We start from the raw sequence: 57,671 nt of genomic DNA on the forward strand, positions 1-57,671 counted from the left end.
CTACGACCTGCCGCAAGGCGGTCGCAACAGCCGTGGCAAGCCGATCGTCAACGTGCTGCCGTTGGCCGAAGGCGAAAAGATCAACGCCATGCTGCCGGTGAAAGAGTTCCGCGACGACCAATTCGTCTTCATGTGCACCGCCAACGGCACCGTGAAGAAGACCCCGCTGGTCGACTTCTCCCGTCCGCGCACGGCCGGCATCATCGCCGTCAACCTGGACGAGGGCGACAACCTGATCGGCGTGGCGCTGACCCACGGCGATGACCAGGTGATGCTGTTCTCGGATGCCGGCAAGGCGGTGCGCTTCAGCGAGACCGACGTGCGCGCCATGGGTCGCAACGCCACTGGCGTGCGCGGCATGATGCTGGGCGAAGGACAGCAAGTGATCTCACTGCTGGTGACCTGCTCCGAGGACCAGATGGTGCTGACCGCCAGCGATGGCGGCTACGGCAAGCGCACCCGCGCCGGCGAGTTCCGCCATACCAGCCGCGGCACCCAGGGCGTCATCGCCATGGACCTGACCGACAAGACTGGCCTCAAGCTGGTGGCGGCGAGCCTGGTGGAAGAAACCGACGACGTGATGCTGATCACCACCGGCGGCGTCCTGATCCGCACCAAGGTGTCCGAAGTGCGCGAAACCGGCCGCTCCGCCCAGGGCGTTCGCCTGATCAACCTGGACGAAGGCGAGAAGCTGATCAGCCTGGTCAAGGTCGCCGAAGGCGAGGACGACGAGGTGGAAGAAGCCGCAGAAGAGGGCGGCGAGGCATGATAGCGACCCCGGTCAATCCCAAGGTATTCGAACCGATGGGGCAGCTGTTCGTATCGCTGCCGCATTGCGCGGCGCTCGGTTTCCAATACCTGGGAGCGGACGGGCGCAAGCCGGTGCTGAAGGTCGACTGGCGCGAAGAGCTGGTCGGCAACCCGGCCACAGGGGTAATACATGGCGGGATCATCACCTCGCTGGTGGATACCACCAGCGCGGTGGCGGTCACCGCCCACCTGGAACACGTGGAAACCATCGCCACGCTCGACCTGCGCATCGACTACCTGAAGGCCGCCACACCGGGCAAGGCCATCTACTGCCGTGCCGAATGCTACCGGCTCGCCAGTCAGGTCGCCTTCACCCGGGCGGTGTGCTATCACGACAATCCGGACGATCCGATCGCCCACGGTGTCGCCACCTTCATGCGCGAATCGAGCCCGTTGCCGATGCTGCAGGAGCCCCAGGCATGAGCAATTTCATGGAGCAGTTCGCCGCACTACGCGACCAGAAGCGTTTTCAGGACGTTGTCAACGCCATTCCCTACGCCCGCCTGATGGGCGTGGAACTAGGCGAGGACGAATCCGGCGATCTGCTGTTCAGCCTGCCGTTCCACGAGCGCAACGTCGGCAACACCGTGTTGCCAGCCCTGCACGGCGGACTGATCGGCGGCTTCCTCGAAAACGCCGCGATGATCCACCTGATCTGGAACCGTGAATCGCTAGACACCCCCAAAATCGTCGACTTTTCGCTCGACTACCTGCGAAGCGGTCGCCCCAAGACGCTGTATGCGCGCTGCGAGATCACCAAGCAGGGCAAACGCGTCGCGCACGTATTGATCGAAGCCTGGCAGGAAGACCGCAGCAAACCGGTTGCCGTCGCCCGGGCGCACTTCCTGCTGGCCACCACCAGCTGACTGAACCGATATCAAGGACAGACATGGCCAAGGTATACAATTTTTCCGCCGGACCCGCCGTTTTGCCTCACGCCGTATTGGCCGAAGCCCAGAGCGAGATGCTCGACTGGCACGGCTCCGGCATGTGCGTGATGGAAATGAGTCATCGTGGCAAGGAGTTCATGGAAATCATCCATGACGCCGAGCACGACCTGCGCGAACTGATGCAGATTCCGAAGAACTACAAGGTATTGTTCCTGCAGGGGGGGGCATCGCTGCAGTTCGCCATGCTGCCGCTCAACCTGTTGGGCGACAAGAAGTCGATCGACGTGGTCAACACCGGCCACTGGTCGAAGCTGGCCATCAAGGAAGCGAAGCGTTACGCCAACGTGAACGTCGTCGCCTCAAGCGAAGACCGCAACTTCACCTATGTGCCGGCGGAAGAAACCTGGCAGCGCGACCCGGATGCGGCTTATCTGCATTACACCTCGAACGAAACCATCGGCGGCTTGCAGTTCCCCTTCATCCCGTCTTCGGCCAACGGTGTGCCCCTGGTGTGCGACATGTCGTCCGACTTCCTCTCGCGCGAAGTGGACGTCAGCCAGTTCGGCCTGATCTATGCAGGCGCCCAGAAGAACATCGGCCCGTCCGGGCTGACCGTAGTCATCGTGCGCGAAGACCTGCTGGGCAAGGCCCTGCCCAGCACGCCGACGATGCTGAACTACCAGGTTCATGCCGATGCCGACTCGATGTACAACACCCCGGCCACCTATCCGGTCTACATCGCCGGCCTGGTATTCAAGTGGCTGAAGGAACTGGGCGGCATCAAGGGCATGGCCGCACGCAACGACGAGAAGGCCGGCCTGCTGTACCACGCCATCGAATCCAGCAATGGCTTTTACTACAGCACGGTGGACGCGCCGTTCCGCTCGAAGATGAACGTGGTATTCCGCCTCAAGGACGAGTCGCTGGAAGACACCTTCCTCAGCGAAGCCAAGAAGAACGGCCTGGTGCAGCTCAAGGGCCACCGCGCCGTCGGCGGCATGCGTGCGTCGATCTACAACGCCATGCCGATCGAGGGCGTCAAGGCGCTGGTCAGCTTCATGATGGACTTCGCCCGCCAGCACAGCTGATTGTTCTCCATTTCGTAACGATGAGTTCTGGACCCGCGCCGCTGGCGCGGGTTTTTTGTTGCCGGCCGGCGCTATATGATGGCAGGCCATCCACCTTGCACTGTGACCCGTCATGAACCCAGCCATTCGCCGACTCCTGATCGCAGGGGGCGTCATCGTTTCCCTCAGCATGGGCATACGCCACGGTTTCGGCTTCTTCATGCCGCCGATGACCACCGCCTTTGGCTGGACCCGTGAGGCCTTCGCCTTGGCGCTCGGCCTGCAGAACCTGGTCTGGGGCGCATCGCAGCCCTTTGCCGGTGCCCTGGCCGATCGTTACGGGCCGGGCCGGGTACTGTTCGGCGGCACCTTGCTCTATGTAGCCGGGTTGCTGCTGATGACCGTATCGTCCTCACCGGGGCTGTTCTCGCTGTCCGCCGGGGTTCTCATCGGGCTGGCCTTGTCCGGCACCACCTATAGCGTGATCTTCGGCGTGCTGGGGCGCTGTGTGCCGGCCCACCTGCGCTCGCGCGCGATGGCCATTGCCGCCGCCGCGGGGTCGTTCGGACAGTTCGCCATGGTGCCGATCGAACGTGGCCTGATCGATGGCCTGGGGTGGATTCCGGCCCTGCTGATCCTGTCCGTCTCGGCCTTGCTGATGCTGCCGGCCTCGCGCCTGCTGGTGCAGCACGATCAACATGCTTCCGGTACTGTTCGCCACGGCCTGCTGCTCAACATGTGGCGAACCTTCCGCGGCGCCTGGCAAGAGAGGGGGTTCCGGCTGCTCATGGCGGGGTATTTCGTATGCGGCTTCCAGGTCGTGTTCATCGGCGTGCACCTGCCTGCCTACCTGCGTGACCACGGGCTCGGGGGCGGGGTCGCCAGCATGGCACTGGCGCTGATCGGCCTGTTCAACATCTTCGGCACCATGCTGTCGGGCGAGCTGGGCTCACGTTGGCCGAAACCCTATCTGCTGGCCGGCATCTACCTGTCACGCAGCGTGATCATTGCCTTGTTCCTGTGGGCACCACTCAGCCCCGTGTCGGTCGGCGTGTTCGCCGCCGCGATCGGCTTCCTGTGGCTGTCGACGGTCCCCCTGACCAACGGCATCATCGCCAGCCAGTTCGGCGTGGCGCATCTGGGCATGCTGTCGGGCGCCGTATTCTTCTCGCACCAAGTGGGCAGCTTTGCCGGAGTATGGCTCGGTGGTCTCATCTACGACGCCACCGGCAATTACAACCTGGTGTGGGCACTCGCCATCGCCCTCGGTATTGCAGCCACGCTGGTCAACCTGCCGATCCGCGAGACAGCCTCCAAGGCGCTGGCATTGCAGGGGTCCTGACCATGTGGGCCTGGCTGTCCGGGATCGCGCTAGGCATCGCCTTGCTGCTGACCACGCTGGCTTACCTCGAGCCGGGCTTCATGCTAGGTTTATCCAACTTGATTGTCATATGCTTTTAAGGGGCAACATGTTGGAGACAGAAATCCTGCGCAAGCTCCAGGCACTATGGGAAGAGGGCGAGCGCCACGATGCGCACTGTGCCGAACGGCGCGAAAAATGCCTGAACATCACCATGGATACCGGCCGCTTCCTGTATCAGCTGGCCCGTTTTTCCAGCAGCCGCCACATCCTGGAGATCGGCACCTCTAACGGCTTCTCGACCATCTGGCTGGCGCTGGCAGCGAGGGCCAGCGGCGGACAGGTAATCAGCCTCGACGTGCTCCCCGCCAAGCAGCAGCGGGCACGTGAAAATCTCGCCGCCTTCGGCGTGGAATCCCGGGTGGAACTGGTGCTGGCCGACGCGGCAGACTGGCTGGCCGGGGCACTGCCATCCAGCATCGACCTGCTGTTTCTCGACGCCGAGCGCCGCCTTTATCCCGGCTACTGGCCGGATATTCAGCGCGTGCTGCGGCCCGGCGGCCTGCTGGTAATGGACAATGCACAGTCCCACCCGGACGAATGCCGCGATTTTGTCGGGCAAGTGCTTGCGACAGACGGCTATCTCGCGGAAACTTACACGATTGGAAAAGGCCAGTTTGTCATACTGAAAGACGGATAATCGTGTCTGAAGAACTTCTCAAGCAACATCGCGACGCCATCGACGCCATCGACGAAACCATTCTCAAACTGATCAACGAGCGCGCCAGCCATGCGCGCGAGATCGGAGAAATCAAAGGTGGCGGCGTGATCTACCGCCCCGAACGCGAAGCCCAGGTGCTGCGCCGCGTCAAAGACCACAACCCGGGCCCGCTGCCTGGGGAGTCGGTAGCACGTCTGTTCCGCGAAATCATGTCGGAATGCCTGGCGCTGGAAAAACCGCTGTCCGTCGCCTACCTCGGCCCGGAGGGCACGTTCACCCAACTGGCCGCCATCAAGCACTTCGGACATGCTGCCCATACCGTGGCCTGCAGCTCCATCGACGAGGCCTTCCGTCTGGTCGAATCCCGCACCCTCGATTACGTCGTGGCACCGGTGGAAAATTCCACCGAAGGGGCCATCGGACGCACGCTCGACCTGATGATTTCGTCCCCACTGAAAATTTGCGGCGAAGTGGTCCTGCGTATCCATCACCACCTGCTGCGCGGCGCGGAAGGGACCGATGGCATCCGCCGCGTCTACGCCCACGCCCAGGCGCTGGCGCAATGCCACGAATGGCTCAACAAGAACCTGCCGGCCGACGTCGAACGCGTATCCGTCGCCAGCAACGCCGAAGCGGCACGTCTGGCAAGCGAGGATGCCAGTGCGGCTGCTATCGCCGGGCAAGCCGCCGCCGAGCGCTACAGCCTGAACAAAATCGCCGAGAACATCGAGGACGAACCCAACAACACCACGCGCTTCCTGGTGCTGGGGCATCAGGACGTGACGCCGTCGGGTAAAGATAAGACCTCAATCATCGTCGCAGCACCCAACCGTCCGGGTGCCGTGCATTCGCTGCTGGCGCCGGTCGCCGACAATGGCGTATCGATGACCAAGTTCGAGTCGCGCCCGTCGCGCGCAGGGCTGTGGGACTACGTGTTCTTCATCGACATGGAAGGACACCGCAGCGAGGAACACGTCGCCAAGGCCCTCGAAGGGTTGGCCGAACGCACCTCCTTCGTCAAGGTCCTCGGCTCCTACCCGGTTGCCGTCATCTGAACACGTTGGCCGAAGCGTCGGCCAACCTCCTGGCTATCCTGTCATGAAATTGGAATCACTTTGTCTGTTTTGCGGCTCTAACCGCGGCGGCCGGCCTGAATACGCCGATGCCGCGCGTCAGCTGGGCACCACCCTGGCCGAGCAGGGCCTGACCCTGGTTTACGGCGCCGGCAAGATCGGCCTGATGGGCGTCGCTGCGGATGCGGCCCTGGCCGCTGGCGGTCGCGTCGTCGGCTTCATCCCTGAATTCCTCCAGGCCAAGGAAGTGGCGCATCTGGGGCTCGACGAGATCCACATCACCGAAACCATGCACCAGCGCAAGGCGCTGATGGCGGAGCGTGCCGATGGCTTCATCGCCCTGCCGGGCGGGCTCGGCACCTTCGACGAATTGTTCGAAATCCTGACCTGGGGCCAATTGTCGGTACACAGCAAACCGGTGGGACTGCTGAACGTGGCGGGCTTTTTTGACCCGCTGCTGGCCATGGTGCGCCACGCCGTACAGGAAGGCTTCATGCGCGAGGAAAACCTGTCGTTGTTCGTGGTGGCCGACAACATCGACGATCTGCTGGCCGGCATGCGCGCCTATCAGCCGCGCGAAGCGGACAAATGGCTGGAACTGTCTCGTACCTGAGCGCTCCGCCGGGCCATCCCTGATCAGAGGGGGATAACGAAGAGTACATCGGGCTGGACGTACTCCGGCCCCGACCGAGGTAAATACCATGAATCAGACTGTTGCTATCGTATTGTCCGGCTGCGGCGTCTACGACGGGAGCGAAATCACCGAAGCCGTCGGCGTCGTGATTGCGCTGTCGCAAGCCGGCTTGCCCTATGACTTTTACGCCCCGGACCGGGCTCAGATGCATGTCGTGGACCATGCCCGCGGCCAGGAGAGCGGCGAAGCCCGCAATATTCTCAGCGAAGCGGCGCGCATTGCCCGCGGCCAAATCCGGCCCTTGGCCGAGCTCGATGCCGCCCAGCATAGCGCCATCGTATTCCCCGGCGGTTTCGGCGCCGCCAAGAATCTGACGACCTTCATCAAGGACGGCCGTGACGCCGTGCTCTACGATGATGTCGCTGCAGCGGTGCGGCCTTTCGTGCAGCAACACAAGCCGGTTGTCGCGCTGTGCGCAGCTCCGCTGGTACAGGGGCTGATCGCCCGTGACGAGGGCCTGGCCGGAGTTAACATCACCTTCGGTAGCTACGCGGAAGGTCAGGCCATGGCCGACGCCTTGACGAGCTGGGGTCAAACCCACGTCGAGACGCCCGTCGACCAGGCCTGCGTCGACCTCGCGCACCGTTTCGTTTCCGCCCCGGCCTACATGTACGGCGAGGCGACTCCCGCCGAGGTGTTCGCTTCGTGCCAGGCGGCGGTCACCGCACTCAAATCACTGCTGAGCTGATCGTCGGCCGGCCATTTTCTAGATAAGCAGGAAGTTTCATGATCATCGTCATGGCCAGTAAGGCCTCGCCAGAACAGGTCGCCGCCGTCACCGCCAAGATTCGCGCCGCAGGGTTGGCCGAACACGTTTCCTGCGGCACCGAACGAACCATCATCGGCGCCATCGGCGACGAGAGGGCTCTGACACCCGACATGTTCGAGCTGATGCCCGGGGTGGAACGGGCAATGCGGGTCATGAAGGAATACCGTATCGTCTCGCGCGAAGCCCAGCCAACCGATACCGTCGTCAGAGTGCGCGGGGTGCCGATTGGCGGCGAAACCGTGCAGATCATCGCTGGACCTTGCTCGGTGGAAACGCCGGAACAAATGGCGCTGTCGGCGGCGGCCGTGGCCGATGCCGGCTGCCGGCTGATGCGAGGAGGCGCCTTCAAACCTCGCAGCAGCCCCTACAGCTTCCAGGGGCTCGGCGTGGAAGGGCTGGATTATCTGCAGCAGGCGGCACGCCAACACGGCCTGCCGGTGGTCACCGAACTGATGGACGTGCGCATGCTCGACACCTTCCTGGAACATGACGTCGACGTCATCCAGATCGGCGCGCGCAACATGCAGAATTTCGACCTCCTCAAGGAGGTCGGTCGCATCAACAAGCCGGTCATCCTTAAGCGCGGGCTCGCCGCCACCATCAGCGAATGGCTGATGGCGGCCGAGTACATCGCCGCCGGAGGCAATCACAACATCATCTTCTGCGAACGCGGCGTACGCAGCTTTGAAACCGCCTACCGCAACATGCTGGATGTGACGGCGATTCCGGTTTTGAAAAAGGAAAGCCACCTGCCCGTCATCGTCGACCCCAGTCACGCCGGGGGCAAGGCCTGGCTGGTTCCGGCGCTGGCCAAGGCCGCCCTGGCGGCTGGCGCCGACGGCCTGATGGTGGAAATGCACCCCAATCCCTGCGAAGCCTGGTGCGATGCCGACCAGGCGCTGACCCCGGCAGAACTGAAGGCGTTGGTCGGCGAGCTGCGCCCCCTGGCGCAGGCCTTGGGACGAAATTTGTAACGCACTGAAAACGAGGTTCAGCATGAGCGGCGACGTCATTTCGATCAGTCTGGTACAGCAACAAGACTTCCAGTTCCGTAACGATTTCGGCGCCTCGGTGCCGCCATTGGTGACCGACGAGCCGGCACCTCTTGGCCAGGGCGAAGGTCCGGCGCCCCAGCAATTGCTGCTCGCGGCCGTGGCCAATTGCCTGAGCGCCAGCCTGCTGTTTGCCTTGCGTAAGTTCAAACAGCAGGGCGAGCCGCTGCAGACGGCCGCGTCCTGCCTGATCGACCGCAACGAAACCGGGCGACTACGGGTGATGTCGATCGACGTCACGTTGCGACTGGGGCAGCCCGCCAGCGGCATCGACCATCTCGACCGCATCCTGGGGGGATTTCAGGAGTACTGCACGGTGTCACAAAGCGTCGGCCGCGGCATCCCCATCCGGGTGCAGGTACAGGATGCCGACGGTTCATTTCTGATGTGATCTCGCGCACTTCCGCCCTTGGCGGAAAAGCGTGTCACTGCCAAGGGCGATTTCAGATCAGAGTCAGGAGCAGTGGAGTCCACCGCACCGCAACCGCCAGAACCGCCAGAGGCACCAGCCAAGCCAGTATGGCGGCGCCTCGGCGCATGACATCATCCGCGCCCAGCTGCTGGGTATCTCGCCACAGACGCATCCGGTACCAGAAGTAGCCGATGCCGACCATCAGCGGCGGGAAAAACAGGTACAGCCACCACGACTGCCAGGGCAACGCCACGGACAGCAGCGCGACAGCGAGGTTAAGCGCGAGCTGGGAGTAAAAATAGGCTGTCAGTTCGGATAGGTCTTCCACATGGGGTGCCGGCACGACACCCGGCGTCATGGCGCAGGCGAACCAGAGCAGCGCAGACACCGCTATCCACGCATAGGGATACAGTAACGGCAGCCACAAGGCGACACCGGCCAGCGAGGGCAGGGCGGCCTTGCTCAACCATGCGGAGACCAGGTAACCGGCGACCAGCACGGCCCACGCGATACCGCTGCCACTGCGCATCACCCGCCACACGGCGTGCAGAATGTAACTACCCAGCGCAAGCAGCAGGACATCCTGCAGCAGACCATCCGTCATGCCGCAGCCAGCAGGCGCTCGAGCGAGACAGTGATCAATTCGCCGATCTGGGACAGATAGTGTGTCTGCATATCGGCGGTAAAGCGCTGGGGGTCGTTGCTGGCCAGGACAACCAGCCCGAAAGCCTCGCCAGCCGTGTTTTTCAGCGGAATCATGGCGAAGGATTCGAGCGTCGGCTCGGGCGGAAACCAGCTCAGCACCTGGTCGTTGGCATACGGTCCACAGCTCGGGCCAGACAGGTTCCCCGCCAACACCTTGATTGCCTGACGGCCGTTGTAGATGTGCGGCAGCGCCACGGCAGACGGGTGCCACAAGCGCAATGCGCAACGATCCAGCCCGAACTCCTGCTCGAAACATTGCAGCAGGGCCCCCACCAAGCTCTCCAGATCGCGTGAGCGGGACAGCGCCAAGGCCAGCTGATGGGTACGATTGACGATCAGATCATTGCTTTCGGCGTTCTGTACCAACTGGCTAAGTCGGCTTTCCATCTGGCGATTGCGCTCGCGCAGCTCGAGCACCTGGCGCTCAGCGAACGGCACTACGGTGGTCGTCTGGATGGGTTGCAGGCCGAAACGGCTGGCGTGTTGCAACAGAAAATCCGGGTTGTCATCGAGAAAGCTCAGCACCTGGTCCGTCAGCATCGATACATCCTTAACAAGGCGGGGGTCGGGAGTTACAGAGAAATCTCTCCGGTAAATACGGTGACGGCAGGGCCGGTCATCAGCACCGGCAGCCCCACTCCATCCCAGCGGATACTCAAATCGCCACCCCGGGTATGCACCTTGACGGTATGATCGAGCAGGCCACGGCGTATACCTGCCACCACGGCAGCGCACGCTCCGGTACCGCAGGCGAGGGTTTCCCCGGCGCCACGCTCGTACACCCGCAGACGGATCTCCTCGCGCGACACGATCTGCATGAAGCCCGCATTGACCCGCTCCGGGAAGCGCGGGTGCAATTCGATCGCCGGGCCGAGCTCCGCCACCGGGAAGGTATCGACATCGGCAACGACCTGAACGGCATGCGGGTTGCCCATCGAGACCACGGAAATATCGCATTGCCGGCCAGCCGCATCCAGCGGGTAGGTCAGCGCCTCCTCAGCGGCGACAAAGGGTATCTCCGCCGGCTTGAAGCGGGGCACTCCCATGTCGACCGTTACCGTCCCGTCGGCCAGCAACTGCGGGACGATCACCCCCTTGGCGGTCTCGACGCGGATGGCCTCTTTGGCACTCAACCCTTGCTCAGCGACGAAGCGGGCGAAACAGCGCGCCCCGTTGCCACATTGTTCCACTTCACTGCCGTCACTATTGAAAATGCGGTAACGGAAATCGTTTTCGCTGGAACCCGACGGCTCCACCAGCAGCAGTTGGTCGAAACCGATGCCGAACTGGCGATGCCCCAGTTCCTTGATCTTCTCCGGGGTAAGGTCGACGTGCTGTCGCACCCCATCGATCACCATGAAATCATTGCCCAAGCCGTGCATCTTGCTGAATTTCAGTTTCATCGTTCCTGGTCCGGTGAGCCGGGTTTTGTACCAAATAAAAAGCATCATACCGTATCCCCGAGCATGTCGGCATGTCGCATTGACACCTTACTAACCAGTAAGTAAAGTGATTTCATGAAACCTGTATCCAATGCAACAAAAGACACCCAGAAACGCATTCTGGACATCGCCGAGCAGCTACTGCTGACGCGAGGATTCAACGCCTTCAGCTACCAGCACATCAGCAGCGCCTTGGGGGTGCGTAATGCCGCCGTCCACTATCACTTCCCGCGCAAGACCGACCTCGGTGTCGCGCTGGTCCAACGCTATCGGCGCCGCTTTGCCCGTTTCATAGAGGCCCACGCAGGCCTCGGCCCGCTACAACAGCTGGAAGGCTATTTCGAGCTCACCGACGCCTACTTCCATCAGGACGAGCAAATCTGCCCGAGCGGCATCCTCACCACCGAATATCACACCCTGCCGGAAGAGATTCAGCTTGAAGCCGGCGCCTTCATCACCGAGATGCGTGACTGGGCGAAAACCATCGCCCGGCGCGGCCGGGACGAGGGGGTCATGACCTACCCGGGGTCTCCGGAGGCCATGGGCGAGGTGATGTTCGCCGCGCTGCAGGGCGGACTGCAACTGGCGCGGATCGATGCAGGCATCCTCGACACCATCAAACAACAAATTCGCGATCTGCTGAAGGTCGAGAAACCATAAAGGCAGATCATTGCCGCCAACACGAGGAAGACGATGGAGTACAAGAAAAACAGCATGAGCCGGATCGCCGACAAGGCAGCCCGGTTACCCGAGGGGCTGCGCAGCTTCGTTTTGACCCGCCTGTTTGGCCGGCTGGTTCCGTTTCTGGGAACCGCCGGCCTGTGTTTCGTGGAGGTCGGGCACGATCGGCTGACCGTCTCGCTGCAAAACCGGCGCAAGGTGCAGAACCACATCAAGGGCGTACACGCCGCCGCCATGGCCCTGTTGGCCGAAACCGCCAGCGGCTTCGTGGTCGGCATGAACGTACCGGACAGCAAACTGATGCTGCTCAAATCCATGCATGTGGATTACCTCAAACGCTCGCAGGGCAGCATGAAGGCGACTGCCGTCCTCACGCCCGAGCAGATTCGCCGCATGCACGAGGAAGAGAAAGGGGATGCCGCGGTTGAAGTCGTGGTAACCGACGAGTCCGGCGAGTCGCCGATCCGTTGTGAAATGATCTGGGCCTGGGTACCCAAGAAACGGGCGTGAGGAGCATGAGCATGGATTTTGACACCCTGACCCTGAGCGTCGACGGCCATGTCGCGCAGGTCAGCTTCAACCGCCCCAACAAGGCCAACGCGCTGAACGAAACCATGTGGCAGGAACTCGGCGCCGCCATGGCGTGGTGCGATACCGAGCCGGACGTTCGCGCCATCGTTCTTGCCGGCGAAGGGGCGCATTTCTGTTCGGGCATCGATCTGGCCATGTTGCTTGGCGTGCAGCAGACGATACAGGACCCTTGCGAAGGAAGAAAGCGCGAGAAACTCCGCACCCTCATCCTGCGCCTGCAAGACGCGGTCACGAGTCTGGAACGCTGCCGCAAACCGGTTATCGCCGCGATTCATGGAGCGTGCCTCGGCGGCGGCTTGGACATCGCACTGGCTGCCGATATTCGTCTGGCGGCCGCTGACGCCGTATTTGGCGTCAGGGAAGTCGATATCGGCATGGTGGCTGACGTCGGCACCTTGCAGCGACTGCCCGCCATCGTGGGTGAAGGTGTGGCACGGGAAATGGCCCTGACCGGTCGCGAGGTGAAGGCCGAAGAAGCCCAAGCCATTCGCCTGGTCAACCGGGTGCTGCCTGATCGGGCCAGCCTGCAAGCCGAGGCAATCTCGATGGCACGGCTGATTGCGGCGAAGTCGCCGCTCAGTATTCGCGGCAGCAAGGAAGTCATGAACTACAGCCGCGACCATTCGGTAGCCGATGGCCTGAACTATGTTGCCACCTGGAATGCAGCCATGCTGCTATCCGACGACATTCAACGCGCAGCCATCGCTGCCATGCACGGCCAGCCAGCCGTGTTCGACAACTGAGTGCGGCTTCTTGATCGGGAAGGCACAAAAAAACGGCGCCGAAGGCGCCGTTTTAACTTGCGGGGATCGATTACTGGGCGGCGCTGGCAGCCGGAGCAGCAGCGGCGGCAACCGGTTCGCCACCCACGGTGGAGACCACTTCCCACTTGCCATTCTTGACCTGGTAAACAGTCACCGCGCCGTTCTTGATGTCGCCCTTATCGTCGAACGAGATCTTGCCGGTTACACCGGTGTAGCTGGTCTTGCCCACTTCAGGCAGGTATTTCTTCGGATCGGTCGAGCCGGCACGCTTCATGGAGTCGACCAGAACGCGAACGGCATCGTACTCGTACGGAGCGTAGATCTGCACTTCGGTGTTGAACTTGGCCTTGAACTTCTTATCGAATTCGGCAAAGCCCGGCATCTTGTCACGCGGCACACCGCAGCTGGAAGCCAGTTGGCCTTCGGAGGCATCGCCGGCCAGCTTGATGAATTCCGGAGTCTGCCAGCCATCGCCACCCATCAGTTTGGCCTTGATACCCAAGCGCTTCATCTGCTTGGCCAGCGGACCAGCCTGGGCGTCCATGCCGCCGTAGAATACCACGTCAGGCTGGGTGGCCTTGATCGAGGTGAGGATGGCGTTGAAGTCGGTAGCGGTGTTGGTGGTGAATTCGCGCTTCACCACGTTGACACCCTTACCCTTGACGGCTTTCTCGAATTCGTCGGCCAGACCCTGACCGTACGCGGTACGGTCATCGATGATGGCGACTTTCTTGGCTTTCAGACCATCGGCGGCAAACTGGCCGAGAGCGGTGCCTTGCTGCACATCGTTGGCAATAACGCGGAAGGTGGTCTTGAAGCCTTGCTTGGTGTAGTCGGGGTTGGTGGCAGACGGGGAAATCTGCGGGATGCCGGCATCGGAGTAGATTTTCGAAGCCGGGATGGTGGTGCCGGAGTTCAGGTGGCCAACAACGCCGACCACACCGGCGTCGACCAGGCGCTGAGCAACCTGGGTGCCGATTTTCGGATCGCCTTGGTCGTCTTCGGAAACCAGTTCGAACTTGACTTTCTTGCCGCCGATTTCGACGCCTTCGGCGTTCAGGTCTTCGATAGCCAGTTGTGCGCCGAATTCGTTGTCTTTGCCCAGATGGGAGATCGGGCCGGTCATCGGAGAAACTTGACCGATCTTGACAACGGCTTGACCGCTAGCTTCCGCTTGCGGGGCAGAAGCGCCACCTTCAGCGGCTTTTTGTTCTTGCTTGCCGCAAGCAACCAGCGTGACGGCAGCAGCAGCGATGAGGCTCAGACGAGCGTATTTGTTCATGTTCGATTTCCCCTGATCTTATCTATGTAGATTTAGCGATCTATATGTTTACCGGCAGGTCTATTCTTTTGGAATAGCTTCCAGCTGCGAATGATTATGCGCAGGCACTTTCACCCTGTCAACGAACTGAATGACACAAATCCGACAAAAATAAACGGGCAGGACTCGGCTACTTGGTGGCACCAATACCCTTGGCGCGCAGCAGCCGTTGCTCGGCCGGCTCGGCAGTGCGTGGCTCCCAACCGGCAAGGTTCTTCTCGACCAGGCCCGCCAATGCCGCAATCCATTGCGGGCTGTCGTTAAGACAGGGGACATAGCGGTATTCGCCGCCACCATGGGTCAGAAAGGTTTCCTTGCCTTCCATCGCCATTTCCTCGAGGGTTTCCAGGCAATCGGAGACGAACCCGGGGCAGATGACGTCGACCCGAGCAGTATGGTTTTTTCCCAACTGGGCCAGCACTTCCGAGGTGTAGGGCTTCAGCCATTCAGCCCGGCCGAAACGGCTCTGGAAACAGACAACGTACTGATCCTTGCCCAGCCCCAGCGCCTCTGCCAGCAAACGCCCGGTCTTTTGACACTCGCAGTGATAAGGATCGCCCTTGTCCAGGGTAAAGCGCGGCACACCATGAAAACTCATGACCAGCTTGTCGGCACGACCATGCCGCTGCCAGTGCGCCCGAACCTGCTCCGCCAGGGCGCGGATATAGCCGAGGTCATCATGAAAATGTCGCACCGTGCGCAACTCGGGCATGTTGCGCAACTTCATCAGGGTGCGGAACACGTCATCGAGCGCGGTGGCACTGGAAGAGGCGGCGTACTGGGGGTAGAGCGGCACAACCAGGAGACGCTCCACCCCTTGGCCGCGCATGCCGGAGATGACCTGTTCCACGGAAGGGGAGCCGTAGCGCATGGCGAAGTCGACCACCAGGTTGCGATAGCCGTGCTCACCCAAATAGCCGCGCAACAGCTTGGTTTGGCGCTGCGTGTGGGTGAGCAGGGGAGAGCCGTCCTTGCCCCATATCGCCGCGTATTTTTCAGCCGACTTGCGCGGGCGGGTGTTGAGGATGATGCCGTTGAGAATCAGCCACCACAGGGCACGGGGAAGTTCGACTACTCGCGGATCGGACAGGAACTGCTTGAGATAGGGACGCAAGGCCTTGCCAGTGGGCGCATCCGGGGTGCCCAGGTTGAGCAGCAGCACACCGGTTTTGGGGGTGTAGTCGTGCTGAAAGGCGGGTTCTTTGTTGTAGCGGGACATGGCGTGTCCTTAAGGGGTAACAGTAGGCGCAAAAGGCAGTGGACCGAAAAACGGCAGCCGGGTAAAGCGGCTGCCGTCAGGCCGGGGGCATCAGTCGTCCCGCGCGGGGACCAGCACGGAGCGGTTGCCGTTGGTTTCCATCGGCGAGACCAGGCCGGCGCTTTCCATCTGTTCGATCAGGCGGGCAGCGCGGTTGTAACCAATACGCAGGTGACGCTGCACCGAGGAAATCGACGCCTTGCGGGTTTTCAGCACGATAGCCACGGCCTCGTCGTAGAGGGCATCGGCTTCGCCCCCTTCGCCGCCGCCAGCGGCATCGAATCCACTGCCGTCGTCGCTTTCGGCCTGGCCGGAGAGGATGCCTTCGACGTAATCGGGCTCGCCAGTGGTCTTGAGATACTCCACTACCTGATGCACTTCGTCATCGGCAACGAAGGCGCCGTGTACCCGCAGGGGGTAACCGGTGCCCGGCGGCAGATAGAGCATGTCACCCTGACCCAGTAGCGCTTCGGCGCCCATCTGGTCGAGGATGGTGCGCGAGTCGATCTTGCTCGAAACCTGGAACGCGATGCGGGTCGGGATATTGGCCTTGATCAGGCCGGTGATCACGTCCACCGACGGGCGCTGGGTGGCTAGGATGAGGTGAATGCCGGCGGCGCGCGCCTTCTGCGCCAGGCGGGCGATCAGTTCTTCGATTTTCTTGCCGGCGACCATCATCAGGTCGGCCAGTTCGTCGATGACCACGACGATGAGCGGCAGCGTCTCCAGCGGCTCGGGCGTTTCGGGCGTCAGCGAGAACGGGTTCGGGATCTTCTGTCCGGCCTTGTCGGCGTCCTTGATCTTCTGGTTGTAGCCGGCGAGGTTACGCACGCCGAGCTTGGACATCAGCTTGTAGCGCTTTTCCATCTCGGCCACGCACCAGTTGAGCGCGTTGGCGGCCTGCTTCATGTCGGTGACCACGGGCGCCAGCAGATGAGGAATGCCTTCGTAGATGGACAGTTCGAGCATTTTCGGATCGACCATGATCAGGCGCACCTCACGCGGGGTGGCCTTGTACAGCAGCGACAGGATCATGGCGTTGATGGCGACCGATTTACCCGACCCCGTGGTGCCCGCCACCAGCACGTGCGGCATCTTGGCCAGATCTGCCGAGATCGGCTGGCCGGCGATGTCCTTGCCCAGCGCCATGGTCAGGCGCGAGGTGAGGTTCTGGTAGGTTTCCGACCCGATGATCTCCGACAGGCGTACGATCTGACGTTTCGGATTGGGCAATTCCAGACCCATGTAGGTCTTGCCGGGGATGGTTTCCACCACGCGGATGGAGACCAGCGACAGGGCGCGCGCCAGGTCCTTCATCAGGTTGACGATCTGGGCCCCCTTGACGCCCACAGCCGGTTCGATTTCGTAGCGCGTGATCACCGGTCCGGGGTAGGCGGCGATGACCTTTACTTCGACGCCGAAGTCGGCCAGCTTGCGTTCGATCAGGCGCGAGGTGTACTCGACCGTTTCCTGCGATACCGGTTCGGCCTGTTCTTTGGGCGGCTCCAGCAGCGCCAGTCCCGGCAGTTCGCCATCACCCGGCGCAGAGAACAACGATTGTTGCACCGGTTTTTGCACCTTGGGTGAGACGGGGATATCAAGCACCGGCGGCTCGATACGCACCGGCGGTTTTTCTTCAGCTTTTTTCTTTTCGGTGGTGACCTTGTTTTCGCGTTGTTGCGCCACTTCGCGTCCGATTTCGCGGTCCTTGCGTGCCTGCCAGGCGTACCACGCCTTGAGGGCGTTCTCTTCGATGGCGGTACCAATCCGCTCCATCAGGTCGAGCCAGGACAGGCCGGTAAACAGGGACAGGCCGATGGCTCCTGACACCGATAGCAGCAACGTGGCGCCAGGGAGGCCAAAGGCGCGTGAAGCCGCATTACCGAGGAAATGCCCCAGCATGCCGCCGGCAGCAAGCGGCAGCCGGAGTGCCTTGCCGGCCAGGAACAGGCCTTCCAGCCCGGCGCTGGCCAAAAGCAGCATGAAGAAGCCGGCGATGGCGGCAACGGTCATCGGATTGAGGCGCAGCCCTAGCGTTTCTATTCGCTTGTAGCCCCAGCTGATGGCCACCAGACAGAACACCACCACCCACCAGGCGGACAGCCCAAACAGGTAGAGCATCAGGTCTGAGACCCAGGCGCCGAAGGCGCCGCCGTAGTTGCGTACCGAAGGGTCGGGAGAGCTATGCGACCAGGATGGGTCGTGCGGCGAGTAGCTGGCAAGGATGAGGACGAGGTATACCGCGGCCACCGCCATCAACAGCCACCAGGCCTCGCGCAACAGGCTGACGAGACGGGGAGGGAGCGGGGTCGAATTATTCTTGACGACGGCCTTTCGCTTGAAAAGTCGCATTTTTTCTCTGGGAAGGCGATAACAGTGGGAGATTATAGCCCGAGCCGGCGTGGATTCGTATTGCGGCGTTGAGCCTGCGGCGAGCAGGTCAATGCCTCCGAGCCCAAGTAGCACGGACAGTCATGACATTTGAAACGACGCAGCGGGCACATTGAAGCATGATGCCCGGGTCACCGCCACCCCATTGTTTGACGGAGGAGCGGCGGCGTGCAGACTACCTATCTAAGTGATGTGACAGACAGCAGGGTTCAACACTAGCGCGGATAGATCGCACCTAGCACGCGCGGACCGCGCGCGCCCGTTACGGCTGCCAGATTGCCCGGTTCGCGATGGATCAGCTGGCGCGCCAGCCAGGCGAAGGCAGCGGCCTCGACCTGGTGCACCGGCAAGCCTAGCACGGCAGTGGTGGAGAGTTGGCGTCCCGGCAAGGCTTCGGCCAACCTTGCCATCAGGCGATCGTTCATGGCGCCGCCGCCGCAGACATAGACAGAGGAAGCGGTAGGCGCCCAGTGCTCGACGGCGTCGGCAATACTGACCGCGGTCAGTTCCAGCAGGGTAGCCTGGATGTCGGCCGGAGCCAATTCGGACCCTGCGAGATGGGCATCCAGCCAGGTCAGATCGAACAGGTCCCGGCCGGTGCTCTTGGGCGGTTCCGCGGCGAAAAACGGTTCGGCCAGCAGGCTTTCCAACAGCGTGGCGTCGACCTGGCCGGACGCCGCCCAGCCGCCGCTCTGGTCGAAACGGGCGCCGGTATGGCGATGACACCAGGCGTCCATCAGGATATTGCCTGGACCGCAGTCGAAGCCGATGACCGGCTGCTCGGGGTCGAGCCGGGTGAGGTTGCTGATGCCGCCGATGTTGACGATAGCGTGGGCCTGCTCCGGATGCGCAAACAGCGCCTCGTGGAAGGCAGGCACCAGCGGTGCGCCGTGTCCGCCCGCAGCGATGTCGCGGCTGCGGAAATCGCCACAGACGTCGATGCCGGTGGCTTCGGCCAGACCGGCGAGGTTGCCGATCTGCAGCGTGTAACCGGCGTGTGGGGCATGGCGGATGGTCTGGCCATGACAACCGATGGCGGTGATGTCGGCGGCACTCAGCCCACCCGTATCCAGCACGCCTCGCACGGCTTCGGCGTACAAGCCGGCCAGGGTGTTACCCAGGCGCGCCGCCCGGTCCAGCTCGTTGCCGTCGGCCGGTTGCAAGGCCAGCACGGCGTCGCGCACCAGCGCAGGGTAGGGCACGAAGAAATCGACAGTCACGTTGCAGTTGCCGTCGTCGTCGAAGGTGGCCAGCACCGCGTCGACACCGTCGAGGCTGGTGCCCGACATCAGTCCGATATAGCGTTCAGTCATCAGTCCAGTTGGGCTACCGTTACCGGCAGCTCTCGCAGTAGCTTGAGGTTGGCAGAAAGCTTAACGCTGCTTTGGCGGAAGGCCAAGCGTTGCTGGGCGGACAGGCCCGGTGTCGGCAGCGCGGCGGTGGACGGGTCGACCGCCTCGTTGTTGATGCGCACCTCGAAATGCAGGTGCGGACCGGTGGAGCGGCCGGTGGAGCCGACGTAACCGATCAGATCGCCCGCCTTGACGCTTTTGCCGGCATGCATGCCCGGCGCAAAGCGGCTCATGTGGCCGTATAGCGTCGACATTTTGGCACTGTGGCGGATGACGACGACGTTGCCGTAGCCGTTTTCGGTCTCGGCGGTGGCGACGATGCCGTCGGCCGGGGCGACGATCGGCGTACCGGTGACGGCGGCGTAGTCCACCCCCTTGTGCATGCGCAGCGAGTGCAACACCGGGTGGTAGCGCATACCGTAACCGGAACTGATGCGCGCACCGCGCACCGGCTGTTCGTTGAAGCCTTTCTTGATCGGATTGCCGTTTTCGTCGTAGTAGGCGCCGGATTCGCTGTCGTGGGCGAAATAGTAGGCACGGTAACTCTGCCCGCCATGCTCGACCTCGGCTGCCAGCAGGTTGCCGTTGGCGATCGGCGAGCCGTTGAACAGCAGGCTTTCGAATACCAGGTTGATGCGGTCACCCTGTTTCAGACTGGCGAGTTCGAAGCGGTCGGTAAAGATTTCGTTGAGCTGGGCGCGAATCTCTGGCGGCACCCCGGCGCGCGACAGGGCCGCACCGACGCCTCCGGACTCGATGTCGATCGAGCGCATCGACTGGATGGTCTGGGTTTCCAGCGGATCGGCACTGGCGCGCCATTGACCATTGGCCTTTTCAATGGCGACCATGACTTGCTCGCCGTTTTCATCGTCGTTCAGGAAACGCAGGCCAAACAGTTCGCCGGCGTCGTTGGTCTGCACCGAGAGTGTCTGACCGTCCTTGAGCTTGAGCAGGTTCTTCGACAGCGGACTGGAATTGAGGAAGCGCTGGGCTTCGCCGTCGCCGACACCGAGGCGGTTGAGCAGCCGCCCGAGGGTGTCGCCGCGCTGGACCTGTTCGTCACGCCAGTAGGGCGTGGTGCTGACACTGGAGGTGTAGACGGGCAAGGCCAGGCGCTGGGTGACGGTTTCAACATCGATGTGCGGCGGTTCGGGCTGATCACCGTTGCCGGCCACGGCAAACGCCGTCACCACGCCGAACAGGGGCAGGGAAGCGGCCAGGCCGAGCCAGCTCAGGCGGTGATTCATCAGGCGATGCACACAACTTTGCGGTAACTTGAGCAGTTTGCGATAATCCATTGTTCTCTAGAGTCTGGGCAGGGAGCGTTTCCTGCCTTGCGTAAATTCAGTATGCCAATGAGAAGGGCCGTTCCGGCCAACCTCGCCTTGGTCCCCCTGCGAACGCGATGAGTTCCGGGGCAAAGCGCGCATACTAACAGATGCCCCCCGCCGGGTGAACCCTAATCTCCAGATAAAACAGGGACATATCGCAACTTCCTGGTGGAGAAACCGGCGGAAATTACAGGTAACAAGGATCACCGAATGACCACCGTTGCACGTCCGGACATTTCCATCGACGACGCTCTCGCCGTCATCAAGCGCGGCGCCGAAGAGGTGCTGATCGAAGCGGAACTGATCGCGAAACTGAAGGAAAACCGCCCGCTGCGCGTCAAGGCCGGCTTCGACCCGACCGCTCCCGATCTGCACCTGGGCCACACCGTGGTGTTGACCAAGATGCGTCAGCTGCAGGACCTGGGTCACCGGATCATGTTCCTGATCGGCGATTTCACCGGCATGATCGGCGACCCATCCGGCAAGAACACCACCCGTCCGCCGCTGACGCCGGAACAGATCCAGATCAACGCCAAGACCTACGCCGAGCAGGTCTACAAGATTCTCGACCCGGCCAAGACCGAGATCTGCTTCAACTCCAAGTGGCTGGGCGAGCTGGGCGCCGCCGGCATGCTGCGCTTGGCGGCCGGTTCGACCGTGGCCCGCATGTTGGAACGCGACGACTTCCACAAGCGCTTCCACGGCAACCAGCCGATCGCCATCCACGAATTCATGTACCCGCTGATGCAGGGTTACGATTCGGTGGCGATGCAGGCCGACATCGAACTGGGCGGCACCGACCAGAAATTCAACCTGCTGATGGGCCGCACCCTGCAGCAGCAGCACGGGCAGAAGCCGCAGTGCGTGATCATGATGCCGCTCTTGGAAGGCCTGGACGGCGTCAACAAAATGTCCAAGTCGCTCGGCAACTACATCGGCATCGCCGAGCCGGCCAGCGAGATTTTCGGCAAGGTGATGTCGATCTCCGACACGCTGATGTGGCGCTACTACGAGCTGGTCTCGTTCCGCCCGCTGAATGAGATCGCCCAGTTCAAGCAGGAAGTGGCCGAGGGCCGCAACCCGCGCGACATCAAGGTGCTGCTGGCGCAGGAACTGGTGGCGCGCTTCCACAACGAGCAGGCGGCAATCGACGCGCTGGCCGACTTCGAGGCGCGCTTCCAGAAGAACGCCATCCCCGACGACCTGCCGGAAGTGACCGTGACCCTCGACGGCGCGGCGATGGCGATTGGCAACGTGCTGAAAGAGGCGCAACTGGTCGCATCGACCTCGGAAGCGCTGCGCATGATCCAGCAGGGCGGCGTCAAGGTCGACGGCGAGAAGGTGGAAGACAAGGGCCTGCAACTGGACCGCGGGGTGACTGTGGTACTGCAGGTGGGCAAACGGAAGTTCGCCCGCGTAACGCTGGCCTAAACCACGCGATGGCCACTGGTTGGTAGAAGATTTCGGCCAACCTTTCGCTCCGACGCCGCGCCCCTGCGGGGCGTCGTCATTCCCACCTGGATTCCACTCGATGAAACTGACCCTGATCGTCCCTGGCTTGAGTTGGCTCGACGCCCACGACGGCGCCGAGGTGCTCAAGGGACTGGCGCTGCCGGCGCTGGCGACCTTGCTCGGCCGCGCCCGGATCGACGCCGCGCCTGGCCCCCTGTCGGCGCTGACCGCCCAAAGCTTCGGCCTCTCGCGCCTCGCCCCGGCACGCCAAGACGCCCTCGCTGCCGGTCTGGATGCCGCCACCGGCCACTGGCTGATCGCCGATCCGGTGCACGTGCGTATCGACCGCGACCGTGCGCTGCTGGCCGACGTCGGGGTGATGAACCTGGCGCAGCACGAGGCCGACGCCCTGGTCGGGAGCCTGAACCGGCACTTCGCCGAGGACGGCATGACCTTCTACGCGCCGCAACCCGGGCGCTGGTACGTTCGGCTGGCCGCTGCCAGCGGCGCCCGCTTCACCCCGCTGATGGATGCGGTGGGGGAGAACATCAACGAGCACCTGCCGGGCGGCAGCAATGGGCTAACGTGGAGCCGCTGGCTCAACGAGATGCAGATGCTGCTCTACACCCACCCCACCAACGATCAGCGCGAGGCGCAGGGCGAAGTGAGCGTCAACAGCGTCTGGCTGTGGGGCGAGGACGAAGCGGGGACCCAGCCGATGACACCGGAGGCACGGCTATTCAGCGACGACCCCACCTGGCAGGGGTTGGCGCGACAGGCCGGGCAGCGCGCCGACAGCGTTCCGTTTGCCTTTGACGCGCTGGCCGAGACCCTGCATGGCGAAGCCTCCGCGCTGGTGCATCTCGACCGCCTGCTCGCACCGGCGCAGTACCGCGACGCCTGGGGCTGGCGTGACACGCTGATGCAGCTGGAGACTGACTGGTTCGCGCCGCTGGCGGCCGCTCTCAAGTCCGGCCGAATCGGCCAGCTCACCCTGACGACGCACGGCCCGGCCGGTTTTTCGGCCAACGTGACCCGTTCCGACCTGTGGAAATTCTGGCGCCGCGCGCGTCCGCTCACTTCGCTCTATCCCGCCGAATGACTCGCATCCAGACCCGCTCCGTCCCGCCCGACCACCACGCCACGCTGCAGGCGCAAGGCATCAGCCCGCTGATGGCACGCCTGTTCGCCGCGCGCGGCATCACCAGCCCCGCCGAGCTCGACTGCAGCCTGAAGGCGCTGCTGCCATTCCAGCAGCTCAAGAATATCGATGCCATGGCGCGCCGGCTGGCCGACGCCATCGCCCGGCGCGAGCGACTGCTGATCGTGGCCGATTACGATGCCGATGGCGCCACTGCCTGCAGCGTGGCGATGAAGGGATTGGCGGCGCACGGCGCCATCGTCGACTTCATCGTGCCCAACCGCTTCGAGTACGGCTACGGTCTGACGCCGGAGATCGTCGAGTTGGCGGCACAGCACCAGCCCGACATCATCGTCACCGTCGACAACGGCATCGCCAGCGTGGCCGGGGTGGAAGCCGCCAAGGCGCGCGGCATCGAAGTGCTGGTCACCGACCACCACCTGCCGGGAGACACCCTGCCGGACGCGCTGATCGTCAACCCCAACCAGCCGGGCTGCCCGTTTCCGTCGAAGAACCTGGCCGGCGTCGGCGTGATGTTCTACGTGCTGATGGCGTTGCGCGCCGAGATGCGCGCGCGCGGGGCGTTCGGTGACAAGCCGGAACCCAACCTCGGTGAGCTGCTTGACTACGTCGCGCTCGGCACCGTGGCCGACGTGGTGCGGCTCGACCAGAACAACCGCATCCTGGTGGAGAACGGCCTGCGCCGCATGCGCGCCGGTCGCATGACGCCGGGCATCGCCGCGCTGTTCCGCGTCGCCGGGCGCATGGCGCACAAGGCCAACACCTTCGACCTCGGTTTCACGCTCGGTCCGCGCCTGAACGCCGCCGGCCGGCTCGACGACATGAGCCTGGGCATCGCCTGCCTGCTGGCGGCCACCGAAAGCCAGGCCATGCAGCTGGCGCAGGAGTTGGACGCGCTGAACCGTGAACGGCGCCAGATCGAGCATGGCATGCAGGACGAGGCGCTGGCGGTGCTCGCCAGCATCGATCCGGCCGAACGCTACACGCTGGCCCTATACCGCGACGACTGGCACCAGGGCGTGGTCGGCATCGTCGCCTCGCGCCTGAAGGAACGCTTCCACCGACCGTCCATCGTGTTCGCGCCGGGTGACGAGGGCGAAATCAAGGGCTCCGGACGCTCGATTCCCGGCTTCCACCTGCGTGACGCGCTCGACCTGGTGTCCAAGCGCCATCCCGGGCTGCTGCGCAAGTTCGGCGGCCATGCCATGGCCGCCGGCCTGACCATCGCCGAAGTCGATTTCCCCGCCTTCTGCCAGGCCTTCGAAACCGTGGCGCGCGAATGGATGAGCGAGCAGCAGCTGACACGCACGCTGGAGACCGATGGCAGCCTCGGGCCGCGCGAATTGCACCTGGGTTTTGCCGAGGAACTGGCGGCGCAGGTGTGGGGGCAGGGTTTTCCGCCGCCGACCTTCTGCGACCGTTTCCACGTGATGCAGCAGCGCATCGTCGGCGACAAGCACCTCAAGCTGCGGCTGTTCAAGGATGGCCAGGAATTCGACGCCATGCGTTTCAACCAAGTGGACTGGCTGCCGGACGAGATCGAGGCGGTGTACCAGGTGGTGGCCAACGAATGGCAGAACCGCAAGGAGCTGCAGATTTACCTCGACCACTGGCAGCTGCCGGCCGGGCAGGGCGACCGACAGTCAGTCTGAAGAAAATCATGCAAGCCGATGAAATACCACAACAATAATTAAGCTCAATCTGACGCATCAAAGCTCGAATCGGATCGAATATTCCGTCGCAAGGCATTGCCGTTAAAGAAGAATCGTGGATCGAATGACGTGATGGATTGTCCGGCGTTGGAGGGGAGTTCGATCCATCCTCATAATCTGGCTTGATGAATCAACCCAGACCACTGATTCCATATCGTTTTTCATCAGACAAACGCCGCCTCACAAGCTCCGCATCTATCTGAACTTATTTCGACAAGGCACTGATAAACAATGGAAATTATCATCGGACTGCTGGTTGGCCTGATCGTGGGCGGCGCCGCATTGTGGTCGGTACAAAAATCGCGCGCCCAGGCCGAGTATCAGCGCGGCCGTGGCGAAGCTTTGTCCGAAAATGCGGCACTCGCCGCGCAGCTGAAGGCCTGCCAGATGCAGGTCGACGAACTGAAAGGGCGCGAGCGCGACCTGGCCGCGACGTTGGCCGAAGCCCGCCAGCAGCTGGGCGACAACCAGCAGCGCATCGCCAGCTATGCCACCCGTGCCCAGCGCGTGCCGGAGCTGGAGCAGGTGCTGGGCGAGCGCGAGCGCACCATCGAGCAGCTGACGCGCGAACTGCGCGACACCGCGAGCCAGCTGGCGGCGCGCGCCGAGCAGGGGCGTCAGCTGGAAGCCTCGCAGCTTCAGGTGATCAAGGAACGCGAACTGGCCACGAGGTTGGCCGAAGACATCACTCGACTGACTGCACGCGAGCAAGAGCTGGTCACCACGCTCGACAAGGAGCGCCAGCAGACGCGCGAGAAGCTGGCCTTACTCGACGACGCCAAGGAAGCGCTGTCCAACCAGTTCAAAACATTGGCGAGCGAGATCCTCGAGGAAAAATCGCGCCGCTTCACCGAGCAGAACAAGGAAAACCTGGGCTCGCTGCTGACGCCGCTGCACGAGCGCATCCAGAACTTCGGCAAGCTGGTGCAGGACACCTACGACAAGGATTCGAAAGAGCGCCTGACGCTGGAGCAGGAGCTGCGCCGGCTGCAGGAACTCAACACCCGCCTCAACCACGACGCCGTGGCGCTGACCAACGCGCTTACCGGCGCCAACAGCAAGGCACAGGGCACCTGGGGCGAGATGGTGCTGGAGAAGGTGCTGGAAACCTCGGGCCTGCACAAGGACCGCGAGTACCGCGTGCAGGTGTCCGACACCGTCGAGACCGAGGACGGCAGCCGCCGCCGCTACCAGCCGGACGTGGTGATCGACCTGCCGGAAGGCAAGCAGCTGGTGGTCGATTCCAAGGTGTCGCTCAACGCCTACGTGCGCTACACCGCCGCCAGCGACGACGTGCTGCGCGAAGCGGAGCTGAAGGCGCACATTGCCGCCATCCGCGCCCACATCCGCACCCTGTCGGAAAAGCGCTATCAGGATCTGTACAAGCTCAATACGCTGGATTTCGTGTTCATGTTCGTGCCGGTCGAACCGGCCTACCTGCTGGCGGTACAGCACGACATGAGCCTGTTCAACGAGGCGTTCGAGCGCCGCATCATGATCGTCGGCCCGAGCACACTCTTGGCCACGCTGCGCACCGTCGCCAGCATCTGGCGCTACGAGTACCAGAACCAGAACGCCCAGGAAATCGCCCGCCAGAGCGGGGCGATGTACGACAAGTTCGTCGGCTTCGTCGACAGCATGGAAAAGCTCGGCAAGCAGCTCGACACCACCCGTGACACCTTCGGCGACGCGATGAAGAAGCTGCAGATCGGCCGCGGCAACCTCATCACCAGCGCCGAGAAACTGCGCAAGCTTGGCATCAAGTCGAACAAGCAGCTCGCCTCGCACCTGGCGCTGGAGTCTGGCGACGAAGCCGACGAGGAGTAAGCCGGCGTCAGGCCCGCACCAGCCGGAACCGCTCCCGGAATAGAAACCCCTGCACCAGATCGACCTCGAGCTCGCGCGCCAGCTCGAGGTCCTGCTCCGTTTCCACCCCCTCCAGCACGCACTGCTTGCCCAGCTCGCGCGCGTAGCCCAAGAGCGCCTTGAGCAGTCGCATCCCGGCCGGGTCGCCGCGCCGCGCCAGCCAGGAACGGTCGAATTTGAAATAGTCGACCCCGCCCAACAGCGTCAGCGACAGCATCGACTCCGGGCTGCCGATATCGTCCAGCGCCAGACGCACGCCGTGCGCCTTCAGGATCTCGGCCAAGCGTTGGCTCAGATGCGCCTCTTGCACGCTGGAATTCTCGATGATTTCCACCACCAGCCGTTGCGGCGACTCGAACAGCGCCAGCATCGGATGGCGGCGCTCGTCGCTGACCGGCTGCATGAAGGCATCCGGATCGACGTTCAGAAACAGCAGCCCCTCCGGCGGCGCAGCGGCAATCTGGAAGCGCTTGGCCAACAGCTCGACCTGGAACAGGGTGAAAGGAGAGTGGTGCAAGGCGTCGAACACCAGCTGTGGCGGCAGGGCCGTCCCGTCGCGTCGGTAGAAGCGGGCCAGCGCTTCGTGACCCACCGTTGCCAGCGAAACCGTATCGACCAGAACCTGATATTCGGTACCGATGCGCTGGTGCTCTATCGTGTCCAGCAGGACGTCGACGGAGAGATCGGCAGGATGAGAAAGTAGCAAAGTCATAGTGAGAATAATTATTGGTTTTATTTATCGAGATTCTATCCCGTTTCATGATAAAAAGCTCAACAATCCTTGCCGCCAACCGGCCATGGCGAGGGGCTTCCCGCTGCAGCGCAGCGTGTTGACGACCCCGGCGATGCGCCCTGCCAGAACGGCGGCGGCGCAGGCTGAGCGGCAATTCGCCGTGCCCACCGGATTCATGGTCTAGATTTAGACTGTCGCGTGATCGATTGGACCGCCTGCGATGATGAAGCTGTGGCACATCATCATGATCTGGCTCGGACTGTTACTGGGTGGGGCGACTGCGGCCACACCACAACCACCCGTCATGCTAATACCGCTCACCGGCGCCATCGGCCCGGTCGGCGCCGATCACGTCACGCGCAGCCTGGCCCGCGCCGAGAAAGAAGGGGCGCAACTGGTGGTGCTGCAGATGGACACCCCGGGCGGGCTCGACACCTCGATGCGGCAGATCATCAAGGCCATCCTGGCGTCACCGGTGCCGGTGGCAAGTTTCGTCGCCCCCAGCGGCGCGCGCGCCGCCAGCGCCGGCACCTACATCCTCTACGCCAGCCACATCGCCGCCATGGCCCCCGGCACCAACGTGGGCGCTGCCACGCCGATTCAGATCGGCATCACCGGCGCGCAGCCGGAACAGCCATCCGCCAGGAGCGGCAAATCCGGCAGCAGCGAAGCGGCTCAGGAGCAGGGCGGCAGCACCCAGGACACGCTGACCCACAAGCAGATCAACGACGCCGCCGCCTACATCCGCGGCCTGGCGCAACTGCGCGGCCGCGATGTCGCCTGGGGCGAGCAGGCGGTACGCGAGGCGGTCAGCCTGTCGGCCGACGAGGCGCTGGCCCGGAACGTGATCGACCTGACGGCACGCGATGTCCCTGATCTGTTGGTAAAGCTGCAAGGCCGCAAGGTCAAGATCGGGCCGGATGAGCGGGTGCTGCACACCGCCGGTGCCGCCGTGATCACGCTGCAGCCCGACTGGCGCAGCCGTTTTCTCGGCGTCATCGCCGACCCCAGCGTCGCCATGATCCTGATGGTGATCGGCATCTACGGTCTGCTGTTCGAATTTTCCAACCCCGGTTTCGTCGTGCCCGGTCTCGTCGGCGCCACCTGCCTGCTGCTCGGGCTGTACGCCCTGCAGATGCTGCCGGTGAACTACGCCGGATTGGCGCTGATGCTGCTTGGCCTGGGGTGCATGGTGGCGGAGGCCTTTCTGCCCAGTTTCGGCGCACTGGGCATCGGCGGCATCGTCATGTTCGTCATCGGCGGGGTGATGCTGATCGATACCGACCTGCCCGGCTTCGGGGTGCCGATCGGGCTGATCGTGGCACTCGCGGCGGGCTCCGGCCTGTTCATCTTCTTCATCTCGGGCATGGCGCTGAAGGCGCGCCGGCGCCCGGTGGTGAGCGGAGAGGTGCGGCTGATCGGGAGTACCGGCGAAATCATCGACGACCTGCAAAGCGAGGGCTGGGCCACCATCAAGGGCGAGCAATGGCGGGTCGAGAGCGCGGTGCCGCTGCGTCGCGGCCAGCGGGTGCGGGTGACCGGCCGCCACGGCCTGATCATGAGCGTGGAGCCTTACGGCGAAACCACGAAAGGAGCGTAGTCATGGCATTCGGACTGGGCAGCGGCGGTGTCATACTGCTGATCGTGTTGCTGATCGCGTCGTCGTTCCGCATCCTGCGCGAATACGAACGCGGCGTGGTGTTCACGCTGGGCCGCTTCTGGAAGGTCAAGGGCCCCGGCCTGATCCTGATCATCCCGGGCGTGCAGCAGATGGTGCGGGTGGATCTGCGCACCGTGGTGATGGACGTGCCGCCGCAGGACGTCATCACCCACGACAATGTGTCGGTGAAGGTGAACGCGGTCGTTTATTTCCGGGTCGTCGATCCGGAGCGGGCGATCATTCAGGTCGTCAATTTTCACGAAGCCACCAGCCAGCTGGCACAGACCACGCTGCGTGCCGTACTGGGCAAGCACGAACTGGACGAGCTGCTGTCCGAGCGCGAACGGCTCAACCTGGACATCCAAAAGGTGCTCGATGCCCAGACCGACAGCTGGGGCATCAAGGTCTCCAACGTCGAGATCAAACACGTCGACCTGAACGAAACCATGGTCCGGGCGATTGCGCGGCAAGCCGAAGCCGAGCGTGAGCGGCGCGCCAAGGTCATCCACGCCGAAGGCGAGCTGCAGGCCTCGGTCAAGCTATTGGAAGCAGCGCAGATGCTGGCGCGCCAACCGCAGGCGATGCAGTTGCGCTACATGCAAACGCTCACGCAAATTGCCGGCGACAAGAGCTCGACCATCGTGTTCCCCATGCCGATCGACCTGCTGTCCAGCCTCGGAATCACGCCTCCCAAGCCGGGCGACGGGCAACACTGACGAGGAGCCGCCGTGCGACCGACTCTGATCAACAAGGACGTGGCGGCGCTGCCGTTGCCGCCCAACCTGGGCGATCGCGACGCGGTGTGTCGCACTTTCTCGTGGGACGCTGAGCGGCGCGAGCTGGCGGGCCTGCCGGATGGCGGGCTCAACCTCGCCCATGAAGCGGTCGACCGCCACGCCCTGGGGGAACGCGCCGGGCACACCGCGCTGCGCCTGCTGTCCGCCGATGGTAGCCGCCGCGACATCCATTACGACGAGCTGCGCCGCCTCAGCAACCGCTTCGCCAACGTCTTGGCTGGTCTTGGCATCGGCCGCGGCGACCGGGTGTTCGTGCTGTGCGGACGACGCCTGGAGCTGTATCTCGCGGTACTGGGTAGCTTCAAGGCCGGCGCGGTGGTGTCGCCACTGTTCTCCGCCTTCGGCCCGGAGCCGATCGCCACCCGGGTGCAACTCGGGCAGGGGGCGCTGCTGGTGACCACCGCGTCGCTCTATCGTCGCAAGGTGGCCGCGATGCGGGCGCAGATGCCGTCGCTACGCCAAGTGCTGCTGGTCGACGACGAGGGGGCTTCGGCCAACCCTTCCACGCCCGATGAGCCCGGTACGCTCGATCTCGGCCGGCTGATGGCGGAGGCCGCCGACGAGTTCGCCATCGTTCCCACCCGGCCCGACGACCCGGCGCTGCTGCACTTCACCAGCGGCACCACCGGCACGCCCAAGGGGGCGCTGCACGTGCACGGCGCGGCGCTCACCCATTACGTCACCGGTAAGTACGCGCTCGACCTGCATCCGCAGGACATCTACTGGTGCACCGCCGACCCCGGCTGGGTCACCGGCACTTCCTACGGCATCATCGCGCCGCTGCTGCACGGCGTGACCAGCATCATCGACGAGGCCGAGTTCGACGCTGAACACTGGTACCGCGTCCTGCAGGAGGAGCGGGTGAGCGTGTGGTACACCGCGCCCACCGCGATCCGCATGCTGATGAAGGCCGGGCCGGAGCTGGCGCACCAGTTCCATCTCCCCGCTCTGCGCTTCATCGCCAGCGTCGGCGAGCCGCTCAACCCGGAAGCGGTGTGGTGGGGCGCGGACGTGCTGGGCCTGCCGATCCACGACAACTGGTGGCAGACCGAAACCGGCGGAATCATGATCGCCAACACCGTGGCGATGCCGATCAAGCCGGGCTCGATGGGCAAGCCGCTGCCTGGTGTCGAGGCCTGCATCGTGCGGCGGCACCAGCCGGACCGGCCCATCGAGGTGCTGGGCGACGCGGATGCCGTCGGCGAGCTCGCACTCAAGGCTGGCTGGCCGTCGATGTTCCGCGCCTACCTGGGGCAGGACGAGCGCTATCGCAAGTGTTTTTCCGGCAAGCTTTACCTCACCGGCGACCTGGCCCGGCGTGATGCCGACGGCTATTACTGGTTCGTCGGCCGCGCCGACGACGTGATCAAGTCGTCCGGCCACCTGATCGGGCCGTTCGAGGTGGAAAGCGCGCTGATGGAACACCCGGCGGTGGCCGAGGCCGCGGTGATCGGCAAGCCCGACGAGATGGTGGGCGAGGTGGTGAAGGCCTTCGTCTCGCTCAAGCGTGGCGTCGAGGCCAGCGAAGCGCTGCGCGCCGAGTTGCTCGGCCATGCCCGCAAACGCCTGGGGGCGGCGGTGGCGCCGAAGGAGATCGCCTTCCTGCCGACGCTGCCCCGCACCCGCAGCGGCAAGATCATGCGACGTCTGCTCAAGGCGCGCGAGCTGGGGCTGCCGGAAGGCGATTTGTCGACACTGGAGGAGGGCGCATGAGCCAGCCCAACCAAGCCGACGCCGAGCTGATGCTGCCGCCGGGCCCGGTCCCCACCGCGCCCGTACCGTTCGCACCGGAGCTGGCCCTAGGCCTGTTGCGCGACATGCTGCGCATCCGGCGGCTGGAGGAAAAGGCCGCCGAGCTGTACGGCGCCGGCCAGATCCGCGGCTTTCTGCACCTCTACATCGGCGAGGAAGCGGTGGCGGCGGGCGCGATGCGCGCGCTGGCGCCGGAGGACACCGTGGTCGCCACCTACCGCGAGCATGGCCAGGCGCTGCTACGCGGGGTGTCGATGCGCGCCATCATGGCCGAGATGTTCGGCAAACAGGAAGGCTGTTCGCGCGGGCGCGGCGGCTCGATGCACCTGTTCGACGCCAAGGCACGCTTCTTCGGCGGCAACGCCATTGTCGCCGGCGGCCTGCCGCTGGCGGTCGGACTGGCGCTGGCCGACCGCATGCAGGGCATCCGCCGCGTCACCGCCTGCTTCTTCGGCGACGGCGCCGTCCCCGAGGGCGCCTTCCACGAGTCGATGAACCTGGCCGCGCTGTGGCAGTTGCCGGTGCTGTTCTGCTGCGAGAACAACCTCTACGCCATGGGCACCGCGCTGCCGCGCGCCCAGGCGCAGACCGACCTGTGCCGCAAGGCCGCCAGCTATGGCATCGCTGCCCGCGCCGTCGACGGCATGGACGTGGTGGCGACCTACCCGGCCGCGCTCGAGGCCGCCGACACGGTGCGCGCCGCGCAGCAGCCGTTTTTCCTTGAGTTCCAGACCTACCGCTTCCGCGCGCACTCGATGTTCGACCCCGACCTGTATCGTGACAAGGCGGAAATCGAGCACTGGAAGGAGCACGGACCGATCCACACCTACACCGCGCGACTGAAAACCCAGGGCAGGTTGGCCGAAGAGCAGTTCCTGGTGCTCGACGCCGAGGTCGGGCGCGAGGTGGACGACGCCGTGGCGTTTGCCGACGCCGGCCACTGGGAGCCGGTCGCCGACCTGCTGCGCGACGTCCATACCCCGGTCGATGGGGGGGCATCATGAGCCACACCAGCTACCGCGAAGCCCTGCGCGAAGCGATGCGGGACGCGCTGCAGCGCGACCCGCGCGTGTTCCTGATGGGCGAGGACGTCGGCCGCTACGGCGGCACATATGCCGTGTCCAAGGGTTTGCTGGCGGAGTTCGGCCCCGAGCGCATCCGCGACACGCCGCTCTCCGAACTCGCCTTCGTCGGCGCCGGCATCGGCGCGGCGCTGGGCGGGCTGCGCCCGATCGTCGAGGTGATGACCGTCAACTTCAGCCTCTTGGCGCTGGATCAGATCGTCAATAACGCCGCCACCTTGCGCCACATGTCGGGCGGGCAATGCTCGGTGCCGCTGGTGATCCGCATGACCACCGGCGCCGGACGCCAGCTCGCCGCGCAGCACTCGCACAGCCTGGAAGGCTGGTACGCCCACATTCCCGGCATCCGCGTGCTGGCGCCGGCCACGCTGGAAGACGCGCGCGGCATGCTGTGGCCGGCGCTGCAGGACCCCGACCCGGTGATCCTGTTCGAGCACGGCCAGCTCTACAACGTGGAAGGCGAGTTGGCCGAAGACGTCGAAGTCGACATCCGTTCCGCCAGGGTGCGACGTAACGGCAACGACGTCACCCTGATCGCCTACGGCGGGCTGCTCGGCAAGGCGCTGGACGCGGCGGAGAAACTGGCGCAAGAGGGCATCGAGGCGGAGGTGATCGACCTGCGCGTGCTGCGTCCGCTCGACGACGCCACGTTGCTGGCATCGCTGCAAAAGACGCACCGCGTGGTGGTCGTCGACGAGGGCTGGAAGAGCGGCAGCCTCGCGGCCGAGGTGGTGGCCCGCCTTACCGAGCAGGCGTTCTACGAGCTCGACGCACCGCCCGTGCGGGTATGCAGTGCCGAAGTCCCCATTCCCTACGCCCGCCACCTGGAAGAGGCCGCGCTGCCCCAGGTGGCCAGCATCGCCGCGGCGGTACGCACCGTCTGCGGAACCTAACCGGAGAGTCGCCATGGATGACGTCGCACGCCAGCGGGTGCTGGAAGTGATGAATACCCACAATCTCTGCACCATCGCCACCGTCCGCGAGGACGGCTACCCCCAGGCGACCACCGTCGCCTACGTCAACGACGGGCTGACGATTTACCTGTGCTGTGACGTGCACGCCCAAAAGCTGCGCAACATCCGGCTCAACAACAAGGTCTCGCTCGCCATCGATCACGACTACACCGACTGGCACGAGATCCGGGGGCTGTCGCTGGGCGGCACCGCCGAAGAAGTGCAAGACCCGGACGAGATCGAGCAGGCCCTCGACCTGATGCAGACCAAGTTCCCGCAAATCGCAGACATGGGTCCGGTGGAAACCATGGCCAGCGAACTGGCGGTGATCAAGGTCACACCGCAGGTCATCTCGCTGCTCGATTACCGCCAGGGCTTCGGCTACACCGAGTACCTGGAAGTGTGATGCCACCCCACCCACGCGGCGAAACCCGGCGCCAACGGAAAGGCCGTTCATGATCGAATTCAAACTGCCCTCGCTCGGTGCCGACATGGACGAAGGCAAGCTGCTGGAGTGGAAAATCCACCCCGGCGACACGGTCAAGCGCGGCGACATCGTCGCCATCGTCGATACCGCCAAGGCCGCCGTCGACGTGGAAAGCTGGGTCGACGGCACCGTGCGGCAACTGCTGATCGACATCGGCGACAAGGTGCCCGTCGGCACCCCGATCGCGCTGCTGCTGGCCCCGGGCGAAACGGCAGAGAACGCCGTGCTGCCCACCAGGGGCGCCGAGCGCCACCGCATCTCGCCGGCCGCGCGCAAGCGTGCCGGCGAGCTTGGCGTCGACCTCGCCAGCCTCAGCGGCTCGGGACCGGAGGGGGCGATCACCCTGCAGGATGTCGAGGCCAAGGCGGCCAGTGCCGCCCCGGCGCCCGATCGCGGCGCCGAGATGCGCCGCGCCATCGCGGCGGCGATGAGCCGCTCCAAGCGCGAGATTCCGCACTACTACCTGGCCGACACCATCCCGCTGCGGTCGGCCCTCGCCTGGCTGGAGCGGCGCAACGCCGAACTGCCCGTCACCGAGCGCCTGCTGCCCGCCGTGCTGCTGCTCAAGGCAGTGGCGCTGGCCACACGCCGCTACCCCGAGATGAACGGCCACTGGATCGACGGCGCCTTCCGCGCCGCCCCCGCCGCCCACCTCGGCGTGGCGATCTCGCTGCGCCAGGGCGGCCTGATCGCCCCGGCACTGCACGACGTCGCCGCCAAGCCGCTCGCGGTGCTGATGCGCGAACTCGCCGACCTGGTGCAGCGCGCTCGCGCCGGTTCGCTGCGCAGCTCCGAGATGGCCGACCCGACCCTGACCGTGACCAATCTGGGCGAGCAGGGCAGCGAGTCGGTGTTCGGCGTGATCTACCCGCCGCAAGTCGCCCTGGTCGGCTTCGGCAAGGTGATGGAACGGCCATGGGTGGAGCAGGGCCAATGCGTGGCCATGCCGAGCGTCATCGCCAGCCTGTCCGGCGACCACCGCGCCAGCGACGGTCATCGCGGCGCGCTGTTCCTGGCCGAAATCCGTCAGCTGTTGCAACAGCCGGACGCCCTCTAACCGCTGCAACGCCGACTGGAGCCCGCCATGGACCGCGCCCACCTTCGCACCCTCGTGATCGACTCGTTACGCAAGATTGCCCCGGAAGTGGAGGAGGGCACGCTGCGCGACGACCGCCCCTTGCGCGACGAGGTCGACCTCGACTCGATGGATTGGCTCAACTTCATCATCGGCCTGCACGAGCGCCTTCAGGTCGACATCCCCGAGGCCGACTATCGCCAGCTGGTCTCGCTCGACGCCGTGCTCGACTACCTCGCGGCCCGGTTGCGCGACGCCCCGACCGCCTCACCGCCCCGTGACAGCGAGCCCTGATCCCGGCCCCGACGCCACGCTGGCGCAACACACCGAGCGCCTGCTGCAGGTGATCCGGGCACTGGAGCGGGAGGTGCATCCGGCCCACCCAGCGGGCGTGACGCTGGACAGCACCCTGGAAGGCGAGCTGGGCTTCGACAGCCTCACCCGGGTCGAACTGGTGCAACGGCTGAACCAGGCGTTCACGGTTCAACTGCCGGACGAAGCGCTGTCGCACACGGAAACCGTGCGCGACCTGCTGCCCTACCTGGCGCAGCCGGGAAGGGCCGAGACGCCGCCCGCTCTTATGCCGCTGCGACAGGGCTCCGCCATCGAGCCGCCACGGCACGCTGAAACCCTCACCGAAGCCTTGTTCTGGCACGTCGAGCGCCAGCCGGAACGCGTCCACGTCCTGTTATACGGCGAGCAGCAAACGCTCCATCCCATCCGTTACCGCGAGCTGTTCGAGGCGGGCAGGGCGATTGCCGGCGGACTGGCGGCACGGGGGGTGACGCCAGGCGAAACCATTGCACTGATGCTGCCGACCGGCCTTGGCTATCTGGCGAGCTTCATCGGCGTCATGCTGGCAGGCGGCATCCCGGTGCCTATTTACCCACCCACCCGCCTGAGCCAGCTCGATGAGCATCTGCGTCGCCACGCCCGCATTCTCAACAACGCCGCCGTCGTGCTGATGGTTACCACGCAGCAGGCAAAGCCCGTCGCCACGCTGCTGCGCGCCAACGTCGCCAGCCTCGCCGGGGCCGTCACCCCAGAAGAGCTGGCTGGGGAGACCGATCGCCGGCCGTTCCAGGGCACATCCTCGGACCTGGCCTTCCTGCAATACACCTCGGGCAGCACCGGCGACCCCAAGGGGGTCATGCTCAGCCACGCCAACCTGCTCGCCAATATCCGCGCCATGGGGCAGGTCATCGGCATCACCGCGGAGGATGTCGGCGTCTCCTGGCTGCCGCTCTACCACGACATGGGTCTGATCGGGGCCTGGCTGGGTTCGCTCTACCACGGCTGCCCACTGGTGCTGCTGCCCACGCTGAGCTTCCTGGCCCAGCCGGCACGCTGGCTGCAGGCCGTGTCCCGGCACCACGCGACCCTGTCGGGCGCCCCCAACTTCGCGTACGAACTGTGCGCGCGCAAGACCGCCGACAGCGAACTGCAAGGCCTCGACCTATCCCACTGGCGCTTTGCCTTCAACGGTGCCGAACCGGTGAGCCCCGCCACGCTGGAACGCTTCGCCGCCCGCTTTGCCCCCTGTGGCTTCCAGCGCACCGCCTTGACGCCGGTATACGGGTTGGCCGAATCCACCGTGGCCCTGGCGTTTCCACCGCTCGGCCGCGGCCCGCTCATCGACCTGATCGCAGCGGAACCGTTCGCCACCTCGGGGCAAGCCCTTCCGGCCCAGGACGACCACGCGGCCCTGCGCATTCCATCCTGCGGCCGCCCCTTGCCCAACCATGAAATCCGCATCGTGGGCGAGGGCGGATCGGAACTGCCGGAGCGCCAGGTGGGGCGGCTCGAATTTCGCGGTCCTTCCGCGACGCGGGGTTACTACCACAACCCCACGGCGAGCACGGCGTTGTTCCACGACGGCTGGCTCGATTCCGGCGACAACGCCTACATGGCCGAGGGAGAGGTCTACCTGACGGGCCGGGTCAAGGACCTGATCATCCGTGCCGGCCGCAATTTCTACCCCTACGACCTGGAAGAAGCCATCGGCAACCTGCCGGGCATCCGCAAAGGCTGCGTCGCGGTGTTCGCCAGTGCCGACCCGCACCAGGGCTCGGAACGCCTGGTGGTGTTGGCCGAAACCCGGGAGCAGGGCAGCGCCGCCCGGGAGCAACTGCACCAACTCATCCGCCAGACCGCCGCCGACGTGGTCGGGGTGCCGCTCGACGAGATCGTGCTGGCGCCCCCGCACACAGTCCTGAAAACGTCCAGCGGGAAGATTCGCCGTCAGGCCTGCCGTGCGGCGTACGAGCAAGGCATGGTCGATCACCCATCCGCCGACTCGCCCTGGCGGCAGTCGCTGCGGCTGTGGCGGGAGAGCGGGTTCGCCCGGGGGATCATCGCGTGGCGGCAGCTCGCCGCCTGGTGCTATGGCGTTTATGCCTGGGCGGTGCTCCTCGCCCTGGCGCTGCCGGCAGGAGGACTGACCATCCTGCTGCAAAGGCAGGCCCTGGGCCGGCGCCTTGTCCGTGCCGCCGCCAGACTCGGCCTGATACTGAGCGGATTGCCGGTGAGGGTATGGGGGCTGGACCACCTGCCGCGCCAGCCCCACGTGCTGCTGCTCAACCACGCCAGCTATCTGGATGTGCTGTTGCTTACGGCCTTGCTGCCGGCAGTGCCGGGTTACACCTACACCGCCAAACGCGAACTCAGCGCCAACCCGCTGCTCAGAGCCCTCTTGAGCGGATTGGGAACATGTTTCATCGAGCGCACCGATATCCGGCAGAACCAGCACGATCTCGACGCCATGGTCGCCGCACTGCAAGCGGGCGAAAACCTGCTGGTTTTCCCTGAAGGGACCTTTACCCGCGCTGCTGGACTGCGGCCATTCCATCTGGGTGGTTTTCTCGCCGCCGGCCAGGCTCATGTGCCGGTGGTCGTTGCCGGACTGCGCGGCACCCGCATCGCGCTGCGGGACGGCACATGGCTGCCGCGCCGGGTGCCGATCGAATTCGAAGTCGGCCCCAGCGAGCGGCCGAGCGGCCCCGACTGGAAGGCCGCGGCCGCACTGAGCCGGAGCGTGCGGCCGGTCCTGGCGGCGCTGAGCGGCGAACACGATGCGGCGTAAGAGCCTGTTTACGATCTGCTGCGCTTCGGCGATAAGCGTTAAAAACATCTACGGAATGCTCATTCATCACTGAGAACCCGCCGCAACCCGGCCGGCATCACCGGGCCTGCTCGCTTACCCCATCACCTCGTCGCACGCAGCCTGCAGGCGCTCGGCCAGGTCCAGCACCCGCTGCGGCACGTCGGGGTGGCGGTGCAACACCAGTTCCAGGGGCGGCAGCGGCGGAAAACCCTCCAGCTCGCCCAGGCGACGGTGGCCCGACAACGCCAGCCGCGCGGGGAGGAGGCTGACCCCCAGCCCGCTCGCCACCGCCGAGCGGATGCTGGCGAGGCTGGCGCTGCAATAGCTGATTCGCCAGCGCCGCCCGCCGCTCTCCAGGACATGAATCATCTCGTCGCGATACAAACCACCCACCGGGAACACCACCAGCGGCAGCGGATCGCGCTGCCAGCTGGGCGTATCGAGGCTGTCGAACCAGGCCAGCGGCTCCGGCCACGCGGCCGCGCCGACGGTATGCCCCTGCCTTTGCTTGACCAGCACCAGATCGTAGCTGCCGGCGCAGAACTGTTGCCACAGGGCATTGCTCAAGCCGCTGGTCACTTCCAGCCGGATCGCCGGGTACTCGCGGGCAAAGGCCCCCAGCAGCGGTGTCAGCAGGTCGGCGGCAAAGTCTTCCGGTACGCCGATGTGGATCTCGCCCTGCACCTGCCCCTCGCGTAGCTCCTCCACCGCGTCTTCCATCAGGGCCAGCAGGCGGCGGGCGTAGCCCAGCAAGCGGGTGCCGCTTTCGGTGGTCACCACGTAGCGGCCGCTGCGGTCTAGCAGTTCACTGCCCAGTTGCTCTTCCAGCCGTCGCAAATGCTGGCTGACGGTGGACTGACTGAGGTGCACCCGCTCGCCGGCACGGGTAAAGCTGCCGCTTTCCACCACCGCCACGAAGCTCTTCAGCAGCACCGGGTCCAGCATCGGATTTGTCATTACGATTCCCACTGATAATCAGTTGAACATTTAATTTATCAATTCTATCGCCGCTTCTTAGACTGCTCCACAACCCCCTCACGGAACAGATCGATGACGCTACAGCGCTTTCCTCTTGTAACCGCCTGCCAGCAGAGTAGCTGACCATGACCGATACCCACGCCGCCGTGGCGTCACGCCACCGGGAACTGCCGCTGGCCACCTTGCTGTTGCTCGCCGTCATCGCGCTCAACCTGCGCCCCTTCCTCACCTCGGTCGGGCCGGTGCTGGACCTGCTGCGGGCGGACACCCGGCTGAGCTTACGCGCCGCAGCGGCCATGACCGCATTGCCATTCGTCCTGATGGGGTTGCTGGCGTTTGGCGGCGCGGCACTGGCACGACAGATCGGGGAGCGGCGCACGGTGGCGCTGGCCTTGCTGCTGCTGGCCAGCGGTTGCGCCACCCGGGCCTGGGCCAGTGGCAGCGCCGGGCTGATCGCCAGTGCCGCCATTGCCGGCGCCGGCGTGGCTACCATCCAGGCAGTGATGCCCGGCGTAGCCAAGCGGCTGTTCCCGCAGCGCATCGGGCTGGCGATGGGGGTCTATTCTGCGGCGCTGGTCGGCGGCGGCGCCCTAGGAGCGATAGCCAGCCCCTGGCTGGCGCAGCACGGCGGCTGGCGCCTGGGCTTGGCGGCGTGGAGCGTGCCGGCACTAATCGGGATGGTGCTCTGGCTGCAACAGACCGCCGCCACCGGACCCGCCACGACACACGGCGCCGGCGAGGCATCGCTGCGCCGCTTTGCCACACAGCGCCGCGCCTGGCTGCTGGTGCTGTATTTCGGCCTCACCAACAGCGGTTACTCCACCCTGGTCGCCTGGTTGCCGTCGTTCTATCGCGAGCAAGGCATGGCGGCGCAGCCGGCAGCCAACCTGCTGGCGTGGATGGCCGTACTGCAGGCCACCTCCGCCTTGCTGCTGCCACTGCTCTCACGCCAGCACGGCGATCGCCGTCCGACGCTATGGCTGGCACTGGCGTGCCAGGCCACTGGCTTTGCCGGCCTGGCATGGCAGCCGCAGCTGGCGCCGTGGTGCTGGGCCGGTTTGGCCGGCATCGGGCTGGGCGGGTTCTTCTCGCTGAGCCTGATCGTGGTGCTGGAACATCTCGCCGATGCGCGCCAGGCGGGCTCGCTGGCCGCTTTCGTGCAGGGCGGGGGGTTTTTGCTGGCGGCCGCCGGGCCGTGGCTGATGGGCTGGCTCCGCGAAGACGGGGGCCGCTTCACCACCGGCTGGTGCTGGCACCTCGGAATCGTGCTGGCGATGGCCCTGCTGACCGGACGGCTGTCGCCCGCCAGCTATCAGCGCACATGCGCCGCCCGTGATCCGAGTTTTCCCGGCGCAGGGCCACGATCACGTGGCTGCCCGCCGGTTCATGGCCAGTCAATACAACAGCGATAGCCGGCTGGCCGCTTGGTGCTGTACCCGTAGCGACAACAGGAGATAGAGAGACATGAGAAAACTTGTATTGGTCACCATGCTGGCCTGCGCCGCCAGCGGCGCGATGGCGAAGGACTGGAAAGTCATCCGCTTCGGCGTCAACCCCAGCTATGCCCCGTTCGAATCCAAGGCCACCGACGGCAAGCTGATCGGTTTCGACATCGACCTGGGCAACGCCATCTGCGACAAGCTGAAGGCCCGCTGTGTCTGGGTGGAAAACGCCTGGGACGGCATCATCCCGGCGCTCAAGGCCAAGAAGTTCGACGCCATCCTGTCGTCGATGGCGGTGACCGAAAAGCGCCTGGCGCAGGTCGCGTTCACCGACAAGATTTACAACGTCCCGCCGCGCCTGGTCGCGCGCAAGGATGCCGGCTTCCAGCCGAGCGCCGAGGCACTGAAAGGCAAGCGCATCGGTGTGGAGCAGGGCTCCACCGCGGAAACCTACGCCAAGACGTACTGGGAGCCCAAGGGAGTCGCGGTGATGTCCTACCAGAATCAGGACCTGGTGTACCAGGATCTGACGGCCGGCCGTCTCGACGCCGCGTTCCAGTCGTCCGTGCAGGCCGAGCTCGGTTTTCTCAAGAGCAGTGCAGGGCACGGTTACGCCTTTGCCGGCGCCGGGGTGACCGATTCCAAAACCCTGGGCGTCGGGGCCGCCATCGGCCTGCGCAAGGAAGATACCGATTTGGCCAAGCTGATCAACACGGCCCTGGCCGACATGCACAAGGATGGCACGTACCAGCGCCTCGCCAAGAAGTACTTCTCCTTCGACATCTATTGATCGCGCGAAACAGGGCAGGGCCGGTGCCGGGGAGGCAGAACTCACCCAGCCCGGCGCCTGTTCGGCAGCCTCAGCCTGCACCAATCTGTCGACATTAAATGAGGAATCCATGAACAAGACATTCTGGCTATGCAACGTCCGCCCGTACGGCGCGGCGGCGGAAGATATCGAAATCGTCCACGGCCGTATCGGCCGGCGCCGTCCGGCACAGCCCGGGCCCGTAGCGGCACCGGACATCGACGGCGAAGGCCAGCTACTGACCCTGCCACTGGTGGAAAGCCACATCCACCTCGACAAGACGCTGTGGAGCCTGCCGTGGCGGCCGCACAGTGCCGGCCCCAACCTGAAGGCACGCATCGACAACGAGCGCCAGGTACTGAGCGAACTGACAGTACCGATCGCCGCGCGAGCCGGTGCGCTCCTCGAACGGTGCATCGCCCAGGGCACACTGCTGATGCGTTGCCATGTCGATGCCGACCCAGAACTGGGGTTACGCCATATCGAGGACATGCTGGCCTTGCGCCAGCGCTACGCGGATCTGATCGACCTGGAGTTCGTCACCTTCCCGCAAGCCGGGCTGCTGACCCGTCCCGGCGCCGCCGCACTGATGCGCGAAGCCCTGGCCCTGGGCGTCGAAGTTGTGGGTGGGCTCGATCCCTGCGGCATCGACCACGACCCGATCGCCCACCTGACACAGGTATTCGAGCTGGCCGCCGAGTTCGACCGGGGCGTCGATATCCACCTGCACGACGGCGGCGAGCTTGGCCTGTGGCAGATCGAACGCATCATCGATTTCACCCAGCGTTATCGCCGCGAGGGCAGGGTGATGATCAGTCATGCCTTCTGCCTGGGCATGACAAGTTGGCCGAAGGCACAGCCCATCGCCGAACGGCTGGCGGCCAACAACATATCCTTGCTGACCACGGCACCCGCCGACATCGAAGTCCCCCCGTTTGCGGCACTGCACGCCGCCGGCGTCAACGTCTGCCTCGGCTCGGACGGCATCCGCGACGCCTGGTCGCCCATGGGTAATGGCGACATGCTGGAACGGGTGATGCTGCAGGCGTTCCGCTTCGGGGTCCGCACCGACGAAGGACTGCATGCTGCGTTCGAAGCAGGCACCATCCATGGGGCCCGGGCGCTCGGGCGCTCCGACTACGGTCTAGCTACCGGCATGGCGGCCAACTTCCTGCTGTTGCCCAGCGCCACGCTGGGCGAAGCCATCGTGATGCGCCCGCCGCGGCGCGTCGTGATCCGCCAGGGCCAGGTGATCGCCCGCAACGGCGCCTTGCTCAGGAGCAGGCTGTAGAAATGCCTCTCGGACGGCAAACAAGCTATTTGATCTGCTTGAGGTAGTGCTGGATGGCTTTGACCTCAGCCTGTGTAGGGGCTACGCCATGGTCGGATTTCAGGCTGGCATTTTGCCAATGCGGCATGGCAGCCTTTAAAGGCCTGCCATGATCATCGATGCCGGAGAGGACGGCACGCTCGAATAAGCGAGCCGGCCACTGACTGGCATCGCCAACCAGCCGAGGGCCATTTGCACCTTGGCCTTTGGCGCCATGGCAACTGGCACAATTGTCCTGATACAGCGCCTTGCCACCCTGAGCCGCAGCGAAAGCAAATGTACACGAAAGCAGGAGCGAGGCTGAAACGATCACAGTCTTCATAGCAACTCCAAAGTAAAAATCGAAATGATGCGACTAGGCAGTCGTGCGTACAGACACAAGTTTCAGCATAGTGTCTGTACGGTTGTTTTGTAGCGATTGAGCCGCCAAAGCCGACAAGTCCACGCGAGAAGTAGATTTGTAGCCCCCAGAGGGGGCCGAGCCGGATAAAAGAGGTGTGTTTTACGGACATACAAGTTCGCATAATCTATATTATGTAAAATACGATGTCGGATTTTATTTAAACACCTATGTTTCAGCCCCCTTTCCAGCAGATTTACTGTGCCGCCGAGCGGCTCTATTGAAACACTCCACGCAAGCCCGCACAGAGTCTTTCCGAGTTAGCCGGCCCACTGCACGTGACGGGATTGCGTGGCATTCAGTCTCCAAATGCCCGGCATCCCTCTCTTGCGATCGCATCCTGGGCATCCCTCAGCCGCTGCAAATCGTCCTGGTACGCTTTGTTGTTGTTCAACCGCGCCTGCACCTTGTCGCGCTGCTGGCGTAGCGTGTGACAGTCGGCAATGGCTTGCTTAATCAGTTTCCGCCGAATGGGAGGCGTGACGGATTTTCGTGAGTGAGACTCTTCTGCGTCTGAGCGCCAGGTCGCGGCAAACTGATGGCGCGCTTCCTCGATCGTGGCGTTGGAGAACGTTGCAACCCCGCTCGAGCCAAAGGGACAGTCGCCGTCCACAACATAGCGGAAGCTGTCAAAGCGGGAGTCCATGCGGCAAACCGTGACCACGCCACGCTCGCCGCCGCTTCCGTTGCCGACAAAGCCACCCTGCTCCGGGCGTTTCACCGCCGAGGTTCCGGCGGGACAGGCGCCGCTGGTATAAGAGACGGCCTTGGTTCTCTCGTGCTCACAGCGCAGGATGCCCGGCACTTCCGTGGCGGCCGTCGATTCAACAATCAAGCACAAAGCAGCGAGCAGAATGGTTCTCATGGGTATCCTCCGGGTTCGACAGGCCATCACTATATTTCTTTGTCATATTCAAGTCGAACCATCGCATCCGCCCCCTTGTCCTGCCCCTGCCCGACCCGCCGGGATCGGGCCTGGCGCAAAGAGCCCGGAAACGCCATGATCGAATGACGTCGATCCTGGGGATGAGCGCCCTCTTCAGCCCGACTATAATGTCGCCTGATCGCGCCACCCTGCTCCCTGCAAACCCACGCTTCGATGAGAACCCTATGAAAAACAAAGGCACTGGCGGCCTAGTCTATTCGACCGAACACGGGCGGATGTGCCCTGTCTGCCGACAACCCGTGGACCGCTGCACATGTAGTTCTGCCGAAACGGCGCCACCTTCCGATGGCGTGGTGCGTATCCGGCGTGAAACCAAGGGGCGCAACGGCAAGGGGGTGACGGTGGTGAGCGGCGTGCCGTTGGAGCCGGTGGCATTGGCCAGCTTTGCCAAGCAGTTGAGGCAAGCGTGCAGCTCGGGAGGCACGTTGAAGGATGGCGTGATCGAGATACAAGGCGATCACGTCGAACTGGTGAGCAAAGCCCTTGAGGCACGAGGCTGGCGGGTCAAACGCAGCGGAGGCTGAGCCGTCTCTCCCCTCCCCGCCAGCAAGCAAGCAAGCAATAAAAAAAGCACCCCGCAGGGTGCTTTTTTGATGCGGGCGCGAAGCGCTTACGCCTTGGACATGCGACGGCGCTCGTGCTCTTGCAGGTAGCGCTTGCGCAGGCGGATGGTCTGCGGGGTGATTTCGACGATTTCGTCATCGTCGATGAATTCCACGGCAGATTCCAGCGTCAGCTTGATCGGGGTGGTGAGGCGGACCGCTTCGTCGGTGCCTGAGGCGCGCACGTTGGTCAGCTTCTTGCCCTTGAGCGGGTTCACCACCAGGTCGTTGTCGCGGCTATGGATACCGATGATCATGCCTTCGTACAGCTTGTCACCCGGGCTGACGAACATGCGGCCGCGATCTTCCAGGTTCCACAGCGCGTAGGCCACGGCTTCGCCGTTGTCTTGCGAGATCAGCACGCCGTTGTGACGGCCCGGCATGTCCGGCTTGACCGGGGCGTAGTCGTCGAACACGTGCGACATCAGGCCGGTACCGCGGGTCATGGTCAGGAAGTCGCCCTGGAAGCCGATCAGGCCACGCGCCGGAATATGGTATTCCAGACGGGTGCGGCCTTGGCCATCCGATTCCATATTGGTCAGTTCGCCACGGCGGCGGCCCAGTTCTTCCATCACGGCGCCCTGGTGGCCATCTTCTAGGTCGATGGTCAGGTTCTCGTACGGCTCGCACTTCTCGCCGTTGATTTCCTTGAATACCACGCGCGGCTTGCCGACGGCCATTTCGAAGCCCTCGCGGCGCATGTTCTCGAGCAGGATGGTCAGGTGCAGTTCACCACGACCGGAGACGCGGAAGATGTCGGCGTCTTCGGTGTCTTCCACGCGCAGCGCGACGTTGGTCAGCAGTTCTTTGGTCAGACGATCGCGGATCTGGCGCGAAGTCACGAACTTGCCTTCGGTGCCGGCCAGCGGCGAGGTGTTGACCATGAAGTCCATGGTCAGGGTCGGTTCGTCCACGCCCAGGACCGGCAGGCCAACCGGGGCGTCGCGATCGCAGATGGTTACGCCGATACCGATGTCTTCCAGACCGGAAATGATGACGATGTCGCCCGCTTCGGCTTCCGGCACTTCGACACGTTCCAGACCCTTGAAGCCCAGCACCTGATTGATGCGACCTTGAGCGGTCTGCTCTTCGTGGTTCATCACCACGACCACCTGACCCGGCTTGATGCGGCCGTTCAGCACGCGACCCAGGCCGAGGCGACCGGTGTAGGTCGAGTAATCCAGCGCCGAGATCTGCAGTTGCAGCGGGGCATCCGGATCGCCGGCGGGGACCGGCACGTGCTTCAGTACGGTCTCGAACAGCGGGCGCATGTTGTCGGACTCTTCTTCCAGCTCGTACTTGGCGAAGCCGGACAGGCCCGAGGCGTAGATGATCGGGAAGTCGAGCTGCTCGTCGGTGGCACCCAGCTTGTCGAACAGGTCGAAGGTCTGGTCCACCACCCAGTCCGGACGGGCGCCCGGACGGTCGATCTTGTTGATGACCACGATCGGACGCAGGCCCAGCGCCAGCGCTTTCTTGGTCACGAAGCGGGTCTGCGGCATCGGGCCTTCGACGGCGTCAACCAACAGTACTACACCGTCCACCATGCCCAGTACGCGTTCGACTTCACCGCCGAAATCGGCGTGTCCCGGGGTGTCGACGATGTTGATGTGGACGCCTTCGTAGTTGATCGCGGTGTTCTTGGCCAGAATGGTGATGCCGCGTTCTTTTTCGAGGTCGTTGCTATCCATCACGCGCTCGACCACCTGCTGGTTTTCGCGGAAGGTACCGGCTTGACGCAGGAGTTGGTCGACCAGCGTGGTTTTGCCGTGGTCAACGTGAGCAATAATGGCGATGTTGCGAATCTGTCGGGTCATGTCTTTGGACGGGAACGGAAAAATCACAAGATTCTAGCACGATATCGACCTGTTCTCACAGGGCCAGGCACGACTTTCGGCATGGTTTTGGCTACACTCCAGAGCAAAATGAACAAGGAGCAGGAAAATGTACGACTGGGATGCTTTGTGGCACGAGCATGCGGGCTATCGCACCGGCTATACCGGGGACAAGAATGACCTCAACGAGTTGGCCGAAGAGCTGTCTGGCACGCTGGTGCACCCGGCCAAGGACGACGCCGGCGTGGCCGTTTACGACAGCGGCGACAGTTTCGTGCTGGTTGGCCGCGGCAACGGCATGCAGATTCTGGATGTCCCGAAGCACGCCCTGTTCGACATCACCCTGCGTTTCGTGACGGAAGACGAAGGCGTGGACACGCCCCTGCCCTACGTGGAAATCCTGGTCGACAACCTGGCCACGGGCGACGAGGCGGCGTGGCGCGGCGAGGTTACGCAAGGCGATGACGGCGCTCCACTGGTGGCCGGCTGCCCACTGCGCAGCACCACGCCGCCGGACATGCCGTTCGCCGAGTTGTCGTTCAGCCGCGGGGAGCGTTTCCGCGCGGCACTGCAGCAGCTGTGGCAGGAGGACATTCCGCAGCTCAAGCCGCTGATGGACGCCTGGTTCAAAGGCGAGAAAGCCATGGTGATGGATGCCGACAGCCAGCCGCTGCCGGACGACGCCCGCACCCGGGAGATGCTGGAGCGCTACGCCGAGATCATCCACCGCGAACAGGCGGTGCTGTCGCGAAAGTTTTCCGACAACGAGTTGCACCTGATTGCCGAAGTGCTGCGCGACATCCACTTCGAATCTGCCGCCTCGTGCCGCGGCGTGTGGCTGGCCGTGGAAGCACGTCTGGTTCATGACGAACTCGACCGCAAGCTGGAGGTCGATGCGCAATCGTTGCTGGAACGCATGAAAGCCCTCAGCTTTGCCCAGGAGGTCGCCCTGATCGAGGCTCTGTCGCCACTGCGCGAAACGCAAGAGGGATAAAAAAAGGGCGGCTCAGCAGCCGCCCGCAATCCCAATCCGTACGAAAGAAGTGCTCGTGGCTTGCATGGCCCGACGCAAGATGCAGTCTACAAGACGATTATGACGCGGCAGTGACAGGGAACAGCGTCAGCACGATCTTGCCGAGGTTGCGGTTGCCTTCCATCGCCTCGTGCGCCTCGGCCACGGCGGCGAGCGGATAGGTGGAATCCAGCGTCAGCCGTACCATGCCCTGGCGCAGCGCGGGCAGGATTTCGGTTTCCAGCGCCCGCGCCAGCCGCACCTTGACCGCCTTGGGCTGGCTGCGCAGGGTCGAGCCGATCAGGGACTGGCGCTTGACCAACAGCCGCCCCAGGTTGATCTCCGAGCGCCCGCCCCCCATGACCCCGATCAGCACCAGCCGTCCGTCCAGGTTGAGGCAGCTCAGATTCTGCTCCAGGTAGGCGCCGCCAACCGGATCGAGGATCACATCCGCCCCGCCCCAGGCCTTGACCTTGCCGCCGAAGTCGGCTTCCTGGCGGGCGTTGAAGGCTTCGTCGGCACCGAGGTTGTAGCAATACTCCAGCTTCTCCTCGCTTCCTGCCGTCGCCCACACCCGGGCTCCCAGCAGCCGCGCGAGCTGGATCGCCGCCGCGCCCACACCACTCGCCCCGGCGTGCACCAGCAACGCCTGGCCTTCGGCCAACCTGCCGACCTCGACCAGGTTGAGCCAGGCGGTCATCCAGGCCTCCGGCAGGCTGGCAGACTCCACCCACGACATGCTGTCCGGCTTGGGAATGGCCAATTCGCTGTCCAGCACCGCGTATTCGGCATAGCCGCCCCCCTCCACCAGCCCGAACACCGCGTCTCCCGGCTGGAAACGGGACGGCCCGCGCACGGACTCCACCACCCCGGCCACTTCCAGTCCGAGAATGGTGGATGCCCCCGGCGGCGGCGGATACTGCCCCTCGCGCTGTACCACGTCGGCCCGGTTTACCCCGGCCGCCATCACCCTGACCAGGAGCTGTCCGTCGCCAAGCACTGGCTTCTCGACGATTCCCAGCTCCAGAGTTTCCCGGCCACCTGGCCGGCCTTGCATCACTGCTTGCATAGACATGATCGTTTACCTCGTCGGACTTTGCGCTCGCTCAAGCGCGGCAATCCTCATTTGATTACAATAGCACGCCATGAGTGACGACTGTTTCCACTGCGGCCTTCCGGTTCCGGAGGGCGCTTCCTTTCCGGTGCGCTATCGGGAACGAACCGAATCCACCTGCTGCGCCGGCTGCCAGGCCGTGGCGCAGACCATCATCGATTCCGGTCTCGACGGCTATTACACCCACCGCACCCAGGGTGCGGGGCAGGCCGAGGCGCTGCCGCTGGAACTGCTCGAGCGCATCCGCCTGTACGACTCCGACGAACTGCAGCAGAGCTTCGTCCACATCGCGGCGGACAATGTGCGCGAAGCCGCGCTGATCCTGGAGGGCATCACCTGCGCCGCCTGCGTCTGGCTCAATGAACAGCATCTGATGCGCCTGCCTGGCGTGATCTCGGTCGACATCAACTACAGCAGCCACCGCGCCCGGGTCCGCTGGGACAATACCCGCCTGAAACTGTCGCAAATTCTCGAGGCCATCGCCGCCATCGGCTACCGGGCCCACCCCTACGATGCCGCGCGCCAGGAGGCGCTGCATCAAAAAGAACGCAAGCAGGCATTGACCCGGCTGTGGGTGGCCGGCCTGTCGATGATGCAGGTGATGATGTACGCGGTGCCGGTCTACCTGGCGCCGCACGGCGAGATCGATCCCGACTTCCTGTGGATGCTGCACTGGGCCAACCTGCTGCTGACGCTGCCGGTGATCGTCTATTCGGCGCTGCCGTTCTACCGCGCCACCTGGCGCGACATCACCACGCGCCGCGTCGGCATGGACACGCCGGTCACCATCGGCATCCTGACCGCCTTCGGCGCCAGCACCTGGGCGCTCATCAACAAGGTGGAGCACGGTATTTACTTCGACTCGGTATCGATGTTCGTGTTCCTGCTGCTGGGCGGACGCTATCTCGAAGGCCTGGCGCGGCGCAAGGCCGGGGAAGCGGCGGAAAGCCTGGTGAAACTGGTCCCGGCCTTTGCCCATCGCCTCGCCGGCTGGCCGGACGAAACGGTGGCACACGAGGTGCCGGTGAGTCAGCTGATTGCCGGCGACGTGCTGCTGGTCAAACCGGGCGAGACCATCCCCGCCGATGGCGTGGTGCTGGCAGGCCGCAGCGCGGCCAATGAATCGCTGCTCACCGGCGAGAGCCGGCCCGTCGGCAAAACGGTGGATTCGCCCGTGATCGCCGGCAGTGTCAACCTGGAGAGCCCGTTGACCGTGCGCATCAGCCAGGCCGGGCAAGGCACCCGGCTGGCCGGCATCGTGCGCCTGCTGGATCAGGCGCTGGCGGAAAAACCGCGGCTGGCACAACTGGCCGACCGTTTTGCCAGCGGCTTCGTCGCCGCGCTGCTGCTGGCGGCACTGGCCACCTACCTTGGCTGGCACTTTATCGACCCGGAACGGGCGCTGTGGATTACCGTGGCGGTGCTGGTGATTTCCTGCCCCTGCGCCCTGTCGCTGGCCACGCCGGCGGCGCTCACCGCCGCTAGCGGCCATCTGGCCGGACTGGGGGTGCTGACCACGCGCGGCCATGCGCTGGAAACGCTGGCCAAGGTCAGCGACGTGGTGTTCGACAAGACCGGCACGCTGACCCACGGCGACATGCGCCTGGTGGAAACCCATCGTTGTGGCGAGCGCGAGGATGTGCTCGCCCTGGCCGCGGCACTCGAAGCGGGTTCGGAGCACCCGATCGCCCGCGCCCTGCTGGCGGCGGCGCCCGCCGCGCACCCCACCGCCCAAGAGCTACACAACATCCCCGGCAGCGGCATTGAAGGCATGGTCGGCGGCGAGACCTGGCGCCTGGGGCGCAGCGACTTCGTTGCCGAACTCGCCGGGCCGCTGCCGTCCGGCCTCGCCGACTGGCAGCGCGGCCACACCCGGATTGCGCTGGGGTCGCGCCAGGGCTGGGCGGCCCTGTTCGCCATCGGCGACACCCGGCGCGACGACAGCGCCGCCGCTGTCGCGGCGCTGACCCGACAGGGACTCACCGTCCACCTCTTGAGCGGCGACGAGCACGAGGCGGTGCAAAGGTTGGCCGAAGACGCCGGCATCAGCCAGTTCCGCGCCCGCGCCACCCCGGAAGACAAGCTGGCCTACGTCAGCGCACTGCAGCAGCGCGGCGCCCGGGTATTGATGGTTGGCGACGGCATCAACGACGCCCCGGTGCTGGCGCGCGCCGACGTGTCGATGGCCATGGGTAGCGGCACCGACGTCGCCCGCGCCAGTGGCGACATGGTGCTGATCAACGACAGCCTGGCTCTGGTCCCCGCGGCCGTCACGCTCTCCAGGAAAACCCTCGCCATCATCCGGCAGAACCTGGTCTGGGCGGTGTTGTACAATATCGTCGCGCTGCCGCTGGCCATGGCCGGCCACGTCACGCCATGGCTGGCCAGCCTCGGCATGGCCAGCAGCTCACTGCTGGTCGTGGGCAACGCGCTGCGCCTGGTCGGCATGAGACGCACCACTGCAGCGGCGGCAGAAGCACGCCCGGCCGGAATTCCCCGCCCCGGCCCCACTGCAAGTGCAGCAGCCATGATGGCCGACGATTGAAACGGACGAACTGATGGAAAGTCTCTATCTGCTGATCCCGCTGAGCCTGGTACTGGCCTTCGTGATCGGTTTCATTTTCTGGATGGCCACCCGCACCGGACAGTTCGACGACCTGGAAGGCCCGGGGCACCGCATCCTAATGGATGACGATCGCCCCACCCCCAGCGACAAGGACGATCTCAACGCGGACCCGCCCCCGCGCTGACCGGGCCGCCACGCCCTCCTCCGGCCGCGGTGAGGACATCTCCTGCCCGCCTCGCCGACATGGCCCGCCCTTGACGGCCGACATTCCACGCCCCACGGCCAATCCGCTATAAACACACCATGACGCGCAGACGCTGACGGCGTGTACCGATCCGGCAGCAGCCAGCCACCTGCCGCGCCCCAACCCCCTCTTTCGAGCCGACCAGGAGTGCCATGCCCGGTAGCCATCGCTCGTCCGCCGCCCATCGCGCCCATCTCGATGCCCTCAACATCAGCCGCCTGACGCCGGAGCAGGCGCTGGGTAGCCTGCACACTGGGCCGGGCGGCCTGGCCGAAGCGGAAGCGGCGCGGCGCCTCACCGAATACGGCAGCAACACCGTCGAGGAGATGGCCGGCAAGCCCGGCTGGCAACGGCTGCTGGAACAGTTCGGGCATTTCTTCGCCATCATCCTGTGGATTGCCGCCGGACTGGCCCTGCTGGCCCACGTCCTGCAAGGCGACCCGGCGATGGCGACGCTGGGCTGGGCCATCATCGGCGTCATCGTCATCAACGGGGTGTTCTCGTTCTGGCAGGAGTACAAGGCGGAGCAGGCGCTGGCCGCCCTGCGCCAGCTGCTGCCGCTGGAGGTCAAGGTCCGCCGGGGCGGCGTGGCCTATCCCCTGCCGGCCAGCCAACTGGTGCCGGGCGACATCGTCTACCTCGAAGGCGGGGATGCGGTGCCTGCCGACTGCCGCGTGCTCTCGGCGTTCGGCCTGCGCGTCAACAACGCGATCCTGACCGGGGAGTCGGCCCCCCAGTCGCGTCACGCCGAGGCCAGCCACAACGCCGACCCGGTACTCGGCGGCAACTGCCTGTTTGCCGGCACCTCGGTGGTCGCCGGCTCAGCCGCGGTGGTCGTCTACGCCACCGGGATGCGCACGCGCTTCGGGCACGTCGCCCATCTGACGCAGAGCACGGCGGACACCGTCTCGCCGCTCACGCGCGAACTGGCGCGGCTGTCGCGCTGGGTGGCGCTCTTCGCCACGGCACTGGGGCTGGTCTTCCTGGCCATCGGCCACGCCATCGGCCTGCCCTGGAGCGACAACCTGCTGTTTGCCATCGGCATCATCGTCGCCAACGTGCCGGAGGGGCTGCTGCCGACCGTCACCCTGTCGCTCGCCCTGGCCACCCAGCGCATGGCCAAACGCCGGGCGCTGGTGCGCCACCTGCCGGCGGTGGAGACCCTGAGCGCGGCCACGGTGATCGTCTCGGACAAGACCGGCACGCTGACCGAAAACCGCATGCGCGTGCTGGACGTGTACACCCTGGGGCACGCCCACCCCGCCGACGCCCCGGGACTGCCGGCGGTGCTGAAGCAGATCGCCGGCCAGTGCCACAACCTGCTGGCCAGCGGCAACGGCTGGATCGGCGACCCGATGGAACAGGCCCTGGCGGAGTTTGCCGGGGCGTTGCCGCAGCCGCCGTCATTGCGTCGCGGCGAATTGCCGTTCGACAGCGAACGCAAGCGCATGGCAGTGCTGCAACAGCAGCCGGACGGCCTGCACCTGTACGTCAAGGGGGCCGCCGAAAGCGTGCTGCCGCTGTGCAGCATGCTGCTGATGCCGGACGGCGAACAGCCGCTCGATGCGACCGGACGCGATCGTCTGCTGGCCGAGGTGGACCGTTTCGCCGAGCGAGGCCTGCGCGTGCTGGCACTGGCCTACCGCCAGCCGGCCGCATTGCCGCTGGACGAATCCAACTTGGTGTTTGCCGGCCTCGCCGGCATCGAGGATCCGCCGCGTCCCGAGGTCGCCGGCGCCATCGCCACCTGCCGCCAAGCCGGCATCCGGGTGGTGCTGTGCACCGGCGACCACGCCGTTACCGCGAGCGCCATCGCGCGGCAGATCGGCCTCCTGCAAGGGGACGGGAAGGTCGTGACGGGCGACGAACTGGAGCGCCTCTCCGACACCCAGCTGCAACTGCGACTGGACCAGCCCGACCTGCTGTTTGCCCGCGTCACGCCGGAACAAAAGCAGCGCATCGTCACGGTGTTGCAGCAAAAGGGCGAGGTCGTCGCCGTCACCGGGGACGGCGTCAACGACGCCCCGGCGCTGAAGAGCGCCGACATCGGCATCGCCATGGGACAGCGCGGCTCGGACGTCGCCAAGGCCGCCGCCGACATCGTGCTGCTGGACGACAACTTCGCCACCATCGTCGACGCCATCGAGGAAGGCCGGGCGGTCTACGCCAATATCCGCAAATTCCTGACCTACATCCTGACCTCCAACATTCCCGAACTGGTGCCCTACCTGGCCTTCGTGCTGCTGCGCGTCCCGCTGCCGCTCACCATCATCCAGATTTTGGCGGTCGACCTCGGCACCGACATGCTGCCGGCACTGGCGCTGGGCGCCGAGCCGCCCGCCCCGGCGGTGATGAACACCCCGCCCCGGTCGCGCCAGGAGCGCTTGCTCACCGCAGGGCTGCTGCTGCGCGCCTACGGTTTTCTCGGGCTTTTCGAAGCGGCCGCCGCATTGTTCGCCTTTTTCACCGTGATGCACGCCGCTGGCTGGCACTACGGCGGCACGGTGCCGGCCGGTGCCCCCTTCTACCAGGCGGCCACCACGGCCTGCCTCGTTGCCATCGTGCTGGGCCAGGTCGTCAACCTGTTCCTGTGCCGCGACAGCACGGCATCCGCCTTCCGCCTGCCCGTGCGCAACCGCTGGCTGCTGGGTGGGCTCGCCTTCGAAGCGGCCCTCATCCTGTCGATCGTCTACACCTCTTTCGGCCAACGTGTGTTCGGCACCGCGCCGCTGGCGGCGGCCGACTGGCTGATCGCCTTGCCGGTGCTGCTGGCGATGCTGCTGGCGGACGAGTTGCGCAAGGCCTGGCGGCGGCGCCATCCCGGCGCGGCTGCTGACACCCGCCGGGGAATGGGCTAGCATGCGCTACCCATCTTTCCCGTACCGCCCATCGTGATCGCCAGCTTCCCCTTCATTACCAGCCGCCGCTTCCTGCCGCTGTTCGGCACCCAATTTCTCGGCGCCTTCAACGACAACCTGCTGAAAACCGCCATCGTGGTGCTGATCAGCTACCACGGCCTGAGTATCGGCGGCATGTCGCCGGCGATGCTGGTTAACCTGGCGGCGGGGCTGTTCATCCTGCCGTTCTTCCTGTTCTCCGCCACCGCCGGCAAGCTGTCGGAGAAGATCGACAAGGCGCGCATCGCGCGCGCGGTGAAGCTGGTGGAAATCGCCATCATGCTGTTGGCCGGGGTCGGCTTCTTCTCCCACGCTGCCGGGCTGCTGCTGGCGGCGCTGTTCCTGATGGGGGTGCACTCCGCCTTTTTCGGCCCGCTGAAGTACTCGATCCTGCCGCAGTACCTGCACGAGCGCGAGCTGGTGGGGGGCAACGGGCTGATCGAGATGGGCACCTTCCTCGCCATCCTGATCGGCCAGATCGGCGGCAGCCTGATGACGCAAGGAGGGCCATGGCTGATCGTAACGATGATCTGCGCCACCGCGCTGGCCGGTTACGCCTGCAGCCGGCAAATGCCGCCGGCGCCTCCTTCCTCGCCGGAACTGGCCCTTTCGGCCAACGTGCTGAAGGATTCGGTCGAGCTGGTCGGCAAGGCCTGGCGCATCGCCGACGTGAAGAGCGCTATCCTCGGCATTTCCTGGTTCTGGCTGATGGGGGCGATCTACACCACCCAGCTGCCGACCTTCACCAAGCAGCATCTAGGCGGCGACGCCAACGTCTACACGCTGATGCTGGCGCTGTTCTCGATCGGTATCGGCGCGGGTTCGGTGGTGTGCGCCAAGCTGTCGCAGGGGCGGCTGCAGCTGGGGCTGGTACTGGTCGGCAGCGCCGGCATGACGCTGTTCGGCGGCGACGTGGCGCTGTCTTCGCTGGCCTTGCACCAAGGCGAACTGGTCGGCCTCGGCACCTACCTCGCCACCCCCGCCAACTGGCGCCATATCGCCGACATCGCCCTGCTAGGGTTCTTCGGTGGCTTCTTCACCGTGCCGCTCTATACCTGGCTGCAGATCGCCAGCCCGGCCGCCTTCCGCTCACAGGCCATCGCGGCCAACAACATCACCAACGGCTTCTACATGGTATTCTCGGCCATCGCCAGCGCCGTGGTCCTGAAGCTGTTCGACAGCGTCGCGGTGCTGCTCCTGATCACTGCTTCGGCCAACGTGCTGGCCACCTGGCACCTGGTGCGGTGCGCCCCGAGCATCTGGCATAGCCGCTTCAGTTGGCTCAGACCGGTCAAATCCTGAGCCCCCCCTCCATAAGGGGGCGGCGCGCTTATTCCGCCGCCTGATAGCGGGCGAAGGTATAGCGCCCGCTGACTTTGGCCTTGTACATGGCGCTGTCGGCGCGCAGCACCAACTCCTCCGCCGTCACGCCATCCTCCGGGAACAGGCTGATGCCGATGCTGGCGCACACCTGCAGGCGACGGCCATGGGTCATGATGTCTTCATTGAGTGTGCTCAAGATCTTCGCGGCAATGGCGGGTACATCCGTGGCAATAGCGGGCCCCTTGATCAGCACGATGAACTCGTCGCCACCGAGCCGCGCCACCACATCCTCGCCACGCAAGGCGCTGCGCAGGCGCTGCGCCACAACAATCAGCACCTGGTCGCCAACCGCGTGGCCCATCTGATCATTGATCTGCTTGAAGTGGTCGAGATCGATGAACAGGACGGCCAACTGCTGGCCACTCTCCGCCACCGCGTCAATGGCGCGCTCGATCTGGTGGAAGAACTGCATCCTGTTCGGCAGCCCGGTGAGGGAGTCGTGGTGGGCCAGATGCCTCAGCTCTTGCTGATTCTGGCTCATCTTTTCCATGTGCGACTTCAGCTCCTTGCGCATCTGGTCGAAGCAGCGCGCCAGCACGCCGATTTCATCGGTGCGCGTCACCGGCAGCGCTTCGAGCGCATGCCGGGTTTGAAAGCTCGTCGCGGCATGGGTGAGCATCTGCAAGGGACGGGTCAATGCCCGCGAAAACACCACTGCCAGCACGATGGACAGCACACTGAATGCCAGCACCATCTGGATGGTGCTTTCCCCAAGCGACTTCCCGCCCCGCAGCACATCCTCCAAGGGGCGGGCCAGGCCAAGCACGACAAATTGATGGTTTTCCGGCAGGCCGAACGGTTTGCGCACAAAAGCCAGAATCTGCCCCTTTGCCCGCTGCGGATCGTCCAGCCCGTTCACCAGCACGCTGGATTGGGTCTTGTCGAACAACGGCCGGGTCTGCTCGTAGCTGTCTTGAACCAGCAAACGCCGGCCCTTATCGAAACCGAAGGTCATGGCAGGGTTGGGGTGTGCCAGAAAATCGCCCCACTCGTTGGTGAGGTACAGCTGGTGCCCGGCCGGCAAGTCCGACTGGACGGAGTCGAGCAAACTTTTCAACCGCACATTGATGACGACCACGCCGACGACGGCGCCGGCCGGCGTCACGACCGGCGAGGCCAGGCGCAGCGTCGGCGCGCCTTCCGCCGAATGAGCGCCCTGTTCATGGTTGACCGTGATCGGCGAGACGTAGACGCGCCCTGGCGCGAGCGCCAGGGTTTCGAAAACATACGGGAAATGCCCTTTCTCCTGCAGCAGAGACCCAGTCACCCTCACCAGGTGGCTGCCATCCCGATCGAAACGGATTCGTTCGAGGCCAAACTGCTGGCGGGAGATCAAGCGCACCTGGGCGTATTGAGGATGCAGGCGCATGATGGTGCCGAACACCTGCGCCAAACGTTCCTTGGCCACGTCATCCCCGGCAACTTCTTCGAAGCCGGCGACTTTTGCCGATGAGGGCATGTTGGCCAGCGTCAGGGCGTCGGCCGCAATATCGTTCAGGACAGTGGATAAGCGCTGACTCAGCAATTCGGTGGAGGTGAGCAAATTCCGCTCGGCCTCGTTCACCAGCAGGCTTTGATTGGTGGAATAGGCATAGT

51 protein-coding genes (2 of these 51 cut by a window edge) are annotated in these 57,671 nt (G+C 64.6%); 36 read left to right on the forward strand and 15 right to left on the reverse strand.

All coding sequences use genetic code 11. The features are described 5' to 3' along the window. The 11 genes from gyrA to AC3WG5_RS04090 form a co-directional block, all read left to right on the forward strand. Positions 1-769: the 3' portion of a DNA gyrase subunit A gene (gyrA, locus tag AC3WG5_RS04040; RefSeq protein WP_008952717.1), read on the forward strand. 1,817 nt of this gene lie to the left of the window's left edge; only the last 769 of its 2,586 coding nucleotides appear in the window; the start codon falls outside the window, past its left edge; it ends in the stop codon at positions 767-769. Continuing rightward, a complete protein-coding gene (locus tag AC3WG5_RS04045; RefSeq protein ID WP_492567881.1) occupies positions 766-1,233 on the forward strand; it encodes a PaaI family thioesterase in 468 nt (155 codons plus the stop codon). The genes gyrA and AC3WG5_RS04045 overlap by 4 nt, the downstream gene beginning before the upstream one ends. Next, entirely contained in the window at positions 1,230-1,676 is a 447-nt protein-coding gene (locus AC3WG5_RS04050; RefSeq protein WP_014087315.1) for a PaaI family thioesterase, read from the forward strand. Before AC3WG5_RS04045 ends, AC3WG5_RS04050 begins: the two co-directional genes overlap by 4 nt. A gap of 23 nt (positions 1,677-1,699) precedes the next feature. Beyond that, entirely contained in the window at positions 1,700-2,788 is a 1,089-nt protein-coding gene (serC, locus tag AC3WG5_RS04055) for a 3-phosphoserine/phosphohydroxythreonine transaminase (protein WP_008952720.1), read from the forward strand. Between the two features lie 112 nt (positions 2,789-2,900). Beyond that, positions 2,901-4,109, forward strand: coding sequence for an MFS transporter (locus tag AC3WG5_RS04060; RefSeq protein WP_492567882.1), 1,209 nt, complete (start codon positions 2,901-2,903; stop codon positions 4,107-4,109). Positions 4,110-4,236: 127 nt separating this feature from the next. Further along, positions 4,237-4,827: an O-methyltransferase gene (locus tag AC3WG5_RS04065; RefSeq protein ID WP_492567883.1), complete on the forward strand. Its 591-nt coding sequence runs from the start codon at positions 4,237-4,239 to the stop codon at positions 4,825-4,827. 2 nt (positions 4,828-4,829) lie between these two features. Beyond that, positions 4,830-5,903 carry a prephenate dehydratase gene (pheA, locus tag AC3WG5_RS04070; protein WP_294863296.1) on the forward strand — a complete coding sequence of 358 codons (1,074 nt, stop codon included), beginning with the start codon at positions 4,830-4,832 and terminating at the stop codon, positions 5,901-5,903. Positions 5,904-5,946: 43 nt separating this feature from the next. Next, a complete protein-coding gene (locus AC3WG5_RS04075) occupies positions 5,947-6,534 on the forward strand; it encodes an LOG family protein (RefSeq protein ID WP_492567884.1) in 588 nt (195 codons plus the stop codon). Between the two features lie 88 nt (positions 6,535-6,622). Beyond that, a complete protein-coding gene (elbB, locus tag AC3WG5_RS04080; protein WP_492567885.1) occupies positions 6,623-7,303 on the forward strand; it encodes an isoprenoid biosynthesis glyoxalase ElbB in 681 nt (226 codons plus the stop codon). Between the two features lie 38 nt (positions 7,304-7,341). Then, on the forward strand, positions 7,342-8,358 hold the full coding sequence (gene aroF, locus AC3WG5_RS04085; protein WP_492567886.1) for a 3-deoxy-7-phosphoheptulonate synthase: 1,017 nt from the start codon (positions 7,342-7,344) through the stop codon (positions 8,356-8,358). Positions 8,359-8,380: 22 nt separating this feature from the next. Next, positions 8,381-8,827 carry an OsmC family protein gene (locus tag AC3WG5_RS04090; RefSeq protein WP_482581585.1) on the forward strand — a complete coding sequence of 149 codons (447 nt, stop codon included), beginning with the start codon at positions 8,381-8,383 and terminating at the stop codon, positions 8,825-8,827. A 52-nt stretch (positions 8,828-8,879) separates the two neighbouring features. Here the strand turns inward: AC3WG5_RS04090 and AC3WG5_RS04095 are convergent, their stop codons facing one another. Genes AC3WG5_RS04095 through dapF form a run of 3 tightly spaced genes read right to left on the reverse strand, consistent with a single transcriptional unit; the run spans position 8,880 to position 10,956 of the window. Continuing rightward, entirely contained in the window at positions 8,880-9,452 is a 573-nt protein-coding gene (locus AC3WG5_RS04095; RefSeq protein WP_492567887.1) for a hypothetical protein, read from the reverse strand. Then, positions 9,449-10,093, reverse strand: coding sequence for a DUF484 family protein (locus AC3WG5_RS04100; protein WP_492567888.1), 645 nt, complete (start codon positions 10,091-10,093; stop codon positions 9,449-9,451). The genes AC3WG5_RS04095 and AC3WG5_RS04100 overlap by 4 nt, the downstream gene beginning before the upstream one ends. 32 nt (positions 10,094-10,125) lie before the next feature. After that, positions 10,126-10,956: a diaminopimelate epimerase gene (dapF, locus tag AC3WG5_RS04105; RefSeq protein WP_482581581.1), complete on the reverse strand. Its 831-nt coding sequence runs from the start codon at positions 10,954-10,956 to the stop codon at positions 10,126-10,128. 114 nt (positions 10,957-11,070) lie between these two features. Between dapF and AC3WG5_RS04110 the strand changes: the two genes are divergently transcribed. From AC3WG5_RS04110 to AC3WG5_RS04120, 3 genes are read left to right on the forward strand one after another with little or no spacing between them, the layout of a single operon-like run. Then, entirely contained in the window at positions 11,071-11,655 is a 585-nt protein-coding gene (locus tag AC3WG5_RS04110) for a TetR/AcrR family transcriptional regulator (protein WP_492567889.1), read from the forward strand. Positions 11,656-11,709: 54 nt separating this feature from the next. After that, a complete protein-coding gene (locus AC3WG5_RS04115) occupies positions 11,710-12,186 on the forward strand; it encodes a DUF4442 domain-containing protein (RefSeq protein WP_492567890.1) in 477 nt (158 codons plus the stop codon). An 11-nt stretch (positions 12,187-12,197) separates the two neighbouring features. Then, on the forward strand, positions 12,198-13,010 hold the full coding sequence (locus AC3WG5_RS04120) for a crotonase/enoyl-CoA hydratase family protein (RefSeq protein WP_492567891.1): 813 nt from the start codon (positions 12,198-12,200) through the stop codon (positions 13,008-13,010). 70 nt (positions 13,011-13,080) lie between these two features. Here AC3WG5_RS04120 and AC3WG5_RS04125 read toward each other — a convergent pair whose 3' ends face one another. From AC3WG5_RS04125 to AC3WG5_RS04145, 5 genes are all read right to left on the reverse strand, one after another. Then, positions 13,081-14,313, reverse strand: a complete 1,233-nt coding sequence (locus AC3WG5_RS04125) for a branched-chain amino acid ABC transporter substrate-binding protein (RefSeq protein WP_014087329.1) — start codon at positions 14,311-14,313, stop codon at positions 13,081-13,083. Positions 14,314-14,482: 169 nt separating this feature from the next. After that, positions 14,483-15,571, reverse strand: a complete 1,089-nt coding sequence (gene hemH, locus AC3WG5_RS04130) for a ferrochelatase (RefSeq protein ID WP_492567892.1) — start codon at positions 15,569-15,571, stop codon at positions 14,483-14,485. Between the two features lie 90 nt (positions 15,572-15,661). Then, positions 15,662-17,962, reverse strand: coding sequence for a DNA translocase FtsK (locus AC3WG5_RS04135; protein WP_294863310.1), 2,301 nt, complete (start codon positions 17,960-17,962; stop codon positions 15,662-15,664). Positions 17,963-18,216: 254 nt separating this feature from the next. Beyond that, the gene (locus AC3WG5_RS04140; protein ID WP_492567893.1) at positions 18,217-19,314 is read right to left on the reverse strand and encodes an anhydro-N-acetylmuramic acid kinase; all 1,098 of its coding nucleotides are present in this window, start codon (positions 19,312-19,314) and stop codon (positions 18,217-18,219) included. Then, positions 19,314-20,651 carry a M23 family metallopeptidase gene (locus AC3WG5_RS04145; protein ID WP_008952740.1) on the reverse strand — a complete coding sequence of 446 codons (1,338 nt, stop codon included), beginning with the start codon at positions 20,649-20,651 and terminating at the stop codon, positions 19,314-19,316. The genes AC3WG5_RS04140 and AC3WG5_RS04145 overlap by 1 nt, the downstream gene beginning before the upstream one ends. Before the next feature lie 243 nt (positions 20,652-20,894). Here AC3WG5_RS04145 and tyrS point away from each other — a divergent pair, with 243 nt between their 5' ends. From tyrS to AC3WG5_RS04165, 4 genes are all read left to right on the forward strand, one after another. Further along, complete coding sequence (gene tyrS, locus AC3WG5_RS04150) at positions 20,895-22,115, forward strand: tyrosine--tRNA ligase (RefSeq protein WP_492567894.1); 1,221 nt, start codon at positions 20,895-20,897, stop codon at positions 22,113-22,115. A 100-nt stretch (positions 22,116-22,215) separates the two neighbouring features. Continuing rightward, complete coding sequence (locus AC3WG5_RS04155; RefSeq protein WP_482581569.1) at positions 22,216-23,238, forward strand: hypothetical protein; 1,023 nt, start codon at positions 22,216-22,218, stop codon at positions 23,236-23,238. After that, complete coding sequence (gene recJ, locus AC3WG5_RS04160) at positions 23,235-24,950, forward strand: single-stranded-DNA-specific exonuclease RecJ (RefSeq protein WP_492567895.1); 1,716 nt, start codon at positions 23,235-23,237, stop codon at positions 24,948-24,950. Before AC3WG5_RS04155 ends, recJ begins: the two co-directional genes overlap by 4 nt. Positions 24,951-25,241: 291 nt before the next feature. Then, complete coding sequence (locus tag AC3WG5_RS04165; protein ID WP_492567896.1) at positions 25,242-26,837, forward strand: DNA recombination protein RmuC; 1,596 nt, start codon at positions 25,242-25,244, stop codon at positions 26,835-26,837. A gap of 7 nt (positions 26,838-26,844) precedes the next feature. Here the strand turns inward: AC3WG5_RS04165 and AC3WG5_RS04170 are convergent, their stop codons facing one another. Continuing rightward, entirely contained in the window at positions 26,845-27,588 is a 744-nt protein-coding gene (locus tag AC3WG5_RS04170; RefSeq protein WP_482581563.1) for an EAL domain-containing protein, read from the reverse strand. A gap of 241 nt (positions 27,589-27,829) precedes the next feature. Here AC3WG5_RS04170 and AC3WG5_RS04175 point away from each other — a divergent pair, with 241 nt between their 5' ends. Genes AC3WG5_RS04175 through AC3WG5_RS04215 form a run of 9 tightly spaced genes read left to right on the forward strand, consistent with a single transcriptional unit; the run spans position 27,830 to position 38,497 of the window. Beyond that, complete coding sequence (locus AC3WG5_RS04175) at positions 27,830-29,209, forward strand: NfeD family protein (protein ID WP_492567897.1); 1,380 nt, start codon at positions 27,830-27,832, stop codon at positions 29,207-29,209. Positions 29,210-29,211: 2 nt separating this feature from the next. Continuing rightward, a complete protein-coding gene (locus tag AC3WG5_RS04180) occupies positions 29,212-29,985 on the forward strand; it encodes a slipin family protein (protein WP_492567898.1) in 774 nt (257 codons plus the stop codon). 12 nt (positions 29,986-29,997) lie between these two features. Beyond that, on the forward strand, positions 29,998-31,779 hold the full coding sequence (gene acsA / locus AC3WG5_RS04185; RefSeq protein WP_492567899.1) for an acetate--CoA ligase: 1,782 nt from the start codon (positions 29,998-30,000) through the stop codon (positions 31,777-31,779). Next, the gene (pdhA, locus tag AC3WG5_RS04190) at positions 31,776-32,822 is read left to right on the forward strand and encodes a pyruvate dehydrogenase (acetyl-transferring) E1 component subunit alpha (RefSeq protein WP_492567901.1); all 1,047 of its coding nucleotides are present in this window, start codon (positions 31,776-31,778) and stop codon (positions 32,820-32,822) included. The genes acsA and pdhA overlap by 4 nt, the downstream gene beginning before the upstream one ends. Next, the gene (locus AC3WG5_RS04195; RefSeq protein WP_492567902.1) at positions 32,819-33,793 is read left to right on the forward strand and encodes an alpha-ketoacid dehydrogenase subunit beta; all 975 of its coding nucleotides are present in this window, start codon (positions 32,819-32,821) and stop codon (positions 33,791-33,793) included. The genes pdhA and AC3WG5_RS04195 overlap by 4 nt, the downstream gene beginning before the upstream one ends. A 13-nt stretch (positions 33,794-33,806) precedes the next feature. Then, positions 33,807-34,259, forward strand: coding sequence for a pyridoxamine 5'-phosphate oxidase family protein (locus AC3WG5_RS04200; RefSeq protein WP_492567903.1), 453 nt, complete (start codon positions 33,807-33,809; stop codon positions 34,257-34,259). 49 nt (positions 34,260-34,308) lie between these two features. Next, a complete protein-coding gene (locus tag AC3WG5_RS04205; RefSeq protein WP_492567904.1) occupies positions 34,309-35,397 on the forward strand; it encodes a dihydrolipoamide acetyltransferase family protein in 1,089 nt (362 codons plus the stop codon). A 54-nt stretch (positions 35,398-35,451) separates the two neighbouring features. Then, positions 35,452-35,709, forward strand: a complete 258-nt coding sequence (locus AC3WG5_RS04210; protein WP_492567905.1) for an acyl carrier protein — start codon at positions 35,452-35,454, stop codon at positions 35,707-35,709. Beyond that, entirely contained in the window at positions 35,693-38,497 is a 2,805-nt protein-coding gene (locus tag AC3WG5_RS04215) for an AMP-binding protein (RefSeq protein ID WP_492567906.1), read from the forward strand. Before AC3WG5_RS04210 ends, AC3WG5_RS04215 begins: the two co-directional genes overlap by 17 nt. 114 nt (positions 38,498-38,611) lie before the next feature. Here the strand turns inward: AC3WG5_RS04215 and AC3WG5_RS04220 are convergent, their stop codons facing one another. Beyond that, complete coding sequence (locus tag AC3WG5_RS04220) at positions 38,612-39,475, reverse strand: LysR family transcriptional regulator (RefSeq protein ID WP_492567907.1); 864 nt, start codon at positions 39,473-39,475, stop codon at positions 38,612-38,614. Between the two features lie 146 nt (positions 39,476-39,621). On the opposite strand from AC3WG5_RS04220, the gene AC3WG5_RS04225 reads away from it, so the two are divergent. The 3 genes from AC3WG5_RS04225 (at position 39,622) to AC3WG5_RS04235 (ending at position 43,037) form a co-directional block, all read left to right on the forward strand. Beyond that, complete coding sequence (locus AC3WG5_RS04225; RefSeq protein ID WP_492567908.1) at positions 39,622-40,908, forward strand: cyanate transporter; 1,287 nt, start codon at positions 39,622-39,624, stop codon at positions 40,906-40,908. A gap of 52 nt (positions 40,909-40,960) precedes the next feature. Beyond that, positions 40,961-41,728: an ABC transporter substrate-binding protein gene (locus tag AC3WG5_RS04230; protein WP_492567909.1), complete on the forward strand. Its 768-nt coding sequence runs from the start codon at positions 40,961-40,963 to the stop codon at positions 41,726-41,728. A 109-nt stretch (positions 41,729-41,837) separates the two neighbouring features. Next, positions 41,838-43,037: an amidohydrolase family protein gene (locus AC3WG5_RS04235; RefSeq protein WP_492567910.1), complete on the forward strand. Its 1,200-nt coding sequence runs from the start codon at positions 41,838-41,840 to the stop codon at positions 43,035-43,037. Positions 43,038-43,062: 25 nt separating this feature from the next. Here the strand turns inward: AC3WG5_RS04235 and AC3WG5_RS04240 are convergent, their stop codons facing one another. Then, positions 43,063-43,398 (reverse strand): c-type cytochrome, encoded by a 336-nt coding sequence (locus AC3WG5_RS04240; RefSeq protein WP_492567911.1) that lies wholly within the window; start codon positions 43,396-43,398, stop codon positions 43,063-43,065. Positions 43,399-43,774: 376 nt separating this feature from the next. Continuing rightward, positions 43,775-44,341 carry a hypothetical protein gene (locus AC3WG5_RS04245; protein ID WP_492567912.1) on the reverse strand — a complete coding sequence of 189 codons (567 nt, stop codon included), beginning with the start codon at positions 44,339-44,341 and terminating at the stop codon, positions 43,775-43,777. Positions 44,342-44,484: 143 nt separating this feature from the next. Between AC3WG5_RS04245 and AC3WG5_RS04250 the strand changes: the two genes are divergently transcribed. Further along, on the forward strand, positions 44,485-44,946 hold the full coding sequence (locus AC3WG5_RS04250; protein ID WP_492567913.1) for a translation initiation factor Sui1: 462 nt from the start codon (positions 44,485-44,487) through the stop codon (positions 44,944-44,946). Positions 44,947-45,032: 86 nt separating this feature from the next. Here AC3WG5_RS04250 and typA read toward each other — a convergent pair whose 3' ends face one another. Further along, entirely contained in the window at positions 45,033-46,841 is a 1,809-nt protein-coding gene (gene typA, locus AC3WG5_RS04255; protein WP_008952763.1) for a translational GTPase TypA, read from the reverse strand. A 127-nt stretch (positions 46,842-46,968) separates the two neighbouring features. On the opposite strand from typA, the gene AC3WG5_RS04260 reads away from it, so the two are divergent. Beyond that, a complete protein-coding gene (locus tag AC3WG5_RS04260; protein WP_492567914.1) occupies positions 46,969-47,853 on the forward strand; it encodes a hypothetical protein in 885 nt (294 codons plus the stop codon). 97 nt (positions 47,854-47,950) lie between these two features. Here AC3WG5_RS04260 and AC3WG5_RS04265 read toward each other — a convergent pair whose 3' ends face one another. Next, positions 47,951-48,946 (reverse strand): NAD(P)H-quinone oxidoreductase, encoded by a 996-nt coding sequence (locus AC3WG5_RS04265; RefSeq protein WP_492567915.1) that lies wholly within the window; start codon positions 48,944-48,946, stop codon positions 47,951-47,953. 70 nt (positions 48,947-49,016) lie between these two features. Between AC3WG5_RS04265 and AC3WG5_RS04270 the strand changes: the two genes are divergently transcribed. The 4 genes from AC3WG5_RS04270 (at position 49,017) to AC3WG5_RS04285 (ending at position 55,994) form a co-directional block, all read left to right on the forward strand. Further along, positions 49,017-51,530 (forward strand): heavy metal translocating P-type ATPase, encoded by a 2,514-nt coding sequence (locus tag AC3WG5_RS04270; protein WP_492567916.1) that lies wholly within the window; start codon positions 49,017-49,019, stop codon positions 51,528-51,530. Between the two features lie 13 nt (positions 51,531-51,543). Further along, positions 51,544-51,735 carry a cbb3-type cytochrome oxidase assembly protein CcoS gene (ccoS, locus tag AC3WG5_RS04275; protein WP_008952767.1) on the forward strand — a complete coding sequence of 64 codons (192 nt, stop codon included), beginning with the start codon at positions 51,544-51,546 and terminating at the stop codon, positions 51,733-51,735. 212 nt (positions 51,736-51,947) lie between these two features. Further along, positions 51,948-54,653, forward strand: coding sequence for a cation-translocating P-type ATPase (locus tag AC3WG5_RS04280; RefSeq protein ID WP_492567917.1), 2,706 nt, complete (start codon positions 51,948-51,950; stop codon positions 54,651-54,653). 33 nt (positions 54,654-54,686) lie between these two features. Then, positions 54,687-55,994, forward strand: a complete 1,308-nt coding sequence (locus AC3WG5_RS04285) for an MFS transporter (protein WP_492567918.1) — start codon at positions 54,687-54,689, stop codon at positions 55,992-55,994. Positions 55,995-56,022: 28 nt separating this feature from the next. On the opposite strand, the gene AC3WG5_RS04290 is transcribed toward AC3WG5_RS04285, so the two are convergent. Next, positions 56,023-57,671, reverse strand: partial view of a HAMP domain-containing protein gene (locus tag AC3WG5_RS04290; RefSeq protein ID WP_492567919.1) — the 3' portion only. The gene runs 76 nt beyond the window's last position; only the last 1,649 of its 1,725 coding nucleotides appear in the window; the start codon falls outside the window, past its right edge; its stop codon occupies positions 56,023-56,025.

This window comes from Pseudogulbenkiania sp. FW507-F1 (genome assembly GCF_058781125.1).

Excerpts from the sequence above, each read along its gene's own strand:
- AC3WG5_RS04270 (WP_492567916.1), top strand. The coding sequence starts at position 49,017 with ATGAGTGACGACTGTTTCCACTGCGGCCTTCCGGTTCCGGAGGGCGCT.
- aroF (WP_492567886.1), top strand. The coding sequence starts at position 7,342 with ATGATCATCGTCATGGCCAGTAAGGCCTCGCCAGAACAGGTCGCCGCC.
- AC3WG5_RS04220 (WP_492567907.1), bottom strand. The coding sequence starts at position 39,475 with ATGACAAATCCGATGCTGGACCCGGTGCTGCTGAAGAGCTTCGTGGCG.
- AC3WG5_RS04175 (WP_492567897.1), top strand. The coding sequence starts at position 27,830 with ATGATGAAGCTGTGGCACATCATCATGATCTGGCTCGGACTGTTACTG.
- AC3WG5_RS04115 (WP_492567890.1), top strand. The coding sequence starts at position 11,710 with ATGAGCCGGATCGCCGACAAGGCAGCCCGGTTACCCGAGGGGCTGCGC.
- AC3WG5_RS04145 (WP_008952740.1), bottom strand. The coding sequence starts at position 20,651 with ATGGATTATCGCAAACTGCTCAAGTTACCGCAAAGTTGTGTGCATCGC.
- AC3WG5_RS04200 (WP_492567903.1), top strand. The coding sequence starts at position 33,807 with ATGGATGACGTCGCACGCCAGCGGGTGCTGGAAGTGATGAATACCCAC.
- AC3WG5_RS04075 (WP_492567884.1), top strand. The coding sequence starts at position 5,947 with ATGAAATTGGAATCACTTTGTCTGTTTTGCGGCTCTAACCGCGGCGGC.
- AC3WG5_RS04180 (WP_492567898.1), top strand. The coding sequence starts at position 29,212 with ATGGCATTCGGACTGGGCAGCGGCGGTGTCATACTGCTGATCGTGTTG.
- AC3WG5_RS04250 (WP_492567913.1), top strand. The coding sequence starts at position 44,485 with ATGACGTCGATCCTGGGGATGAGCGCCCTCTTCAGCCCGACTATAATG.
- elbB (WP_492567885.1), top strand. The coding sequence starts at position 6,623 with ATGAATCAGACTGTTGCTATCGTATTGTCCGGCTGCGGCGTCTACGAC.
- AC3WG5_RS04165 (WP_492567896.1), top strand. The coding sequence starts at position 25,242 with ATGGAAATTATCATCGGACTGCTGGTTGGCCTGATCGTGGGCGGCGCC.
- AC3WG5_RS04110 (WP_492567889.1), top strand. The coding sequence starts at position 11,071 with ATGAAACCTGTATCCAATGCAACAAAAGACACCCAGAAACGCATTCTG.
- AC3WG5_RS04240 (WP_492567911.1), bottom strand. The coding sequence starts at position 43,398 with ATGAAGACTGTGATCGTTTCAGCCTCGCTCCTGCTTTCGTGTACATTT.
- AC3WG5_RS04195 (WP_492567902.1), top strand. The coding sequence starts at position 32,819 with ATGAGCCACACCAGCTACCGCGAAGCCCTGCGCGAAGCGATGCGGGAC.
- AC3WG5_RS04205 (WP_492567904.1), top strand. The coding sequence starts at position 34,309 with ATGATCGAATTCAAACTGCCCTCGCTCGGTGCCGACATGGACGAAGGC.
- AC3WG5_RS04050 (WP_014087315.1), top strand. The coding sequence starts at position 1,230 with ATGAGCAATTTCATGGAGCAGTTCGCCGCACTACGCGACCAGAAGCGT.
- AC3WG5_RS04090 (WP_482581585.1), top strand. The coding sequence starts at position 8,381 with ATGAGCGGCGACGTCATTTCGATCAGTCTGGTACAGCAACAAGACTTC.
- AC3WG5_RS04245 (WP_492567912.1), bottom strand. The coding sequence starts at position 44,341 with ATGAGAACCATTCTGCTCGCTGCTTTGTGCTTGATTGTTGAATCGACG.
- AC3WG5_RS04120 (WP_492567891.1), top strand. The coding sequence starts at position 12,198 with ATGGATTTTGACACCCTGACCCTGAGCGTCGACGGCCATGTCGCGCAG.
- AC3WG5_RS04095 (WP_492567887.1), bottom strand. The coding sequence starts at position 9,452 with ATGACGGATGGTCTGCTGCAGGATGTCCTGCTGCTTGCGCTGGGTAGT.
- AC3WG5_RS04060 (WP_492567882.1), top strand. The coding sequence starts at position 2,901 with ATGAACCCAGCCATTCGCCGACTCCTGATCGCAGGGGGCGTCATCGTT.
- AC3WG5_RS04140 (WP_492567893.1), bottom strand. The coding sequence starts at position 19,314 with ATGACTGAACGCTATATCGGACTGATGTCGGGCACCAGCCTCGACGGT.
- AC3WG5_RS04100 (WP_492567888.1), bottom strand. The coding sequence starts at position 10,093 with ATGCTGACGGACCAGGTGCTGAGCTTTCTCGATGACAACCCGGATTTT.
- ccoS (WP_008952767.1), top strand. The coding sequence starts at position 51,544 with ATGGAAAGTCTCTATCTGCTGATCCCGCTGAGCCTGGTACTGGCCTTC.
- AC3WG5_RS04125 (WP_014087329.1), bottom strand. The coding sequence starts at position 14,313 with ATGAACAAATACGCTCGTCTGAGCCTCATCGCTGCTGCTGCCGTCACG.
- AC3WG5_RS04235 (WP_492567910.1), top strand. The coding sequence starts at position 41,838 with ATGAACAAGACATTCTGGCTATGCAACGTCCGCCCGTACGGCGCGGCG.
- AC3WG5_RS04230 (WP_492567909.1), top strand. The coding sequence starts at position 40,961 with ATGAGAAAACTTGTATTGGTCACCATGCTGGCCTGCGCCGCCAGCGGC.
- AC3WG5_RS04225 (WP_492567908.1), top strand. The coding sequence starts at position 39,622 with ATGACCGATACCCACGCCGCCGTGGCGTCACGCCACCGGGAACTGCCG.
- AC3WG5_RS04260 (WP_492567914.1), top strand. The coding sequence starts at position 46,969 with ATGTACGACTGGGATGCTTTGTGGCACGAGCATGCGGGCTATCGCACC.
- AC3WG5_RS04280 (WP_492567917.1), top strand. The coding sequence starts at position 51,948 with ATGCCCGGTAGCCATCGCTCGTCCGCCGCCCATCGCGCCCATCTCGAT.
- hemH (WP_492567892.1), bottom strand. The coding sequence starts at position 15,571 with ATGTCCCGCTACAACAAAGAACCCGCCTTTCAGCACGACTACACCCCC.
- pdhA (WP_492567901.1), top strand. The coding sequence starts at position 31,776 with ATGAGCCAGCCCAACCAAGCCGACGCCGAGCTGATGCTGCCGCCGGGC.
- serC (WP_008952720.1), top strand. The coding sequence starts at position 1,700 with ATGGCCAAGGTATACAATTTTTCCGCCGGACCCGCCGTTTTGCCTCAC.
- AC3WG5_RS04155 (WP_482581569.1), top strand. The coding sequence starts at position 22,216 with ATGAAACTGACCCTGATCGTCCCTGGCTTGAGTTGGCTCGACGCCCAC.
- AC3WG5_RS04065 (WP_492567883.1), top strand. The coding sequence starts at position 4,237 with ATGTTGGAGACAGAAATCCTGCGCAAGCTCCAGGCACTATGGGAAGAG.
- recJ (WP_492567895.1), top strand. The coding sequence starts at position 23,235 with ATGACTCGCATCCAGACCCGCTCCGTCCCGCCCGACCACCACGCCACG.
- AC3WG5_RS04045 (WP_492567881.1), top strand. The coding sequence starts at position 766 with ATGATAGCGACCCCGGTCAATCCCAAGGTATTCGAACCGATGGGGCAG.
- AC3WG5_RS04170 (WP_482581563.1), bottom strand. The coding sequence starts at position 27,588 with ATGACTTTGCTACTTTCTCATCCTGCCGATCTCTCCGTCGACGTCCTG.
- dapF (WP_482581581.1), bottom strand. The coding sequence starts at position 10,956 with ATGAAACTGAAATTCAGCAAGATGCACGGCTTGGGCAATGATTTCATG.
- tyrS (WP_492567894.1), top strand. The coding sequence starts at position 20,895 with ATGACCACCGTTGCACGTCCGGACATTTCCATCGACGACGCTCTCGCC.
- typA (WP_008952763.1), bottom strand. The coding sequence starts at position 46,841 with ATGACCCGACAGATTCGCAACATCGCCATTATTGCTCACGTTGACCAC.
- AC3WG5_RS04135 (WP_294863310.1), bottom strand. The coding sequence starts at position 17,962 with ATGCGACTTTTCAAGCGAAAGGCCGTCGTCAAGAATAATTCGACCCCG.
- AC3WG5_RS04265 (WP_492567915.1), bottom strand. The coding sequence starts at position 48,946 with ATGTCTATGCAAGCAGTGATGCAAGGCCGGCCAGGTGGCCGGGAAACT.